We start from the raw sequence: 57,671 nt of genomic DNA on the forward strand, positions 1-57,671 counted from the left end.
CACCAGCGCATCCTCACCGTAGAAGTAAATGCTGTCGCCCAGCTTTGTGTAATTCTCCATGCCGCTGCCTGTACAGCACCAGAACTGATTCTTTGCGGGGTCGGGATCACCAAATACTTTATAATATCCTGTCGCCATAGGGGTAAAGTAAGTGGCAGATCCGTCCGCTGTGTTCACTGCACCCATGATGGCGTTTCTCATGGTATTTTCATAGTAGTCCGCGTATTTTTTCTCGCCCGTTATCTTAAACAGTTCTCTGGAGAGCTTCAGCATATTGTGGGCGCAGCAGCTCTCGCAGTTGCACTGGGTGCGGACGGCATCCAGACTGTTGTCTGCCTTAAAATGCTCCATGTCGCTGACGCCGCCGGTAATAAACGCGTGCTTTTCCACCACCAGGCTCCAAAAGCCCTCTGCGTATTCCAGATACTTTTCATCCTCTGGGGATACGTTGGTTTCGACCTGTTTTAAGGCTATATAGCGGTTTAAAGCCCCCACAAATTTGGGGATGGTGGCGTTTGCGTGCCGCTGGTTCAAGGTGTTCGGTTTTCCGCTGAGTATCTCCTGGTACAGCTTGGGATCGTCAAATCTGTGGGCTGCGTCTCTGTACCTGGTGTCGCCGGTCAGCTTGTACAACTCATACATGCAGTCATTCATTCCGCCGTACTCTGTCCAGGAAATCCTCTGCTGTGTTGCGTTGTCCCACTTGCTTACTCTGTTGTAGATCCAGGTTCCCAGGTTTTTGGCAACCTCCAACGCGTCGGGATCATCCGCGAACTTATACAGGTCCAGGAGTCCGGCCATGATCTTGTGCATGGTGTACCAGGGCACCCAGGTATTTCCCTGGTCCTTCCCCTCCACAATGTTGAACTGTTTTTCCACATTGTTGGGGTCCTGAATCTGTGCGCCGAAGATAAACCCTGTTCCGAGATTGTCCTGGCATTTCTTCAATTCATCCACAATGACCGCCAGCTTGGCTTTCAGCTCCTCATCCCCCGTTGCCTTGATCGCCTGCGCGCAGGCTGTCAGGTAGTGGCCTACACTGTGGCCGCCTATGTAGCTGTTTTCCCAACCGTTATAGGGAGGAATGCCTTTTGTGTCAAGACCGGCTGTCTCACGGAATCTGGATAAAAGCCTGTCGTTGTCAAATTTTTTCAGGAACGCGATGTCCGAATCCTGTGCCGCCTTATAATAGGCGTCCGTAACCGCTACCTTATCCAGGTCAAAATGGTTTAAATCCTCCAGGGTGCTCTCTGCACAGACCGTAAAGGAAAATACCTTTGACTTTTGGAGCAGACCATTGTAGGATACCGTGGCGGTCAGCTCTACCGGTACATCCGCCTCCCCGCTCCCGGGCCGCGTCACAACGCCCTGGTCGGAGAGAACCTGTTTGTTGGAAGAGCTCCAGGTTATGTCACATCCACTGGGCCCTGCCAAGGGAAGGTTCAGATTCTTTGTCAAATCGTGAAAGCCAAAGTAAATACTCTGCATATCCTGGTCAATATACGTTTCCGGGTTGATCTTGGATACATCTGTGATCTTAATGTAACAGACATTGATGGCCTTATTTGCATCCCCTTTTGCCCTGAAGCCCACGGTCAGGTCTCCGTCCTGCTCTAAAGTAACCTGTTCTGAGTACGCTGCCCCGGGGGAGAGCACCTGGCCTTTCCCGCTGTTAAAGTCCTTGCTGATTTCCTCTGCAGTCTTTGACTCCGTGTCCAACAGAAGTGACGGACTCTTGGAGCAGTTCCAGGGATCTGCCATATAAGTCTCCACCATGTACGTGCCGGCTTCCAGCTCAAATTTATAGTCCAGATATCTTGTCTCAATTCCGTTCTCATACTGATTCTTGGTATAACGGTTGGAGCCCGTCTTGCTGCTCACATCCTGCGCCTCAGTGTTGAACTCATAGGCCCAGGTGTTATCCGTATATACCCCTCCTTTATTGCTGCTTCCATTTTTCAGGGGATCGCTTACCGTATCCACGATTCCCCATCTGTAACCAGTCACGCTGTCCTCGCCGTACACCTGGTCGGTCACGCTGTTGCGGGTGCCCAGCTCATCCCCATCGCAGACCGTATTCACAACATAATCCCCGCAGTCCACAAAATAAGCGGTTGCCTCCTGGTCCCCCTGTTCCGCTGCCGCCGCTTCCGTGTGGAGCATTCCTGATGGAATCGTTGTGAATAAAAGTGCTGATGCGAGAATCACAGTTCCTGCCCTTTTCTTGTAAATTTTCAGTTTCTTCTCCATTTCTTTCCCTCCTTTTCAAATTTATCTTATCATTTCGCTCAAAACAATAAAATACACTATAATCTTTGAAATGTTAGTTTTCTTACTAAACTTAATTGGGACCTCAGAAATTTTACGAAAAAGGGTAGTTTTTTTATTCACTCACCATTTTGACCTGGTCAATTCCCAAAAATGACCTGGTCATTTTCGGAAATGACCAGGTCAAAATGGTGGAAATTATTAAAATTTTATAAACTCACAGGAGATGATAGTGTTCCATGGCGAAAGCGATCCCATCCTCCTCCACGGTCTTTGTCACAAACTCTGTATGCAGGTCCAGCACCGGATCATGCACTTCCATGGCAATGGCATGTGGCACATACCGGAACATGGACAAATCATTGCTGCTGTCCCCAAATACATAGGCGTCCTCGATGGACAGCCCAAAATGTCCCAGGATAAACTCTATGGCGCTGGCCTTGGAATACCCCTTTGGCGCCAGCTCGTAAAATCCGTTTTTCCGGTCCATGATATCCATATCCCGGCTCATGTTCTCAAACAGCCGCTCTCTGTCCGTCTGCCCATCCACATAAAATACCAGCTTATCGTAATCAAAGTTGTCATTCTCTATATAGGTCTCTATGCCGATTCCCATTCTTTTAAAGTAGCGCCTGGTGTTCTCCACCGGCTCAAATCTGGACATTCTGCTTGAGAAGTAGCAGTCCTCCTGTCCCTCCAAAATGGGCGAAGCGTTGCACTCCTGAATTACCCGTATGATCTCTCTGCCCCGCCTGTGAGGAATGGATCTGGCCAGCAGTATCTCATCCCCATAGGAGATGTACGTGCCACAGCCACAGGCAAACCCGCTAAAAGGCATCTCTTTCAACTCCGGAGGCAAACTACAGATGGTCCGTCCGGTATTGATAAATGTGAGATGTCCCTTCTCCTGCGCTGCCCTGAGCGCCTCCATGGCACTGGCAGGAACCTCTCCGGTGACATCGCTCAGCAGCGTACCGTCTATGTCGTAAAATAGTGCTTTTTTATCCATGTCTGTCCTTTCTCTGTTTCATTTTATACGTTTTCCAAACGTTTTTTAGAGATAGATCACTTCCTGCAAAAACAACCCCTGGGCTGCAGCCGGAGCGCCTGCCTCCTCCCTGCCCTCCAGCACCTGCACTGCGGAATCTATTTCCCTCTTGCCAAGCCCGGTTTCCAGAAGTGTGGACACCATCATCCTGGCCATATTGTGCAGAAATCCGCTGGCTGTCATGGTGAACTGTATCTCCTGGGGGTCCTGATAAATATCTATGGTTCGGACTTCTCTCTCTGTGGACTTGCTCTTTTTCACAGTGGAAAAATATTTAAAATCATGCTTCCCCAAGAGTCCCTCGGCAGCCGCTCTCATCCGTTCCACATCCGGAGTCTTAAAGCTGTAGTAAGTATATTTCCGCTCAAATACGCTGGGCACGTCTCCGATGGAAATCCGGTAAAGATAAGTAGTCCCCTTCGCGTTCAAGGCTGCGTGGAACCGTTCCGGCTTTTCCTCCGCATCCAAAACTGCGATATCCATGGGCAGATAGCGGTTCAGATAATTTTTTATCTCGTAGGGCTTCATGGCAGTATTGGTATTGAAATTCACCACCTGCCCGTAGGCGTGTACCCCAGCCTCAGTCCGGCACCCGCAGTTTAACTCCACCCTTTGTCCATCCATCTTGTATAGTATGTCCAAAATTTTATTCTCTATCGTGTTGACAGACTCTCCTTTGCCCAGACGCTGCCAACCGCTGTAGCGGGTTCCGTCGTACTCTAACGTAAGTTTTATATTGCGCATAATGTGCTCCCTCCTCAATCCTAAATTCTAGCACAGGACCCTCTGGTTTTCCATAGCTGTCAAATACCGTTTTTTAACAGGGCCTTATTTTTCGTTACTGTTCACACGTTCACAGTAACATGCATAAATCCATGCAAAATCGCCTTTGGCGATGGGATTTACGCACCCTTGAATCACTTTCTCACGGTCTGCGCAGTAAATGCTCAGACCTGAGTGAACAGTAACTATTTTTCTTCACAAAATGGTACAGAACCAGCCCGGCGATAATGCCTATGCTAATATATTGAGAGGTTGATAACCCGGCCAGCATCCCCCTCTCCCGGCCGTCATAGCGGAAATACTCCAATATAAACCGCATAACTGCATATAAACCCAGATACAACTCCATACTCTTTCTCCCTTTATACCCATTTATATAGAATAGTAAAATGCCTGCAATGATAAAGTCCAATAATGCCTCCAGCCCCTGTACCGGAAATAGTCTTTGATTGTTTGGAGCAAACATAGAGTTTTGGTAAATGACCGAACCCCAGTCTTCATAAGGACATCCATAGCAGCATCCCACCAGGCTGCATCCGATCCGCCCAAATCCATGGGCAATCGGCAGACAGGGTATGCAGATAGAAAGGTACCCTGTTACATCTATTTGAAGGCGTCTTTTACATAGAAACAATCCCAGGAGTCCTCCGATCAGACCACCATAAAATACAAACCCTCCCGCCATAAGAGTATTTATATACTCAAGTTCCCCTAATCTGGAAAAATCAATCTGTTTAAAAGAAACGGCCAAATACAGTACTTTTGCACCAATGACTCCACTCAACCCTCCAATGGCTGACAAGAGTATAAAATCGTCAAAGCTCTTTGCATACCGTTTGACTTGAAACCCTCCGACTAATGCAGCCGCTAAGATGCCTGTAGCTATACAGGCCCCATAGTATGCAATAAAAAATCTGCCCACGTAAAATCCCAATCCATCCATCACTCAGCTATCCTTCTATTTTCTTGATAATGCAGGCAGATATGCCCACAGAGTTTTCATGAATTAAAAAGGGGAATGCCTGCGCATTCCCACAAAGTTCCTTAATAATGCTTCTGCAATTATGCCAGACTTGCAAGTCCACCCACACATGCGATACATGCAACATACATAAACAGACATAAAATGGTACCGATAATGGAACAAACAAAGCCTGCTGTGGCCATTGACTGTTTTTCCGGCTCCTTCTTAGCAAGTACACCTAAAATAATACCAACGATACCAATAATACCTCCCAGCCACCCCAGAGCGCCTGCACTAAAAACTCCAATAACAATTGCAATAATACCTAAAACTAATGATGCTACTGCCATAACTCTTCTCCTTTCACATCCTAATGACATAATATGTAACGACTCAGCAGCTTTGTGCATTGACTGTACAGACTGCATGAAAATAGTTAAATGTCGAAAATCCGGTCATGAAAGACAGATTTAATTTCACACATATCTGAAAACTTACTGAATAATTACAATAATTTGGTAAATCGATAATAACATATTTTATTTATTCATGCAATTATTTTTTGCGTTTTTAGTCACATAATGTCGATTTGCTGTAACTGTTTACTCAGATCTGCCCATTTGCTAGAGCAGAGCGATAGCCCGGATTTCGAACCCTGACGAACGCGGAAGAGTGTCGTTGCCGTGTTGTGTCCCTACCGCCGCACAAAAGCCACCACCAGCATGATCTCCTCCCCCCTGGGCACGATCCGGTAGCGCTTCACATCCGCAGGCACAATGGCTGTCTCTGCATAGTGAAGCTCAAACGGAGCAAAACTGTCATCCGTACTCTCAATGAGCACATGGCTTCCATCTACCAGATTCATCACATGCACAGAGTCGTCCATCTCTACCGTGCAGGGCTGTGTCAAGCTGTACCGCAGCGTATCGATAAACTCCCTCTCATGGAGCCCTGTCCTCTCCACTTTACATCCCGATCTCTCCAGAACCGTCTTTTCCTGCCTCACCAGATTGTCATAAATCCACTCTGTGTCCCGATCCCACTGTATATTCCGCAAACCGTGTTCCAGATGGATGGGCCTTGGTATGCCGTCCAGCCCCACTCTTCCCCAATCCCAGAGTTTAAAGGTAAAGATATAGGGCGTGGCGCTGATCTCCAAAACCATGGTGTTTTTCCCGGAACAGTGGACCGTACCCGCAGGAATCAGGATATGGTCATGTCTCTGTACCGGAACCCGGTTCACATATTCCTCCGCCGGAAATGTACACAAGCCCTCCTGCGCCAGCTTGAGGTCCCTGGCCATAGCCTCCCGGTCCACATCCTTTTTCACCCCCAGATATACATAAGTCTCCTCCCCCTCATCCGCATCCAGAAGATAATAGCTCTCATCCTGGGTGTAGTGCATCCCAAAGTGATCCTGAATGTATTCCGTCAAAGGATGTACCTGCAGGGAAAGATTTCCCCCTCCCATAGTATCCAGAAGGTCAAAGCGGATGGGAAACTCCGCGCCGAATCTGGCGTGTACCCGCTCCCCCAGCAGCCTGCGGGGCCGGTAAAGCACCGCATCAATGGCCGGTATCTTCACGGTCACCTTCGCAAACTTCAGATTTATGCTGTTCTCTTCCGGCACACCATCAAAGCTCCATGCAAAGTTTTCCTTCCCGGCATCCAGCCCAAAGTTCTCCTGCATCCAGTGCCCGCCCCATACCCCGGGGGCAAAATACGGCTCCATGCGAAAGGGCTCCCGGGTTATTTGCTCCAGCCCTGCCCGGAAGGCTTTCCCGCTGATCATCCTGGGATTGCCCCTTTCCCCGCTGTCCAGCATGTAGTCAAACTCCTCATACCGGGCCTTCTTATAGCGGTCCGCTACGGGCCATTCCACAAAAAATCCTCTCTTATACTTGCTCAGAACAGGGGCATCTTGGTTATTACAGTGCCAGTTGGGCATGCCCGCCCGGTATCTCAGCTGGATCTCCCATCTGGTCATATTGCAGTAGACGTAGAGATCTCCCCTGGCGAGCAGCCCTGCCCCCACACCGACCGCCATGCATACGCCCTCCTTGACCTGCGCAAGCTCCCTCCCGGCTCTTTCAAGCTTCCCCCTGTCAAAAAAGCTCTCCATCGTCCTGCGGCACATCACGCCAAAAACCCTGTCTTCGGTCAGATACTCCTCCAGCTCCCTGTCCAGTTCCGTTTCACTTCTGACAAACTCCTCCATGTCAAAGACCCGGTCCGGCTGCAAAGATCCGGCTATCTTTAAGATTTCCTCCCTGTCCACTCCCGGATAAAAATCCAGGCAGACAATAACCCGTTTCTTATTTTTCAATATCCTTTGTATTTCCCCGGAAAGTTGGGCAGACACCTGATCCACCCCCTCCCACGCCTCATTCTCAAAACCGACAATTTCCTTCACCGGATGCAGCTCATAGTTGTGATATCTTCCAAATAAATCCATTCTTCTGTTCTCCTCCTGTGGTATAGCCCCATTATCCATTTCAGGGCAGCTCCCTTTTCCCGCGTCTTCTCATCTCCAACAGCAATCCCTGCATAGCGCGCAGGGAAGGCTCAGGTTCCGTACAGACCCGGATATTTCTCTTCACGCACTCCGTCCTAAATGCCCGGCCAAAGTAAGAGAAGCTCTTTGAGATCTGCCCTCCCATCACCACTGCCCGCGGCTTAAATTCATTTAAAAAGGGGGTGACGGCGTCCCTCAAAATCTCCCCAAATTCCCGGTACACCAAAAGGGCGCCGCTGTGATTTTCCCTGCACTGCGCATACAGTTCACTTCCGCTGGCCTCCGTCCCCAGTATTCTCCTGCTGAGTGATGCCAGCCCTCTGACGGACAGATAGTCGTCAATTATGGACTCTCTAAAAGGCGTATCGAATATCCAGCCATTTGCCGGAACGCCCCTCCCCTTATTCTTTAGAACCTCTCTATTCTCCACAAAAGCGGAGCCTGTCCCGGTCCCTATACACAGACAGAGGATCTTATCCACATTTCTGACTTCTCCAAACCAGCTCTCACCCAATGCAAATGCCTCCACATCGTGAAGAAAGCAGAAGTTTGCATTTCTTATCTCAGGTACTCTTTTCTTTAACTCCTCTTCAATGGACAGTCCAAAAATTCCCTCATACTTGTTCAGCCCCCGCATAAGGCTGACGCCCTTCTCATAATCAAAAGGACCCGGAAACGCCATTGCCACCCCCGCCGCCTCCTTACCCCTCACACCTGCCAGAAGCCCTTGTATAAATGCTGCAAAATCGTCAAATACAATCTGTCCTCTCTCCCTGGAATGAGCCCGGGCGCAGATGGGTTCTCCCAGTATCAGTCCGTTCCGGTCTGCCACACTGCCCTTTATCTGGGTACCACCCACATCCATCAATATGTATACCTTTTCCATATCCTCCCCCTCACAAGCTCTCCGGCAGAGTGCCAAAGGCCAGCAGCCCCTCATTCTCCGCCTCACAGGTACGGTACATCGCCTCCGGAGATTTATCCTCATCCACCAAAAGAGTGTATGCAAACTCATAAAATCCTCCCAGATCCGCTTTGAAATTCGTCTCCCAGAAATTATTCATGGGCCAGGAGTATACAGGGGACTGGTTCCTCGCCTGGTCTGCCCCGCCACATAGCGCTACAGGTCCTGCCTCCATCCTGCCGATCTTTACAAGCGGGGCATCCTTTGGGATAACCGCCACATTTCTCTTTTTGCTGCGAAACAGCACTGCGTTCTGTATCAGATAAAAGTCCTGGCAGGTTCCAGGGAGTTGATCATATCCCGGGCGAATGATACATCCGGTCTTATCCAGATAAACCGTTGTCCCCTCCCCGGCTGTAAACGGCAGGGATACGTAGAGATTTTCCGGCTCCAGGCGTGTTTCCTTCTGAATGCGCACCATCACTTCCAGCTTGGGCTGATGCCTGTAAACTTTTACCAGAATCGTATAGCCGTCCGGGCATCCCGGCACACAGGACCTGCGGGACAAAAAGCCTGCTGCCGCTTGGGTCTCCCCAGTTCCCTCCAGCTGGTAGTCCAGCTGCAGAGCCGTGTAGATATCTCCCTCTTCCAGCACTGCCCGGTTTCTCAGCACCCCTCTATATCTCCTGGCTGCCTTTGATTTCCGGTTTCTTCCCATGCGTCTTCGCGTCTCGCAGGGGTCCCCCTCCAGATCCGAGATCTCATAGATTCCCCCGAAGGCCCCTTCCGCGGCATCAGAGCGCATCAGCTCTGTTCTGTCCGGTTTATAGAGAATGGAGCAAATACCCGCCTCCGCTCTGGTCTTTATAAGAAAATAGTCGGTCTCAATCTCATCCTCATCATGCCGGTATCTCCTTTTGAGCAAAAGATCCTCCACCCCTTCCGCCCCCGCACAGGCATGGTTTGAAATCGTCGGGGGATTCTGTTTCATCCGCCGGATCTTTACCACGCGCTCCTCTTTGGCCTGCATCAGGATCTCAATCTCCACCTGAAAGGCTCTGGCGGTGCGCGTCACCTGGCAGGGTATGGATGACCCGGTTGCGCAGTCCAACACCCTGATGGGTATTTTTCCGTCGTAGCGGACCCCGTCCACATACTCCCAAAGCTCAATATACAGATATGCTTTTGTATACAGGCTCTGATCATGGGGATTGCAGACCGTATACACCTGCGGCCTGTCGTGCCGGATGGACACTTCCCCCTTTGCTTCCAGGATGCGGTCCAGATTCCGTGCTGCATAACTGTTGGCATTTACCGCATAGGAGCCCTTTTTTAGTTCCAGAGAACCCACCAGGCTCTCCCAGGGCTCCGAGACACTGGAGGAATATCCCCAGGTATGCTCTGCAAAGAGCATCTGCTCCCTGACAGACTGCCGCATCAACTCCTCATCCCCCAGCACATGATCCGGGTCCAGTTTGCGGCAGATATCATACTTGCGCACTGCCTCCCTGTAAAGCTTCACTTCCCGGGGAGTGGAACCCACCCCGTCTCCCCACCAGTCTGGCCAGTCTCCCCCATAGGTGGGGATATCCGCACAGTTCTCCTCCACCAAGCCAAAAAACTGTTCCAGGTTCACCATCTCAAAGGTGATCCGCCCCCCGTAATCCTGGTTTAACTCCCGAACCCTCCGGGCAATCTGCCTGCTTGGAGGCGCATTGTCCGTGGGCACTCCGGAAATGGTGATGGGTACGATCCCATAAGGGTATCCCTCCCCCTCCAGGTTGTCCAGGTACCGCTCAATTCGTTTTTTCAAAATAACCCTCTCTGCGCTTTCCGTATCCCGTCTATTTTTATTCAATACCAAATGCTGTTCCAAAAGAGGCGCGTACTCATCCCCCGTCATATACGAGGCTCCGCCGAGGGGGGCCAGAAACAGGTCATTTCCCAATTGATAGTGGTCTCCATTCCACACCAACAGCCTGTTTCCTCCAGGCGTCTCCCAGTAAAAGGGCATCATCTTCCGGTACAGGGGAAACATCCCATGGTGGGTGTGCAGCGCAGAATAGAAATACCTGACTCCATGTTCATACAGGGCATCCCCATACCCCCAGGCCATACCATTGATGTCCGCACACATGCCCGCTGTGATGGGATGGCCTATCCTGGCGCCATAGGCCTCCATTTCATTTAAAGCCTCATCCAGGGCGGGCCTGCTGACCAGCTCCGTCATATTCAGATAATTGCCGCTGAGTCCTATCTCCCCCGTGGCTAGGTAGTGCTCCAGCTTTTTACAGCTTTTCTCATCCGCCATCTCATAAAAATTTGCGATCTGCCAGTAGTTCTCACACTGCCAGACAAATCCCTGACACTCCTCTTTCCCGCTCCCATGCGCCTCATCCAGAATATCCATAGCCTGACGGATAAAGTCATAGTGATACCTCATAATCTTATCCTGTCTCTCCGTATAGCCGATATCCGTATGTGAGTGGTGAATCAAACACACACGCCATGTTCTCCCTGACTCCATATACATTCCTCCTTATTGTTCAACAAAGCGGGCAATCCCGCTTCAGCTCCCCACCCCCTCAATCTTTGAGGGGCTTGGCAACTTTGTGCGCCAATGTGCGGCTGCGCAGCAGCTTTCCTATGTAACGAAGAAACGGATGCGGCCAGTTGACCACATCCGCCTTTAAATAATATTGGGTGAATTCTCTTCCTGTCCGCTATCTTATCTTAACCTTCTTTACACCGCTAAACTTAGTGGCAAAATACCGCTTGCCCAAAGAATCCCTGGCGTAAGCCCTCACTCTCAGATAATATGTCTTTTTCCTTTTCAATCCCTTTAAGGCCTTCACCGTTCTCTTCCCTCTCTGCCCTGTCTTGTAGACACTCCTGGCCTTTTTGAAGCTCTTGTTTGCGGCATATTGGATTTGGTATCCGTCCGCTGTCCTCACATTTGTGATGGTTACGGAGCAGACTTTTGCCTTTTTGCTTTTGGCTGTAAATGATTTCACTCCTCCGGGTTTTTTCACCTTCTTCCACTGGGCGTACAGGCTGATGGTCTTTCCCTGAACATGGGTCAGGTTTTTCACCGCCTTCTTATCTCCATAGGCAGCCCCTTTTCCATTCTTTTGGGTATTCCAGCCATGAAACACATAACCCGGCCTGCGAAATGAATTGGCCTTTACTCTGATTTCCCGGTCATAGGTCAAGCTCTGGGGGCCCATGTTCCCCTTTCCTCCGTTCTTCTGAAAGGAGATGCGGTAGGTGTTGGCCTTAAACTGTGCAGTAATCACTAGATTCTGTGTCACATTTCCATATGCGCTGCTCCACCCCGCAAAGGTGTAACCGAATCTCTCCGGTACAGATGGTGCTTTGGCGGAAGCGTTCTTCTCCACCTTCTGTTCAGACAGCACGCTGCCGTCATAATTTTTAAAGGTCACCTGATAGGAAACCACCTTGTCCGGCTCTGTATCCGGTTCCTGGATCTCCTTAAGCTCCCTGTATCCTGCGCGCAGTTCCTCCACTGCCTCCTGAATTTTTGTCTGGTCCGCAGCGGTGAGCGTCTCATCCTCCAGCAGTTTCTCTGCAGCCGCCAGGGCGTTTTTAAGACGTGCGGAGGAGTCCGGCTGGTAGAGACTCAGATCAATGGCTTTCATTTTGTCGGTTTCCCGGCGAAGCTCTGTCTTATCCGCGGGCCTGACGGGGTCCGCTTCCTGGAAGCCAATTACCTTCACATTGTCATACATCGCATAGTTAGCCTCATTGCCGCCTGTGGAAAATCCAAGGTGCAGGCCTCCTCCGTTTTTCAGTCCGCTTACGCTTCCCTCCGCCATCCAGTCCTCTGGTTCCGTACCTCCCTCCGGCCACACTTTAAGCGCCATCCTGCTGCCGGAGGTGTAGACCTTCAAGTGATACCAGCTCCCAGGCCTTAATCCCGCCCTGTCATTCTCCAGCCTGGCGGTTTCCGCGGCACTGCCGTTTACATTCTGCTGAAGCAGGATTCCCCCGTATCCGGGGATAATGGGGTAGGCGTGCATATTGTCCGGGCTGAAAGACTGGTAGTAATTACTCACATAAAGTCCCTCGATGCCATTTAGCTCATCCTGATACCGGAAATCCAGTGTCATTATTGTGCCATCCCAGCTGTCCTGCTTTGTGAGCCGCACCGCAGCGTTTTGTTTTCCCTGGATCTTCAGCACATGGCCGGCCCGGTCCCCGTCTTTTGCGATCAGGAACTGGTCCGGGTGGGTGAGCTGATATCCCTTTTCCTGGGTGTCCGAAAGTTTTCCTAGCCCATACTCGTCAAAGCTGTCCTCAAACAGTAGCTTTCCTAGCACCACAGCTCCTCTGAGTTTTTTTTGCTGTTCCCTGTTTCCTGCACGGTCATAGGCATAGTAGGTGAGTGTAAACTCCCCCTCTTTAGAAACCACAATAGGGCTTTCGTACTCTCTGATCCCGCCACCGTTCAACTGCCAGCTGATCCCCGCAGGGCCTGTACCCTCATCCTCAGCCGTCAGACGGATTTCTGCCTGATTAATGTAAGCGCCATCTTTTGTATGTTCTCCGTTCACCTCCGCTTTCGTCACCGGGGGCTGTGTATCCTCGGTCAGATCCTCGGTCACTCCGTCCTCAAAGGTGGTGATTACAAAGCTCTTATCCGTCTGCGTACCGTCTGCAGTCTCCACATAGATACTCCCTGTGGACACGCCTCCTGGGACCAAAAGCACGATCTGCTGTGGCCCCCAGCTGATCAGATAAGGAGAATCTTTCCCTAATTTCACTGCCTGTCCCGGCCCTGTCAAGACCACCTCTCCGGGAGTCTTTCCAAAATGTCCCTTTAATACAATCTTATCCCCAGCCTGAACTTCCTTGGGGGCATCCACGGACTCTAGCCGGATCTCCTCAAAGGTTACCAGAAGGATGGCCTTTAAATCCCTTAAGTTGGTCACGTTCCCCGGAAGGTCCGTCAAAGTCCCGGTGAACCGGTAAGTCCCTTTTCCATTGCTGTTGTATTCCGGCACGCCGTTATCCCACCTTACCCCTGCCCGTAAGGTGCTCCCGTCCGTCAATGTTACCTCCACAGAGGATGGCAGATTCAGCTCCTCTATGTCGGTTCCCGTCTCCACATGCCGCTCTCCAAATGAGGCGACTTTATAGATATCCTTCACAGAGTGCCTACCGGATTCCGACAGGATAACCTCCGCCAGGTTGAGGGCTTTATATCCCTCCAACTGGATGCGCACATACCGCGCTGTGGTATTTAAAGCCACATTGAGGCTCCGGTCGGGGGTATCGGTCACGTGGACCTTTGTGATACTTTCGTTGTCCTTCAATTCCTTTAACGTCCCTGTCAATGCCTGGTCAGAGGCGAAGATCCAGAAATTGTTTAAGTTCTTCTTTGCCTCCCCCTCGCAGTTCCATATGGTGATGTCCTCCAGCTCTTTGTTGCCGCCTAAGTCCACCTGCCACCAGGGATTGCTCTCCGTCTTTGTGGCGGACACGCTCTGACGGCTGTCCGAGCCGTTCAGGATGCCGTCGGCTGCCCGCTCCCCGTAGCTTCGCCCCGACACGGAAGACTGACTTATGGTCTTTTTCCAGGCCAGATTTCCCGCTGTGTCATAATCCTTGTACCAGCTGGAGGGAACCTCCTGAAGGTCCGGCAGCTTCTCATAGGCATCCCCGATCTCCCGAAGTCGATCCAGCACGTTCCGGTCCATTCTGCCCTCCGGATTGGGCGCTGCATTCAGTATGAACGCACAGCCTTTTCGGTTCTGGGGATAGCACATCTGGTTCAGCACCCAGTCCACAGACTGCAGCTGCTGGGTGGGGTTGTTGGTGTTCCAGAACCACTGTCCCTGGAGATTGTGGCAGGCCATACCTGGTTTATCAAACCAGGAGGGAATGGTCTGCCCAGCCCCGTTTTCAAAGATGGTCAGGTCCGTGTGCGTGTCATTAACCTCGCAGCTTATATTGATAACAATACAGTTGGGCTGAAGGCTGTGCACCAGTTCTTCTACCTCCCTGTAGGGCAGCTCCGTGTAGAGAGGGCTTCCCAGGTCACTTCCCCAATCTGCATTCCACCCGTCCAGGATCAGGAACGGAATATCTCCGTAGTTTGTCATCAGCTCCCGGATCTGTCCTAAAATGACATCCCGGTTTTTGGTATAGATCTCTTTGCGTATCTGGTCATTGGTACCGCTGAAATTGGGTTTTTCCACTGCCTCCAGATGCAGGTCCATGATGGAAAAATACAGGCCCGCCTGGATTCCCCTGCTCCTAAATGAGGTAAGGTATTCCTCCACCACGTCCAGCCCGGGCTGGTTTCCCTTAGAAATATTGTGTTCATAAACCTGGCTGGGCCAGATGTCAAAGCCGTCGTGGTGCTTGCTGGTCATGCAGGAGAATTCCATCTGCGCGGATACCGCAGCATCCGCCCACTGGTCTGTGTCCAGGCTTGCGGGATCAAAGTCCTCCGGGTCCGCCATGGCCGGCCCCCAGTCCTCCAGCGCAAAGTCATATTTGGGATTTTGTCCGTTGTTAGTGTAGGTAGACATATTGTAGTGAAGGAACATGCCAAAACGCTGATTTACAAGTTCCCGGTACATCTCCATCCGTTCTCTGGGAAGGCCGCGCAGCTTTGCAATGGCCCGGGTGAGTGTCTTGAGTGCATTGTCCGCTTTCCCGGCATTGGACGTATCATTCACACCCAGAAGGGCTGCATCCCTGGCTGCCCCCAGAGCTTGGGCAATCTCATCCTTTGCCTCCTGCCAGCTTTCGGTTGTGTACTCCTCACGCTTAAGCTCCTGTGCCTCCCGTATTTTCTTTTCCAGCGAGGCAGAGACTCCGGAGGGGATTCCGGTATCCGCGGCTGCGGCATCCAAGTTATCCTTTGTCTGTCCAATCTCCTGCTCAGTGGCATTCTCATTCTCCAGCATTTCCTCGGCTGCAGTGACTGCTCCCTGAAGCTGTGTCCATTTCTCCGCCGCAAAATCAAAGTCCGACAGCTTCTGAGTGCGGGCGATTGCGTTTGCCAGATTTTCCTTTGCGATGTCCGCCTCCCCCATGTAGTGAGTAATCATAACCTCGCTCAGGCCATAGCATCCGCCCCCGTCAAAGGTTCCAAGCCTTGGGTCCGGGTTTGCCGCGATGCGCACATAGCGGGCGGCCACCCCCAGAACAACTGTATCGCTGACCGGTTCACGGACAGAGCCGGTGGCCATATGCAGTTCACGGTGATAACCCACATCCAGCTGATCGTCCAGGGGTGTCCAACTTTCCCCGTCTGAGGAATACTCGATATTGACAAAGTGAAAGCCTCTCTTTAAAAACTGGTCCGTGCCATCGTACTGGTTGTGGTTCCAAATGTACAGGTTCGCCAGCTCCTGCACTTTTCCGGTGTCAAATTCTACCCACACAGAACTGCCCGCATTGTCCTCAGTCTGCCACATTCCCTGGGCATAGTTCCCGTTGGAGTGGGTGGCATCCAGACTGTTCTTTTTGGAAAGACCGCTTCCGTTTACCAGATTGTCCGGTGTGATGTCCCATCCGCTGCGGGACTGGCTGGCCTCAGCAGCCAGGGACAGAACCCCCTTAGCAGAGTCAGGCCCCCCATTGCCCTCCCCTGCCGCAGATGTGTGGAATGTATTTCCCATTGTCCCCGTGAGGATAGCAGCTGCACTTAAGACCACCGCCAGAGTCCTCTTTATAGTATTTAGCTTCATTCCTTCTCCCTTCTGTTTCTCATATTTCTATCTGCATATAATGGCTATCATTTTACTTTTACTCTCTTTGCCTTGCTAAACGCTTTGGCGTAATAGCGTTTTCCTGCGGAATCCTTTGCATAGGCCCGTACTTTTATATAGTAGGTTTTCTTTCTCTTTAGCCCTTTCAGCAGCTTTGTGGTCTTCTTTCCCTCCGCTTTCGCCACATACACATTTTTTGCCTTCTTAAATGACTTGTTGGAAGAATAGCTGATCTGATAGCCGTCCGCTCTCTTTACATTTGTGATCGCAACCGTACAGACCTTCGCCCTTTTGCTGGCTGCGCTTACGGTCTTAACCTTCCCCGGGCGTGCCGCCTTTTTCCACTGTGCGTAGAGAGTGACGGTCTTTCCATTTACGTATGTAAGGTTTTTCACCGGCTTTTGGTCCGCATAGAGGGGCCCCTTTCCATTTTTCTGTGTACTCCATCCCTTAAAAATGTAACCGGAGCGTTTAAACTTGCCGGCTCTCAGGCTGCTGTTCTGGTCATAGGTCATGGACTGGGTGCCCATACTTCCCCGGCCGCCGTTCTTATGGAAGGAGATCCGGTAGGTATTGGCCCGGTACTGGGCGGTAATCACCATATTCTGAGTTACTTTTTCAAAAGGAGAGCTCCATCCTGTAAAGGTGTATCCCATTCTTGCGGGCGCTGCGGGAGCTTTTGCAGAAGTGTTTTTCTCCACCTTCTGCTGACTCAGCACACTGCCGTTGTAATCCTGAAAGATCACCTGAAAGGTTGTCTGAGGAGCAGGTTTTGGCTCCGTCTCCGGTTCTTCCTTCTCCAGTTCCAGGTAGCCGGCTTCCAGTTCCTCCACTGCCGCCTGTATCTGCTCTTGATCCAGAATCGTCAAATCATCCCTGTCCAAAAGCTCCTGTGCCGCCTCCATAGCTGCCGCAAGTCTCTGGGCGGACTCCTGGGTGTACTGGGTTAAATCCACTTTTTTCATTTCATCAAGCTTGGCCTGAAGCGCGCTGGTATCCGCCTCCTCTATAGGCTTGGCCTCAGTAAAATCAATGATCTTAATATTGTCGTACAATGCGTAGTTGTTCTCATTTCCTCCCGCTGAGAAGGAGAGATGCAGACCGCCGCCGCCCTGCAGGCCGTTCACTTCCCCTGCTGCCATCCACTCCTGGGGCTCCTCGCTACCCTCGGGCCATACTTTTACCGCCATCTCACTGCCGGAAGTGTACGCCTTAAGGTGATACCAGTGGCCTGCCTTCAGACTGATTCTCTTGTTCTCCAGCCTGGCCGCCTCTCTTGCATTCCCATTTACATTTTGCTGCAGCAGTATTCCTCCGTAGCCCGGTACGACAGGATACACATGCATGTTGTCAGGACTGAAGGACTGGTAATAATTGCTCACATAGAGGCCTTCAATTCCTCCCAAATCCTCCTGGTACCAAAAATCCAGTGTCATGACCGTTCCATCCCAGCTGTCCTGTTTGATCATGCGGACTGCGGTGTCTCTCTTGCCCTGTATCTTCAGCACCTTACCTGGTATGGAATTCCCTTTTACCACCTCGAACTGTTCCGGATGGGTCAGCTCATATCCCACCTCATTGGGGTCTGTAAATTTCCCCTCTTCATACTCGTCAAAATTCTCCTCAAAGAGAACATTTCCCTGGGCCACGGTTCCGGTTACTTTTTTCGCGGCTTCTCTGTTACCGGCCCGGTCATAGGCATAGCAGGTCAGGGTAAACGCCCCCTCCCTGGAGACTACCACAGGCTTTTCATACTCATTCACCGGCCCGTCGTTTAACTGCCAGTGGATGCCGGCAACGCCGCTCTCCCCGTCCTCGGCTTCCAGAGAAATGGTTGCCTGGTTAATGTATGCCCCCTGCGCTGTCTGGTCCCCAGTCGTCTGCGCCTGGGTCACCGGAGCTGTCTGATCCTCTGACAGATCTTCCGTTACACCCTCCTGAAAGGTAGTGATTGCCAGGTTGTCAAAGCTTGCAAAAGCAGTATCCGCTCCTGAGGAGTCTGCGTATTGGAGGAAGAAACCTCCTTTTTGCAGGCCGCCATAGGAGGCGCCGCCTGTCCACCCGGAGGGTTCCTCCTCTCCTCGCTTCCACATTTTCACCTGAAGGTTATCCCCGGTCATCTCCATTTTTATAGAGTACCAGGCGCCCACCTCATAAGTGAAATTGGTGTCCCCATGCTCTGAGTAGCCGCCGTTTAAGTACCTCTGATAAAAGATTCCGTTTCTGAAATGCGGCAGCAGATTTGCCAGACAGCGGTTGTCCTTGTTCTGATATCTGGGTGAGATGTAAATTCCCCCATAGTCCTTTGTGTCAGAATCAAACCGGTAGTCAAAGGAAATCTTTACATTCTCCCAGTCCGCCTCCTTGGTCAGATAGATATCATTTCCATCGGAGTTCATCCTCAGAATCTTTCCGCCGTCCTCCTGTGCAACACTTATCCGGTCATGCAGGAAGGTATATTTCTCCACTGCCTCCTGCTGCGCATTTAGTTTCCCTTCGGAGTAGGATTCAAAATCATCGGCAAAAAGCTCTTTTTCACTGCCGTATACCGTCAGTTTCTGATCTCTGTTGGTACGGGTCCCGTCCGCCGCTTCCACATAAAAGCTGCCGCTTGAGACGCCTCCCGGAACCAAAAAGGAAATCTTGTGCTTAGTCCAGCCAAGAAGACAGGGAGAATCCCCATTGACCGCCACTTCACCGCCAGGTCCTGTCAGGACAATTCGTCCCGGCTCTTCCCCGAAATACCCCTCAAGGGTTACCTTATCCCCTGTTTTTACAAAGTCAGGGGCTGTCACCTTGTCCAATTCCTTGGGGCGGATGTGCTCAAAGGCTTTCTCAATGCCGATCTGTTCTGCAAGCCCGTGGGGATAGGCTGTGCTCTCCGGCGCCGTATCCCAGTAGTTTTCCATAAATACAGGCTGATCCATCCGGTGTCCCCAGGTAAATTCCCGGATATTGTAAAAACAGGTGTAGGGAGTGTCATAGGTGATGTTACCCTCCACCTTTATGCCGCCGCTGCCCTCATCCAGATAGAGGCCTCCCGGCCAACTGGACATGTTGTGGATGCTGTTAAAGGAAATGCTGCTTCCGGGCATGTCGCCCAGGGTATAGATTCCGCCTCCATCATGCATCTTTGTCATACAGTAGCCCACGTCATTGTATTCAATGATATTGTTTCTGGAGACAGCCGCATCCCCCTGAGGAAATACCGGATACCACTCGGGTGTGATCTCCCCCGCCTCTGTGGAGTTGGCGCGCCCCGTCTGGTCCCAGAAGCCCCAGCCCCAGCCAACGGAGATGCCGGAGTAGGCCACATTTTTGATGGTATTGTGAGTGATAACGGTTCCGTCCGTGTAGCCCGCCAGAACTGCCACGCTTCCCTTGTACTCTGTACCGATCTCATTGAAATAACAGTTGGTAACCACATTGTCCTTTACCACATAGCGCTCATCGTGGGGATACTTTCCGGGGTCCTTAGCATGCCTTTGCATGGCCTCCCTGATCTCATCCAAGGTCGCATCCTCCGCCAGAGTCACCGGGTGGGCATCATTGATATTCACGCCGCCGATGAGGACACCGCCGCCGGAGATATCCTGGAAGACACACTGCTCCACCACATTGTTCACAGAGCCCTTCAGGATTCCCACTGCCCCGGAACCCAGGTTGCGAAAATCACATCCCAGGAAGGTGATGTTCTCGCTCATCTTTGTCTCAACGGCCGCCTGGGGGGTGAGGGAGTACCCGTGCATGTTTTCCGTCTCCTCCGGATCATGGGCAAAGTTGGCCTGCTGATCAGGCCACCCGTGAACGCTGGGGTACAGCCAGGTATTGTATTCAAAGGAGAGGCCTTCAAAGAAGAGGTTCTTTACCTTTTTGTCCGCCTCCCCGTACAGGGTGATGAACTGCTCTGTGCTGGGGATGATGACCTTGGCCTGGTCCATGTCCTGCCCCTCCTCGGGCAGGTAGTAAACCGCCTTTTCCTGCTCATCAAAATACCACTCTCCCGGCTCATCCAAAAGCTCATAAGCGTTTTCGATATAACTTGGGACGTCCGCGTGCACCTGGTTTCCCCCGGCTATCTGGTTCAGCCTGAAAGACTTCCAGTCCATCTCTATGTAAATCTCGCTGTCACTGACCTTCTCAATGGAAGCAATGGGTGATATCCGGTGCACCCAGAGAATGTCATACACAAACTCCACGTCCTGAAGATTGCGCCAGTCTGCCATCTCCACCGCGCTGCTCTTGTAGCCCCGGTACGCCCTGTGGGTTCCGCTGTAGGTAGTGTACTCCTGATATTCGCCGGCCCGCTCAATGCCTCCGGGAACCTGGCCCCTGGCCCGGACGGCCATCTCCCCGTCCACATAGAGCTGCCTGGTATTCTCCACATCCGGCACCTCTGCCTTCATAAGGCCAGGCCGCTGTCCATCCTGCGCGTCCTTCCAGCCTGTCACCTCTTTTCCTGAAGTAAAAACAGGCCTGCCGCCCTCTTTGGCTCTGTAGATTACCCGATAGCCATTGGTGCCGGAGTCTTCAGCCTCAAATGCTGCCGTACTTTCCATAAAGTATTCCCCGTCCTCAAAATACACCAGAATGTCTCCTGTCATATCCTGGTTCATGGTCCTGACTTTCTCTCTCGCCTGTTCCAGCGTCCGCAGCGGATCTGTTGCCAGACCGCTTCCTGTGTCACTCCCCAAGGGGGATACATAGATTTCTGCCATAACAGGTGCCTGCTGCTTTTTACTTGCATAACTTGTCATGCCCGCAGGGCAGGAACCTGCCACAAGAGCTGCCGCAAGCACTGCGGCAGCTATTCTCTTGCCCATATTCCTTTTTAAATCTTTTCTCATACCTTCTCATCCTCCATCTGTCAGAGGGAGGCCTCTTCCTCCCCCTGGGCTTTCTGACGTTACTATTCACACGTTCCCAGTAACTTTCTTCCCCTTCTCTCTCTGGCATTCTTCAGGGAATGGTCGTAAGCAGTGTCTGACAGCACCCGCTGATCTCAAAATGTCCTGTGGATGCAGTGATCAGCAGGCTGTCCCCCTTTGAAAAGGAGACTTCCTCGCCGTTTCGGACGGTTCCGCTGCCATCCAGCACAAGTACATGCACAAAGGAGCTGCCGTCCACCTCCCCGCTCATCTTTCCCAGGACTCTGCCGTCCAGCGTGAGCTTATCCACTGTAAAATATTTGCAGCTTCCAAGGTGGGGTTCAAAATCCTCTCTGCGCGCCTTTGGACTGCGGTCTGTAACCGCCAGCGCTTTTTCAATGTGCAGGTCTCTCTGTTTTCCGTCCGGCCCCGTCCTTCCATAGTCATAAACCCGGTAGGTCACATTGGAATTCTGCTGGATCTCCGCGATTACGATGCCCTTTCCGATTGCGTGGATGGTGCCGGCTTCGATGAAAAAGACATCTCCTTTCTGCACAGAAACCTTGTTCAGCACCTCCAGAATAGTCCCATCCTGGATGCGCTGCCTTAATTCCTCCCTGGATATCTCCCTGGAAAACCCGTAGTAGAGATAGGCATCCTGCGCACAGTCCACCACATACCACATCTCCGTCTTCCCATACTGACCTTCCTCGTTCAGAGCATATTCATCGCTGGGATGGACCTGTATGGACAAATCCTCCCTGGCGTCGATGAACTTGATCAGCACCGGAAAGTTATCAAAGGCCGCGCAGTGGCTTCCCAGAATCCGCTTTCCCTCCCACTCGATATATTCCTGAAGGGTTTTCCCCTGAAAAGGTCCCTCGGCAATCCGGGAGCTGCCATCCATGTGGCAGGACAGCTCCCAGGATTCGGCCAGAGTCTTTCCGTCGTACTGCTTGTGATAATCTCTGATTAACTTGTCCCCACCCCAGATGTATTCCTTAAAGGCCGGTTCTAATTTTAAGATTGCCATAGCTTGACTTCCTCTATTTCTTGATGATTACAGAACTGCTTTGTCCCTTCCCTCTCATCAGCTTCCGATATTTCTTTTGTCTGGAGGACGGAACCTTAATCACCGCTTTTTTGTATATCCCTCTGAATGCATTTTTACCCACAAGCTTCAGTGACTTAGATTTCACGGTAATCTTTTTTAGCTTCTTGTCGCCATAGAAAGCGTATGGATGAATCCTGGTCACATATTTCTCAATGGTCACTGTAGTCAGTCTTTTGTTGTTCCGGAATGCATTCCTGGCAATTTCTGTCACTTTGTACCTGTAGTTTCCAATCTTCACAGATCCAGGCACCCTTGCGGTTTTCAGGGTCTTTTTCACCGGCTTTATAAGGCTAACGGTTCCGGACTTAGTCGAAGCGTTTAGCACTTTATACTTATAGCTGCCCGCTGTGTAAGTCTTTCCCTTTTTGGCTTTGATCACAAAGGTTCTGGTTATGCTTCCCCGGTAGTTTCCCTTTCCGGTGATCACCACCTGGGCTGTTCCCGGTTTTACATTGCTGCGGTAGGTCAGGGTATAGTCCGTATTTTCCTTTAGCACCTTGTTTCCGTCTTTGATGGTCACCTTGGGTTTCAATGCCCCGCCTGTGTGGGTCTGGGCCGGAATGCCGCTGATTGATAAACTGGATATCTCCACTGTCTGTGGCTCCTCTTTGTCCCCCGGTGCGGGGTTGTCCGGAATGGGGTTATCCGGTTTCCTTTCCAATCCCCGGATGGCCTCATCCAGTGCCTTTGCCGCTGCGTCCACTTCCTCCTGAGCAGCCTTTTTCGAGAGACTCACTGCCGCTGCCAGGGCTGTCTTAAATGTGCTTACACTCTCGTCTGTAAATGCCTGAAGCTGCGCCTCCGTAATGTTACATGCCTCTTTGATCAATTCGTCCAGCTTCTCCCTGGATGCAGGACATCTTATGAGAGCTGTCCGGATATTCTGGGTCATCTCCCCGTTCACCTTGAGGGTTCCCGCGGCAGTCAAATATCCCTCTGCTTCGATGGAGTAGGAGTAGGTTCCCTCTTTGAGCAGATAGCTTTTATCCGCTTGAGCGTTTACTGTCTGGAACTGGGCATCTGTCACAGTTATCTTCGCATCCTGCGGCAGAACCTCAAAGGTTACCCTGGTCTCCTTAGCTTTTACCTCAAAGCCTCTCACCTGGATGTTATCAATGTATGCCTCATTTTCATTGGCCTTTCCGGAGAAGGACAGATGCAGGCCGCCGCCTCCGCTCAATCCCGAAACGTCTCTCTGAGCCATCCACTGGGCGGGCTCCTCCTCTCCCCTGTGCCAGATCTTAAAGGCCATGTGGTCGGATGAGGTCTGCATCTTTACCGTGTACCAGACACCGTTTTGAAGCGGATAATCCTCGTTGCTGATTCCCGTGATGTTGCTTGCGTTTCCGTTTACATTCTGCTGGAGCAGGACTCCGCCCCATCCTGGCAGCATGGGATAGGCATACATGCTGTCCGGTCCCAGACTCTGGAAGTAATTGCTGGGGTAAAGCCCTTCCAGTCCGCCCAACTGGTTCTGATACTTGTAGTCAAAGGTCATCACTGTGTTTTCCCAGTCCGCGTATTTCAAAAGCCTCACATCCTGGCCAATGCCCTTCAGCTTTAAAAGCTGGCCTGCATCGTCCCCGGCAATCTCCATGGCGTCCTTGTTGATGGCCGTGTATCCCTTTTTCTCCAAATCGGTAAAGCTTCCGGGCGCATAGTCTTCGAAATCGTCCTCAAAGATCAGCTCTCCGGGCTGCAGGTCCACAACAAAGTGGAATGTCTGCACTTCCCCAGCATTTCCCGCCCGGTCCGTTGCGCGGTAGGACAGGGTGTAGTCTCCGTTTCCGGTAAACAAGAGCGGTTCCGTGTAGGTGGTAAATTCCCCGTCTCCCAGACGGTACTCAATATCTGCCACACCTGTACCGTCATCCTGGGCAGCCAGCTCCACGCGGACATCGCTGTGGTACAAGTCCGGATTCTCCTGGCTGCGGTTTCCTGTCACCAGTGCTGTGGCCACAGGGGCCGTATAGTCTCCGGATACATCCGTGGTAGCTCCTGCCTCATAGCCCAGCACCCTCAGATTGTCAATGCTGGCCCTCTCTCCATCCTTAAGACTGGTGAGCTGGATCAGCAGTCCGCCTCTGTTCACCCCGGAAAAGGTGGTTGTGGAATTCCAAAGTGCAGGTTCCGGTTTGCCCTTTTCCCACACCTTTACCTTCATCTCCTGACCTACAATGGCAATCTTGGTACTGTACCAGGTGCCCACTTTGTAGGTGAATTTACCTCCGCCCCCGGGGCCGTTCAGGCTGCCGCCCACATACTGCTGGTATCCCAGGCCGTTGCTGTAGTTGGGTGTAAGCAGAACCAGGTATTTGTTGTCGTGGTCCTGGAATCTGGGTGAGAGAAAGAGTCCCCCGAAATCGTGTGGATTCACGTCATAGCGCAGGTCCATGGCAATCATCACATCCTGCCAGTCCGCTTTCTTCTCAATGCGCGCGTCCGATCCACCGGACTTATTGATGCGCAAAAACTGTGAGCCGTTGTCCTCATCCTTTTCCACATAGGCGCTGTCCACAATGGCTGTATAGCGGTTTGCCGCACTCTCCTGCGCGCTTAGCTGTCCCTCCTCATAGCTGTCAAAGTCATCTGCAAACAGCTCCTCCGTAAAGTCCCCCACATTGATTTTCTTTGTATTGCTCTTTGTGCCAGATGCGCTCTCTATCCACACCGGGCCTGTCACAATGCCACCCGGTATGCGGATGAGAATCTTTTTCGCGTTCCAATTTAAGATATGTTCTGATGTTCTGTCCAGATAAACGGTACCGTTCTCCCCGCAAAGCGCCACCCTGCCGGGTTCCTCCCCGAAGTTGCCCTCCAGGATTACCTTATCCCCTGAAGTGATAAACTCCGGCGCGGTCAGATTGTTCAGTTCAATGGGGATAATGCTCTGTCCGTTCACATCCTGGACCCCAGCCCTCGCTGCCAGCTCCGCGGGATAGCTGCTGCTTCCCGGTTTTACCCCATAGTGGTTACTGCCGCCGTCCACAAAATGATCTGCCTTGTACCCATAAGTGTGCTCGCGCACATTGTGGTTTAAATCCACCTGGACATTGTAAGTGATATTCTCATCCACAGTCATGCCGCCGCTGCCCTCATCCAGGTAAATGCCGCCGGGCCATCCCACGTTGTCGTGGATCAGGTTGGCCCTGATGCTGCTTCCGGGCATATCGCCCAGGGTGTAGATTCCGGCTCCGTCGTGAAGCTTCATCATGCACTGGGAAATGTCGTTATTTTCAATCACATTGTTCCTGGAGACAGCCGCATCGCCCAGAGGGAATCTGGGGTAAGCCGCCGGTGTCTCATTGTCCGGGGTACCGTCCGGTTTGTAACGTCCGCCCTGGTCCCAGAATCCCCAGCCCCAGCCCACGGAAATACCGGAGTAAGCCACATTCCGCACAGTGTTGTTGGTGATCACCGTACCGTCCGTGTAGCCCGCCACAATGCCGATACTTCCCTTGTACTCTGTGCCGATTCCGTTGAAATAATTATTGGTGATGGTGTTGTTCTTTACAATCAGGCGCTCATCGTGCTCGGTCTTATTGGCAATATGATTCTCTATGGTGTCTCCCGGCTTCAGAGGATGCGCATCCGTGATGCTCACGCCGCCCACCAGAACGCCCCCTGCTGAAATGTCCTTAAACACACAGTTTTGTACCCTGTTCTCTGTGGAACCCTCCAGCATGTTGATGCCGGCGGAGCCCAGATTGCGGAAGGTGCAGCCGTCAAAGGTGATGCCCTTTGTCATCTTTGTCACCACTGCTGCCCCCGGCGCCAGGGAGTAGGCGTGCATGTTGAACTCCTCTCTGGGGTCATGGGCAAAGTTGGCCTGCTGCTCCGGCCAGCCCTTTGTGCTGGGATACAGCCAGGTATTGTACTCCAGGGTAAAGCCCTCAAAGGCGATATTTTCTGCCTTCTCATCCAGACTTCCCTCAACGGTGATCAGGTTTTCCACACTGGGGATAATGGCCTGGACCTTGTCCATGTCCTGCCCCGCTTTTGGCATATAGTAGAGCCTTTTTTCCTGCCGGTCAAAATACCACTCTCCCGGTTCATCCAATAGCTCATAGGCATTCTCCGCGTAGTCCGGTTCCCTTGTGATCTGGACTCCTCCCGCGATCTGACCTGTCTTAAAGGAATCCCACTCCATCTCAATAAAGGTATGAGAGTCATCCTGTTTTGTGATGGATATTATGGGCGAGATTCTGTGCGCCCAGCTAATGTCCCAGACAAATTCAATGTCCGAGGGATTTCTCCAGTTTAAAATATCCGTATTGCTGCACAGAAATCCTGTGTAGGCATCGTGATTTCCATTGTATGTGGTGTAAGTTTTCTTCTCACCCGCACGGTTCATTCCCCCGGGAATCCTGCCCTTAGCCCTTGTGGCCATTTCACCGTCCACAAAGAACTGCCTGGTGTTGGGAATATCCACATCCGCAGCCAAAAGACCGGGACGTCCGCTGTCCCCGGCATCCTCCCAGCCAGTCACCTCCAGACCAGAGGTAAGAACTGGTCTGGCCTTCTCTCTGGCTTTGTATAGGATCTGATATCCATTGCTCCCCGAGTCCTCCTGGTCAAAGGCCACGGTGTCCTCAAGCAGGTATTCCCCGTCGTCAAAGTAAACCACAATGTCCCCTGTCATGTTATCATTTAACTTCCTTACCGCCTGCCTGGCCTCATCCATACTTGCATAGGGCCTGGCCTCTGAGCCATCCGGGTCTTTCACCTCAGACGAGGCTGACACATAGATTTCTGCCATTACCTTACTGCCGCTCTCCTCCTTGGGTGCGGCCAGAGCCACTCCGGGTACGGAGGTCACGGTCAGGGCTGCCGCCAGTAAACCGGCAATCAACTTTTTCCTCATAAGCTTCTTCTCCTTTTTCTCTCTATCTTCCTATAATCATAGGAAGTGCGTCACACAAGTTCTCATATCTGCTCAGGCACAATCCGCCCACGCTGGCTTTCTCAATATTGCCGCCCCCGATTCCGATCACCGGAAAACCCGAGAGGCGCAGGGAAAGCACGCCTGCGGAAGAATCCTCCATTCCAATCACCCTGTTTCGCTCCCCGGGCAGAATCCCCAGGCCCACTCTGGCAGTCTCCGCGTAAAGCCAGGGGTGGGGCTTCATGGCCAGTTCGCTGACGGTCCCCGCCTTCCCCCGGCCAAACGCAGTCCCCGCAGTGATGATGGCATCGTAAAAGTCGAAGGGGTCTCCCATGCCCATCACCTCAAAGGCGGAAACGATCTCAGGCATTGCCTTGCGGTAGAGTCCTGAGGTTACCAGACCGATTTGAATGCCCTTTGCCTTCACCTCTGTGAGGAAATCTTTTAAGCCCGGGGCTGGGACAAAGGCTCCCTTTTTCCCCCTTCCGTCCATGATTTTCTGCATCTCATCCTCAACGATTTCATAGTAGTACGACCTGGCTGTCTCCACGTTTTTATCCGGGCAGTACTTGTTGATGCAGTACTGCAGATGCTCGGACACAGAGTGCCCGGATACAAAGGGCTCATCCTCATCCTTCAGGCGAAAGCTCTCCTTTTCCATCAAACGCTGCACCGTCTTCTCAATAATCCACATCCAGAACTGCTCACTCTTCACACTGGTGCCGTCCAGGTCCATCAGAAGGGCTTTCGCAGGTCCCTCATATACCGGCTCGGTCATGGGATAGATTGCCGGATAGCCCATCAGGGACTTTACATAACAGAGGGTCTTATCCTCATACACAACAAACTCTGCTTTCCCGTCCGCGGTCACAAGGATCTCCTTCACCCCCTCCGCACCGGCCTTAAAGATCCCCCCTTCACTCTCCGGAAGCTGTCCAAACGCTTCCGCCTCTCTCAAAGTTCCCATTCCCGGGATATATCTCTCCATACTTCTATCTCCTTACTGCTTTCATCTATGTGAGTGTCTTCACAGTCACCTCACCTCTATGGTCACTATCTTGTCAGGTCCCAGCTCTGTGCAAATCTCTCCCTCTTCACAGGAAAGCGGCCCCAGCCGTTCCTCCTTCATATTGACCAAATATGCCTCTTTTATGGGAAGTGCAAACCGGATCTGTGCCTTTTTGGTTCCGGTTTCCACGTTGTAGAGCCTCATTATGACGCTGTCCCGCTCCTCACATTTCTTGATACAGGATACCAGAGCGCCCTTCACCTCAAAAAAGCTTTTTTCCATTGGAAGGTCTCCCTCCCCCCGTCCGTCCACGCTGAATTGTACCGGGAGCACCGGTACACTGTGGCTTCTGCTCTTCTCAGGCAGTCCGGCGGATTCCCAGTCCCCTCTGTGGGGCATCAGTGAATAGCGGTATTCCAGTTTCTCCTGAAGCTGCCCTCCCTCCTGGGATGGGTAGGAGGAACCGCTTCGAAACTCTGTGCAGATGATATTTCTCACTGCCCGGAACAAGGTACAGGAAAGGCGGCCGGGACAGGAGGCGTCATACTCCAGCAGGTCCGGGGAAATCACGCCAAAGCCCCGTACATTGTCACTGATGTCCACAAAGCCCTGCATGGGCAGCTTGTCCATCTCTGTGTAGTGCAGTCCTTCCTCCTCGTTTTGCGCCGTACTTTCACGGTAATCCACACAGAAGTGTCCCCCTGCCCAGGCACCCCGGGCATATATCCCTGCGTCAAAGCAAGCGGACAGTCTGTGATCCCTTGCCCGGTTCTCAACCTGGAGCCTTACCTCCAGCATCCTGGCATCCTTTTTCAGGGTATAGCGGACGCAAACCGGCAGCTCTGTCATCTGGCTGCTCCGCCTGCTCTCCCCCTGTATGCCGGCCTCCGGGCGTATCCCGTATGCGGGAACCCTGAAAAGATAGGATGCACAGATACTTGTCTGAAGCGGGGTATTCTCCTCCATCCAGATATCCGCCTGTACTCCCTGGCTGGTGTAGGTGCGGTCATGGTAAGGCGGATAGTGAATCCAGTAATCCCCCAGATCTCCTCCGCTCTCTAAGTAGTTCAGTTCCCCTGTGAAAAAGCCGGTCTCCTTATCCAGGAGGCACACCGTACCGTTTGGCCTTACCTCTGCCCTCAGGAAATCATTTTCCATCACACAGGCGCTCTTTCCCAGCTCTCTGCCGTCACTCATGCGGGTGGGTGGCCAAAACTTCTGCTTTCTGTCAAATCTCTTTTTGGGTGTCAGCCTTACCACCTTGTAGCCCCCGGCCGGAATCTCTCCTGTCTCCAAAAGGACTTCATGCCGGTCCGCATAGAAGGGTTCGGGTCTGGTATGGCGGTTGACTGTGGGCGTAACTGATTCTTTTCTGGAGATATGGGCACACTTAAGCTTCTCCCCACTCATGTCATACACGTCAAAATCCCATATATTCTGCTCACTGGGAGTATCCACCACCAGCTCCACAACCTCACTGCGTCTGTGGGGAAGGGGATTTGCCAGCAGCACAAGCAGGTCCCCCTTTTCGCATCCGGCGCTGGAAATATGCTGAACGATATGGCGGAGCACCTGCTCCCTCACACATCCGGCCAGCTCCGCGCACTGGTCCAGACGGTACATCACATCCCGCACTGTCTTCTCCTGCACCACTCCGTTGATGCTGTCGTGGGACTGGGAACCCAGCAGATAGTCCCTGGCCCTTCCCAGATAATTGCTGTTGTAAGGCAGACCCAGCATTGCGCCCGCCACGCTGAGTGGTTCTGCCAGATCCAAAAGAAGCATTTCCGCCTCTTTGTTTTTCCTCTTTACCGGATAGCGGGTCATCAGCGCATTGGCCGACACTGAGGGGGATGGGCCGTCCCGCAGCTCTCCCTTGATGACCTGCAGATCTTCTCCCTTCAGTTTATCCCTCATCAAAGCCGCATAGTTCTCCATGCTGGTGTGCTCCAGGGTGATGCCGTCCTCCCTCAGCGCTTCATTGAGCTTTTCCAGCAGCCGGGTCAGCCCGGTCTGTGCACAGGTGGAATCCGACCCGTCCATGAGCACCCGGTCCCCCTTCAGCCTGCTGTCCTCCATGGCGTCCCAGGAACGAAGGGCCAGTTCTCTGAGCTTTTCTTCGTGTATCTCCTCCTGATAGCTCACCATAAAGAAGTCCTGCTCGCTGCCGGTTTTGTCCGCCCGGTGATAAAGCCTGGTATTTCCATAGTCATAGCGGAACGCATCTGATTTGTATTTCCGGCCGCTCATGGCTTCCATGTAGGTATTCATATAAAAATTGGCCCTGGCATCTCCGCCCAGTCTGGTGGCCAGCACCTGGGTGCCGTCCTTGCCCTCCCAGACGAACTCGCTCTCTGGGGCCCTCCTCTCGCTGACCCTCTTTGCAACGATCACCAGGTCAATATCAAATCCCTTGTAAATCTGAGGGAACTGGCTGGGCTGTCCCCAGCCAAAGGACTCATAGCCCACGTTCAGCTTGTGTCCGTACTCCCTGCACACCGCATCCCCTTTAAGGAGATTGCGCACCAGACTCTCCCCGCTCACGGGATACAGGTCCGGAAGTGTATACCAGGGACCGATCAGCAGGCGCTTCTCCCGAATATGTTTTTTAAGCCGCCCACTGTTTTCCGGGCGCAGGGCCAGATAGTCCTCCAAAAATACGCTCTGTCCGTCAAAGAGGAAGCTTACATACTCCTCCTGCTCATCCAGAACATCCAGCAATTCATCCAGCATCTCGGCCAGATAAATCCGGCTCTCCCAGATAGGATACCTCCATTCCCGGTCCCAGTGGGTGTGCGTGATCACATAACCTTTTTTCTCCATCTCTGAAAACTCCTTTTTTCTTCTTTCAAGATTATCAGCCTTTCAGCGCTCCCATGGTCAGGCCAGCCACAAAGTTCTTCTGGGCGCACAGATATGCCACAATGACCGGAGCCGCCGCAAAAAATACATAGGCAAACACAACGCCCCAGTTGGCTGAGTAGGGTCCCACCGCGGTGTAGATTCCCACAGTGATGGTTTTCACCTGCCCCAAAAGCAGTGGAGTCTGGAAGTCGTTCCAAATGCCAAGTCCCACAAAGATGGCGATGGTGGCTGTACAGGGGCGCAGCAGCGGAAACATAATTTTCCAAAATATCTGAAACCTGCCCGCTCCGTCTATGGAAGCAGCTTCCTCCAGCTCCGCCGGGAGGGAAGCCACATAGTTGGTATACATAAATGTGGCAAAGGAAATATTTCCGGATGTGAATACCAGAATGAGTACCGGCACTCCCAGGGGAATCCCCAGGTTGCGCAGCAGAATGCACAGAGGCAGGTACACGATTACATAGGGAACCATGATACCAATCAGGAAATACACCCTCAGCATACCGGAAAACTTCGTCTTGACCCTTGCCAGATAGTAGGCTGCCAGGGAAGAGACCACCACAGTCAGCAGAGTGCCTGCCACCATGAGAATGACCGAGTTTGCGTACATCTCCACCAGGTTTGTATTCGGGCTTTTTAAGACACTGATAATATTTTCAAGGGTGGGAGGCAGCGGCAGAGACAGGGGCTGGTCCAGAATGATGTCCGATACCTTAAAGGTATTTGCAACTGCGATATATATGGGCAGGATCACAATCAGTGCCAGCAGGATCAAAAAGGCTGTCTGGAGGATGTTTACGGTTCTCGCTTTCGCTTTCATAGAATGCATTACATCTCCACCCCCTTCTTATTCATGGCTGAGACAATAAAGATCGAGATCGCACCGATCACCAGGAATAGCACCACAGAGATGGCAGAGGAATATCCCACCATGTTGTTGGAAAAGCCCTGGGATACGATGTTGTACACAATCGTCTCAGTGTCATACCCTGGTCCGCCGTCGGTCATGATCTTCACCACATCGTACATGCGCAGCTCATTGATGATACTCATCAGAAAGCTCACGGACATTCCCGGTATAATCAGCGGAAGGGTTACATTGCGAAACTTATTCCATCGGTTTCCCCCGTCCACGGTACATGCCTCATACAGCTCGTGTGGCACAGTCTGAAGGGCCGCCAGATACAGCATCATGTGATAGCCCAGGGTACGCCAGATCTCCACCAGAATGATACAGACAATGGCAGGCCCCTGTGTGCCCAGCCAGTTTCCCACCAGCTGGGACTGTCCCAGGGCAGTGAGCATCCCGTTCAGCACACCGTTGTAGGAGAGAATGCTCTTCCACACAAAGGAGATCGCTACTGTGCTCAGCACAAAGGGGACAAAGAAGATGGTGCGGAAGAGATTGCTCTTAGCCGAAGCGGTATTGACCAGCATGGCCAGAAACAGGCCCAGCACATTAACCAGAACCACCACGACAATGGAGATCACCGCCGTATTTTTCACTGCGTTCCCTAATCTGGCATCCTGGAACACATTGATATAATTTTCCAATCCTAAGAACTGCATGGCATTAAAGCCGTTCCATTTGTTCAGGCTGAAATAGAACGCCATAAAAATGGGAATCACCAGCAAAAGGGTGTAAACGGCAAATGCCGGAACCACAAATCCAAAGGACATTTTACTTTTTTTCATGTTATGTACCTCTTTTTGTTGATAGTTCAAAAACGCCTCGGCGTTCTTGCTGTGAAGCGCGCATCTTATCTGCTTCTCAGATAAAAGAGCCGCTGCAAATTCACATTTGATTCTGAACCTACAGCAGCCCTCTCTATTTCCATATACAGCGGTTCATTCAAGTCCGCCTCTTATGTACCTCTTGTTTGCAGACCGTGCCTACTGCGCTTCCATCAGCCGCTGATATTCTGCATCCCAGCTCTCCACTTCACTTTGCACATCTGCACCGTTGAAGATGTTCTGGAAGGATTTATCCATGAAGGACTGCATTCCGCTGGGGGCTGCATACTCGCCCGGAAGCTTGATGATTTCCTGAACACTGTCCCATCCTGAGATATTTTCCACAAATTTTGTGGTAACCGGTCCCTGCTCATAGGATACCGCCTTTTTCGTGGTGGAGTATAAACCATCTGACTGAAGGTATGCCTTGTACACTTCCTGGTTCTCGTCAAACACATATTTAATGAACTGGAAGGCTGCGTCCTTGTTCTCACAGCTCTCAGACACGCCCCAGTAGGAACAGTCTGCAACAGTGATCTTGCTGCCGTCCATGGTGGGAACCACGAACACGCCAAAGTCATCGTTCTGCTCTCCGTCCAGACCGGCAGCCTGCCAGGAGCCGTCCACGATCATAGCTGCGGTGCCCTTTTTAAACTCCTCAGACGCCTGGCTGTAGCTGAGTGACATGGCGCCTTCATAGTAGTAGCCTTTCTTCACCATATCCTGCCATTTGGTCAGTACATCCACGGTTGTCTCATTATTCCAGGCCACTTTTCCCTCTTTCAGGTCTTTATTGAACTCCGGGTATTTTGCCAGAAGAGCGGTGTCGCCCTCCGCGATCCAGAACGGCTCGCCGGTTGCCCAGATATCTCCTGTTCCGCCGCACATCAGAGGCACCTTGCCCGCATCCTTGATGGTCTGGCACACCTCCATAAATTCATCCCAGGTCTGGGGTTCTGTAAGGTTCAGCTCCTCAAAGATGGCTTTATTGTAGTAGCACTGCATTTTGTACTGTTTAAAGCTGGGAACTGTGATGCACTTTCCGTTGTATTCGCAGAGCGCGGACTCTTCGAAGAGGTCCTGGATCTCCTGTGGAACTTCTGTGAAGATGCCGTCCATGGTAGCCAGCTGCTCTGCCTCCAGGATCACATCCGGGAAATTGCCGCTGCTCAACATGGTTTTCCAGAACGCAGGGCGGTCATCTCCGGTTGCCAGCACCTTCTCCACTTTGATCCCGGGATTGTCGGCCTCAAAAGAGTCGATCATACTCTGCCAGATCTCCGCTGTGATATTGTCTGTCTCAAAAACCCCGAATGTGATGGTGGTTTCTCCCTCTGTATCAGTGGCGTCTGCTGCCTGTGTGTCTGCACCGGCTGGTGTGTCCTCTGAGCCTTGGGCCGCTGTTTCCTTTTGGGTCCCGCTGTCCCCTGCCCCGTCCACCGCCTTCTGTCCTGAGCTGTTTCCACAGCCTGCGAGCAGACCTGCAGTCATACAAGCTGTCAATAAGAGACCTATAAGCATTCTTCTTTTTTTCAAAACTTTGTCCTCCTTTTAACTCTTTCGCATTTTATTTTTCTCAACGCACCGGTTTGTTATTGATGAGATTATTATATTTTAAAAATTTCAGGATCTCAATTTAACAAATTATAGAAGTAGTTCAAAATTAATAGGTTGTCTTGCTTTTGCACTTTCTTTATTGTACAATTCATTCAAAATTTACACTTGTACAAGGAGGTATTTTGTAAGATGAGACTAAAAAAGTATTTCGAAAACATGAGCATCTTCTCCAAAATCTCTATCTCCACCATTACGCTGATTATCATCAGCTCCCTGATCTCCAGCTCTTTTCTGCTGGTTCATTTCAGTCAGACCATGAAGAGCAAGGACCGTCTTCTGGTCAGGGAAGCGGCGGAGCGCATCGAAAATTTCATGCAGGACAAATACAATATGTTGTATAATCAGAGAATCCTGCTCCACTCCACAGACCACATTGCAAACGTAATCTCCTCCACCAGGGATCAGCCCTCCAATATCTATCTGCAGAGAAACCTGGAGAAGATTACGGACTATCTCACTGCCCTGTGTTACTCAGACCACGCCATACTGGACACCATTCTATTTACAGCAGACGGATCAAACGCCTTTTCCTACTCCAACTCCAATGGGCGCAACATCTACCTCACCTATGATTACTGCAGTCTTCCTTATATAAAAACCTTCCAGGAGGCACCGGAGACCATCACCACAGTCTACGACACCTCTCCGCCATACCTGCCCTCCTCCAAAGGGAGCAGCAGTGTACTCACTTTCATCGGCAAGCTCTACGATATGAATTATCCAACCAAAAAGATTATTACCGGATATCTGATGATCAACTTTTCACCTGCGTCCATTGATGAAACCTACAATGAAATCGATGCCGCCTCCGACGGCGAATATCTGGTTGTCAACGGGGACTCTGAGATCATCTACTCCAATACCGCCTCCTATGTGGGCCGCAGCTACAAAAAAGGATTTCTCCCCGAGGAGGATATTATTCTCAACAAGTCCATCAGCCTCTCCGGCCTGAAGGTCATAAGCGCGGTATCGGACGAGGAGCTGATGAAAAATATACGCGGGGTACTGCAGAGGATCATCGTTGTGACCTGCGCCAGCATCCTGGCAGTGACCGTCATTGTGGCTGTGCTGCACAAATATTATAAGAAAAGATTCTTTCAGCTTGCCAGTGCCATGCATCTGATCAGCCAGGGGGACTTTGACACCAGGCTTCCCGTAAACTCGGACGATGAGATCGGTTACCTGAGCCAGACCTTCAACACCATGTGCGAAACCCTGGATACCTACATCAAAAAGACGTATCTGGCGGAGACACAGCAGCGAACCGCGGAGCTCTATGCGCTCCAGGCACAGATCAACCCCCATTTCCTCGCCAATACCCTGGAGAGTATCCGTATGCAGGCATTGCACGATGAAAACTATGAGGTGGCGGACATGCTGGCGAACCTTGGCAATCTTTTCCGCTGGATGATTCAATTCCATCAGGATATAGTATATCTGGAGGATGAGCTTGACTACATAGAGTATTATCTGGATCTGCAGAAATTCCGTTTTGGTGACAAGCTGTGCATCCTCATGGATGTGCCCCCTTCGGTTCTCTATCTGGGGATACCCAAATTTACCATTCAGCCTATTGTGGAAAATGCACTCACCCACGGTATTCCCCAAAGCGGGGAACCCCTGATCATCCGCATCAGCCTTCTGATACGGGAGAACACTCTGAGGCTGAGTGTCTCGGACAATGGGATCGGCATCTCTGATGACACACTGAAGAATCTGCAGCAGCATATTGCGGGGACCCGGACAGACTCCTCCTTCGGGGTAGCTCTTCGGAATGTTCACATGCGTATTCAGCTTTTATTCGGAAAGGAGTACGGACTTACCATAGACAGCAGACTGTATAACGGAACCACAGTTCTTGTTACACTTCCTGCAATTGACAAAAAGGAGATGGAAAAATATGTATAAGATGATCATTGTTGACGACGAACCCCTCATACGCTCCGGACTCAAACACATCATTGAATGGGAGGTATACGGTATCGAGATTGTGGCGGAGGCTGAGGATGGTATGAAGGCGTATCTGAACATCAAAGCCCAGGAACCCGATATCGCACTGATTGATATCAATATGCCAAATATGAACGGATTAGAGCTGATAGAGATGTGCACCCACTTAAAACACTGCCCCAAATTTATCATTCTGAGCGGCTACAATGATTTTGAGTACGTGCGCACCGCCATGCAGCACGGGGCAGTGAACTATCTGTTAAAGCCAGTGGACCAGGAGGAGCTGGCCAACACCATTGCCTCCACTGTCCGCATTTTGGATGACACCAATACCCAGAAGCAGCAGTTTCAGGAGAGTCTTTTGGCCCTGCGCAACGATATCCTGGTCCGCATACTCACAAACCGCATAGACGCCCGGGAGCTGAGGGAAAAATGTCGTTTTGTCAACCTCACTTTCCGCTGCAGCAATATGCGGGTGGGCCTGCTAAAACCCCTGTATCCGGACCGCGACCATAAATCAAAAGGTGCAGACTTCTCCACCGCCAGCCTATGTGAAAAACTCTGCCAGAAAACCTGTGAGTGCTACGCAGCCATCGACACTTCGGACAATCTCGTTCTCATCTTTAAAGATTACGCGTGCAGTCTGCGGGATGAAGACTACGAAAAGCTGCTAAAGGCCTGCGCGGAAAAGCTGAAGGAACATCTGTCCCTGCCCATTGTGCGTTCTCTGAGCCTGAACACCTCCAGCGTCCCCGAGCTGCCCGCCTCCTATATCACCTGTCTGCAGGACGCGGAGCGCAAAGAGATCATGCAAAGCCTGTTTCAAAAGGATACCATAAAACAGCTGGAGCGGGACACGCCCCACAGCTTTGACTATGCCAGCGTTGCCCACTGTCTCAAATCCCGCGACCGCCAGACACTGAAAGACCTCCTCTCAAGCTATTTCAAGGAAGCCCTCTACCCCGCCGCAGACGCCAGTCTGGAGAGCATCAAGTACCAGCTCATTGAGTTCATTATCTGCACCATGCAGGAGCTTAAGTCCTCCCCCTTGTCCAACACAGACATTGAGGTACAGAAAAAGGAGGCCTTTCGCATTATCGGTTCCGCCTTTTCCCTGAAAGAGCTTAAGGAGAAGCTCTTCCAGTTTTTCGCCGCGCTCATGGACCAGTTAGGCGAGACCTCCAGCCCCACCTACTCCTTCCTGGTGCAGAATGCCCTGAACCATGTCCGGAACAACTACCAGGACATCAACCTCTCCCTGAAAACCCTGGCTGCCCAGATGGAGGTCAACGCTGCCTACCTGGGACGTCAGTTCGCACTGGAGACCAATGAGTACTTTTCAGATTATTTGAATAAGATCCGCATATCCAGAGCCATTCAACTGCTGGAAAATACCACCTGGAAGACCGCCGCCATAGCAGAGGCAGTGGGATTTGCAAATATCAGTTACTTTTTTACAATCTTTAAAAAGATTACAGGGGGAAGACCCGGAGATTACCGGAAGAACACATGACACGAGAACATCTTAACATTTTTCTTATATACAAACGAGTCCCGCAGAATATGGCTGCGGGACTTTTCCTTTTGCGCAAAAAAACACCGCTCCCGCGGCCCTACATTCCGCAAAAACAGTGTTCAGTGCGCGATCAGGGGTTCGAACCCTGGACACCCTGATTAAGAGTTATCGTTAGTGGCAAAGGCCGCATAATTAGGGCATTTGACAAGGATTTTAAGACAACCTGATTTTTTATGTAAGCTGGTAAAAAATGGCAATATCACCTATTTTTTTTAGCCAGTCTTGGATTCTGATGATCTTTCCACCTGTATATCTTCTTTTGATTTTTTGCTTATGTCAAGAGTGGTTTTAACTATTTTTTGTACTTCTTTGCTTACGTTTCTATAGGCTTTTATTATTTCTTTTTCTTGTTCTGTTATGCAAAATTCTTCATTTTTGTTTTCAATTCCTAGTAAAAAATATGGAGATATTTCTAAATAATTTACAATTTCTGCAAATTTGTCGATTTTGGGAAGCGAACCATTTTTCCAATTATTTATAGTGTTTTTGGGTAAATTTAGGTCTTTGCATAGCTTATAGGCGGTGATATTTTTCTCGTCTAATATTTTCGATAGTCTTTCTATGTATTCCATTTTTCCCCTTTCTTTTGTTCAAAAATAGTTCTAAAAATAGTAATAAAGTACTTGACTATCCCTAAATATAGTGATATAATACTAAATATAGAGATAGTAATTATACAGTTAATAACAAATTATATCACAGAAAGGCAAGGGTGAAAAGGATGAATAAAGAGTATATTGACGAATTATTTGAGGAAATGGACTACAAAATGGCTTATGACAAGGTGCGTATGGAGATTCATTCTCTTTTATGTTCTGGCGAAATGAGCTATTTGAAATCTCGTGAACTAATTGGATATATTAACGAGAAATATGACGCAATTTGCTGGGGAAGGCAGGGGTGAAAGGTATGAAGAAAAAAGAATTAAGGGAGTGTTTTAATTGGGAATTTGACTTAATAGTTGGGCTTATTGAGAAGCGGGTTGCAATAAAAGATTATGAATCGGCAAAAGTTTTTTGTGATCAGCTTACAGGATTGCTCGATTTTTCGGTTAGAATTGGTATTTTGACGGAGCCGGAAAGAAATCGTTTGATAAGACATTACCGTAATTTAGTTTTGGGGGTGTTAGTTTGCAAATAAAAAATGAAGATCTTGAGAAATGCATGGAGCACTTAAGAAAAAATGATGAAGGCCATAGGCTGGAAACAGTGGAAAACCGCCTAATGTTTTCAGGTGGCTACCTGAATAAGTATACGGACATTGTGCGATTGCTGTATACAATCTTAGATCCAAAAATTGACATGTAACAAGGCATGACGTGGTTTAAGGGAGATAAAAAAGCCTGTCCCTTAAGAGGCTTTCCGCCCTTGCTTAAGATGTAAATAACAAAAAAATATATATAAGCCGTAACGGCAGAAAGTGAGGATTTTATGAAACTGGATGGAGAAATGATCTTAATAGGACTTGAGGAGCGTCAGGGGAAGAAGGACCCCACAAAGGTGTACAAGATGGCCCTGTTTGCACAGGGGACGGATACGCTTGATTGTACGTGCTCAGATGCGGCATTTACGGTTTTGCAAGCTCTCCCGCCCTACTCTCTTGTGCATGTGTGCCTGGACTATAATCACACTTATAAGTCAATCAAGCTGTCAGAGGCCCGGCAGGTAAAGCTTGCTAACAAGGCCACGGCTTAAGGTGTGCGGTTAGGCCCTCCAACACGGGAGCCGGAGGCCCCATGGGCCGTAGAAACCCGTGAACACGCCCGTGTCGGGCGTGTTGATTACCCGGGAAACTTTAAGCAAATGCCCGGTAGAGTCAGCTTGTCGGGTTGCCTGGGGCCTTCCGCCGCCTCAGATCGGGCATTTGGTTGATTATGCATTTAGGCTTATGGTAGTGCGCTTGACAACGTAAATGTGTCAACCCCCCGTAAGTGGGGGCGGTGCCTTAATGATCCTGGCCTGAGACAAGGAATTTTTAGAGTAACTTCCATCCCGTGAGCAGTCGGCTTTCGCCCGGGAGGAAAATCCGTACCAGGACTTTTTCCCCGGGCGAAAGCCGACTGCTCACGGGGCAAAGACTATCGGTTAAGCCATATTCTATGGCCTGAGACAAGGAAGTGCTTTTAACTAGTGATTTTCTACTCTTTTTCGCTAAAATCATATCCTATGGCTTGAGACAAGGAAGTGCTTTTTGAAATATAGCCGTAAAAAATCGGCGTAAATAAGAATGGAGGTAGTGCAGAATGGGGATTTTAAAACAGGAAAAAACCGGAGGTGAAACTTCTGATAATATTACTGAAAAGCAGTGGAATACTGTGCTGGAACTTTCCCAGGCTTCACCGGATCAACTTGCTCTTTATCGTACACAAGCGGTAATTAAGCTTGACGAGACTTTAAAACTGCAAATAAAAACGCTAAAGACAATCAAAAAGCTACTTATAGCGGCGGTGGTCTGTCTGGTAATTATTGCATTGTTTGTATAGGAGGGTAACATGGATGAAATGCTTGTACAGACTGAAACGTCTGATATACAAGGCGAAATCCTTGAGGTTTTGCGTGGAATATCGTCTAAGCTTGATACTGTCCAGGATGATTTACACACTCTGGCGGCTTCTCAAGTGAGTGAAGCCTCGGAGGAGGTTCTGCTAGGCGAACCGGAAACGCAGTTTTCGGCAGACGCAGAACCGGGGACTGAGGCTGAGACAGAAACGGAGCCGCTATACAGAGAGGCCCTGCAAGGGATTCAGGTGTCGCTGGACAATATTGGTGGTCGTCTTGATAGTATGGACTATCAACCGACCATGACGGAAATAAGGGATTTAAATAATGATATGATAGAGCTTTCACAGGCTTCTAATTCTATAAATTTTGGTATATTTGCTATTGTGTCCGTACTTGTGGGTGCATTAGCTGTGGGGCTGTTTTTCCAGATATGGAGGATTTAACATGAGTATTTATTCAGAGGAGATTATTCGTTACATAGCATCGGATTTGTTTCCGATATGTATGTTGGCTGGTTTTGTATTCTTTTTTGTTTTAGCCCTACTTGGATATGTTATTTTTAAGGCATTAAGCCTTTTAAATAAATAAAAAAAATACAAATTAAGGAGGTATGTACATGGAAGGTATTTCAACTGCTTTTACTACTGCATTAACAACTATTCAGGGCGACGCAATGTCACTGATCAGTGCGGCACTTCCGCCAGCGCTCATTATTGCAGGTACGTTCATTGCGGTCAAGCTGGGCATCCGATTCTTTAAGTCGGTTGCAAACTAAGGTGGGCCGGGGGCGGTACGGTATTTATAACCGTATCGCTCTTTTTATGCCCAAAAATGGGCAGAAAGGAGGGATTTTATTGAAAAAAAGGCTTGTCTGTCTGAGCATGGCATTTATGGTGCTTATCTGCTCTCTTTTGTCTCCACTAGCTTTGACGGTGCGTGCAGAGGATAGTTGGACAGACATATTGGTACAGGGATATGCTACGGCAAAATATGTGATCGCGTCTGTATTTGGTCTTGTCAGCGAAGATCAACATACGTACTTGGAAAACCAGCAGGAATATAAGGATTTTATGGATCAATTTGTGAAAGATCATGAAGCAGAATATAGAACTGGTAAAGATGTAACGATGTCTTCTGAGGATTTGCAAAAGCTGTATGCCATTGTTAAAGAATCTTTAAGCGCACAAGATGGATACTATATTTTGACTCCTAATTTGTCTTTTGATGATGCTATTAATAGATTTTGTATATGGGATTCTTCTTATGCGCAATATGAGGCACATTTTCGGGAGGTCTTATCTAAAAATTCTAGGGCGACTGAGATCTATATAGGTGTCAATCTACCTGAAATGTCTGCAGCTTTTTCGGGTCAGAATCCTTTTCTCTATCGTAATATTTCGGATGGCACTTATATGTTTGTTGGTTCTGATGGTTATTTACTATCATCTTCCGGGACTAGTGATAAGCCTCCAGGATCGTCTGATCGTGATGGATATTTAAAATATGTGTCGAACATTTATTCTTATCTTAGTGATTATAGAATAAATGACTCTCGCTGTTGGGCTACTTTTAATGATTTGGATTTTGCGTATGTGTATGGGCAAAAGCCTTTTAAGATTTTTTATGATTATGAATCTTTGTATCGATATGTAAATGGTGATCCTACATCGTCAAATTACGCTGGCAGTAAATTTTATAATTTTTCTGTGTCCGGTGGTATTAACATAAGTCCTAAAGTTTATGTGGATGCCTCTAAGACGGAAAATGTTGAAAAGAAATATTATGAGAAAATTAATAATCAAGTTGTTAATAACCCTGGGATATCCGAATCAGATCTGCAAGATATGATAGATAAGAGTATTGCGGAGATGGTAAAGGAGTTTGAGGATATGCAGAATCCTGAAACAGAGCCAGGGACGGAGCCGGGAACAGAGCCAGGGACAGAGCCAGGAACAGAACCGGGGACGGAGCCTGGTGGGGATGCTGGGCATTATGATAATATCCTCCAACAAATTTATGACAAGCTTGTAGAGATGCACGAGGCTATTAAAAAAATCAAGCCTGGTGGTGGCGGATCTACTGCTGGAGCCTTTTTGGGGTCTGCCTTGGGCAATTTGGTATCTGACTTGGTAGACGGCATTATGGGTGGTACGGATACCGTGGAGGATGCTGTTGCTGATATAACAGGCCGCTTTTCAAAGTTGGTGGATGTGAGTAAGACAAGATTTCCGTTCAGCTTGCCCTGGGATATGATCGTGATATTTAAATCGTTGGCAAGATCGCCAGAGACTCCTAAATTTGAGGTGCCTTTTGAAATTAAATCTATGGGATTTTCTCATACGATTGAGGTTGATTTTGCTCGCTTTGAAACTCTCTCAAAATTAAGTCGGACGTTTTTTAGCTTGATATTTGCGGTTGTTCTTGTGCGGCTTACTATAATGATGATTGATCGGGGGGATTTAGAGTGATTGACATTGTAATTAATATATTGACTGGCATTATATCTATACTGCCTATGTCACCTATAGCCGCATACGTGGACAAATTGTCTGAGATACCGTTTTTGGCTATGGTTAACTGGTTTATACCTTTTGACGTTTTCTTGGGCTTGCTTGAGTCCTGGGGTATATGTATGGGTCTGTATTACATTTACCGGAAAACAATAGGACAGATAAAACAATAGGGGGTGTTTTTATGTCTGTATATTTTTTTAGTGGCAAACCTGGGTCTGGTAAGAGTCTCCATGCCGCAAAGATGATTGATCAGTGGGTGCGTAAAGGCCGTAATGTGATTGCAAATTTCCCGGTCAATGACAATTTTTGGGCCAAAAAGAGGCGTCAAGATAAATTAGGCAAGGTAATTATGGTTACTAATGAGGAGTTGCTTAAATATGGCATACGTGGCCTTGTGGGGTATGCTTCACAATTTCATAAACGCCAACCAGATGGGCAGATGATTGAGAAACAGACGCTTGTTATTATCGATGAGTGTCAGACTATTTTTAATTCTCGGTCATGGAATACTAAGGGCCGTTCTGACTGGATCAGTATGTTTACTCAGCATCGTAAATTTGGCTTTGAGTTCCTCTTGATTTCGCAAGATAAAGTTTTCGTGGACAAACAGATCCGGGCGGTTTTTGAATGGGACTATGAGCATCGTAATTTAAAAAAGTTTAAGACCTTCGGCTGGCTTCTTTCTTTGGTCCTGGGAGGTAACTTTTTTATTGTGGTAGTAAAAAGTATGTCTGTGGGTAAAAAAGACCATACGGAGTGCTTGGGGGCCTCTAAACGGTATTACAAGCTGTACGATAGTTACCGACTATTTGATACAACGGTCTTGCGGGCTAACTATTGACCTGTGCCGGAGCTTGGGGCAGGGGCCCCAACTAGGCGCATGTCAATAGTTAGCCGCAGGGCGGACACGTGCCGGGCGGCCCTACTTGACTATAGCAACACTTAACACCCTTTTCCGTCCATCACGGACTAACCGGGCTTGATCGGTATGTTAGTGTCTTTCCTGCAGAGACACTCTAAGGGTGTGAAAATCGAATAAAAGGCAAGGTGTATCTATGTATAATGTCAAGGTTAAAGACTATGGAAATGGTCAGGTGCAGACTCGTATATACAGCCATCCTGTGTATACGGGTGATAAAAGCAAGCCGGAGCGACAAGAAATGTCGGAAATGCCTTTTGAACCGGGCGTAATGGTTCCGGTGGTCTTTGAATTTGAGGATGCAGAAAAACAACATGAAAGAAGCGTGAGCGTATCGATGAAAAGAGCGAAACAAAAAATATATGATTTGAGCAGGGCGAATGAATGGGAATATTTCGTGACCTTAACCTTTGATCCCAATAAAGTACATAGATATGATTATACAGATTGCGTAAAAAAATTGAGTAAATGGCTTAACCATATGCGCCCATTATGCGGGCCTGATTTTAAATACTTGGTGGTGCCTGAGTTGCACAAAGATGGGGCCTATCACTTTCACGGGCTTTTTGCTGGGTGTGATGGCATTGAAATTGTAGACAGTGGGCATGTAACCCGATCTGGTGACACAATCTACAATTTTGGTAAGTATAAGCTTGGATGGTCAACTGCAACAAAAGTTGCAGTCAATGAGGCCGTCACAAAGTATATAACAAAGTACTGCACAAAGGAGTTGGTGGAAAATACCAAAAATAAGCGGAGATATTGGGCTTCCAGAAATTTGGATGTTCCTGCGGAAACTACCATAATGATGGACTATCAAGACACGGTGCTGCTACACGAGGAGCTTGTGTCTGATGATATCCAGCATTTCAAGACAACAAATTACTGGATTGGCCCGGCACGCCGGGCGGTCTCATATTATGAGCATTTGGAGGGGGATACAGAATGATAATACCTTTTACACAAGCTTTTAATGACTTTTTATTAAGTAGGCATTTGGCTGGGTTATCAGGCAAAACAGTAAAATGCTATACAGAGTTTATTTTTCCGTTTGTCAAAATGTATGAGAATCGGTATTTGGAGGATTTGACGCGCCAGGACATAGATAAGTATCTTGAGACATTGTATAAGCGTGATCTCTCTCAGGCATCCAGGGCAACGTATATTAGGCATATCAAGATATTTTTGCGGTGGTGCGAGGAGGAGTATGCTGTTGATTTTATGGCTCGTAAAATCCGGGTTCCGAAATCGCCTAAAAAGGTCGTATATGTCTACGATAATGATGAGATATGCCAGATATTTCAGGCGGTGCGATCTGGTGAGGAGTGGTTGATTTTGCGCAATCGTGCGGTAATAGCTCTGATGCTGGATAGCGGCTTAAGACAAAATGAGGTGTGTCAGCTTGACAAGTCAGATGTCCATTACAATCAGGCTTACATACGGGTGCGGGGTAAAGGAGATAAAGAGCGGTATGTGCCATTGGGTAATAATAGCTTGCGATTTATCAAGCTGTATCTAGCAGAGGTGCCGCATGATTGTAATTACTTGTTTGTAGATTGTAATGGTCATCGGATCACCTGCAATGCGATCCGGCAGTTGATCTATAAGATAGGCCGCAACTTGCCTTTTGAGTTTAGCTCTCACAAGCTTAGACATAACTTTGCGACTAACTATTGCTTGGATCAATACCGCCAGCATGGGCAGGTAGATGCATACCGCCTTATGGTCTTAATGGGTCATGAGGACTTACAAACTACAATGCGTTATATACACATGGCAAACCAGCTTATAGCCATGCAGACGCAAATATCGCATTTGGATCAAATAGGGATATCGTGAGGTGATTATATGATACATGATCTATTCTTTGGATATGGTTATCTGGCATTGTGCTTATGTATATTTTATCCGTATTTTAAAGGTAGTAATAAGTCTTTTGCCTGTGTCGTATTTGTGTCGGTTGTTTATGTATTTGTAGCGTATATAGATCATTCGAGGAGATGGGCTAAAAAATCTAAGCAAACTTATGCAAGATGTCGTAATCGCAAGTGTTTGGATGGGTATACATGTTCAGAGTCCGCTTGTGACTTGATGGATAAAATAGAGGGGGTGTTATGATGCAAAAAGAATGTGTAAACTGTAAATATTGGGTGAAATATCGTAATTCTAATCAACATTATTGCAGTGTTGGTTATTGCAAAAAGAAAAGATAAATTTGATATAGCCGCATATTACCTATATACGGGTAACATGCGGCTATTTTTTTGCACAAAAAAACACCGCTCCCGCGGCCCTACATTCCGCAAAAACAGTGTTCAGTGCGCGATCAGGGGTTCGAACCCTGGACACCCTGATTAAGAGTCAGGTGCTCTGCCAGCTGAGCTAATCGCGCATTTGCTATTTATATATTTCGTAACGCAAGAGCTATTATATTATATTGTTTTACAAAATGCAAGTGTTTTTTATAAATTTTTTTATTTTTTTCAAAAATTGGTAATAGTTCAGAGGGGTCTGGTGGGTTACTGGCTGAGAGGGGAAGCTGTTTCCCGTAGGCGGGAGATGGTGCCACTCAGGCGATTTTCTAACAAGCTTTGGGAAATCTCTGGGTTCCAGAACACAGTCACCCGGGCGTTGGCAGCTCTCTAAGCAAACATTTTACGTGCGTTTTTAGCGGCGGGGAAATGACCGTTTACGGAAACTTGGACGCGAAGGCCAATGTCATCAACTTTAGATATTACGCACCTTGACAACTAAATAATGCACAAATAACGAGTGATATTTTTGTTGGTTTTATTTCTGCTTTAGGTATTGACATGGCAGCCAAGATGTGCAATGCATCTTATATAACCATCTATTAGGAGGTGTGCCTATGTTTGATACTTTAAATCAGACCTTTGGATTATTGGACCAGTTACTTGACGACCCTCAGTTCATTAAGGACAACCGGACTTCTGAAAAAGCTTTCTCCAGAAAACGCATTCTGGACTTTAAGACGGTTTTCTATTGTATCTGTTCTTCGCAAAAACGTTCGCTCCATACAGAACTGTCTTCCTTTCTTATGAAAGCTTCCCGCGACATACCTGTATTTTCACCACAGGCCTTTTCGAAAGCCCGTTATAAGATCCATCCAGGGGCTTTTTATGCAGCGTTTCGGCAGTCGGCAAAACGCTTCTGCATAGAAAAAGATCTGATCACCCTGCATGGATACCGCGTTTTTGCTGTTGACGGCACCTCCCTCCTTCTTCCGGATACTCCCCAAAACAGGGATACCTTTGGCTCCTGTGGAAATGCTCAAAAGACTTATGCCTCTGCTTCTGCCTCTATTTTCTATGATGTTTTAAATGATATCGTTATAGATGCAGTGATCGGACGGCGGTTTTCTTCTGAACGAAAGGACTGCTATGACATGATTGAAAAAACAGATGACGCTTCTTTCACCAGTTCCAAAAAATTAATTCTTTTGGACCGCGGATACCCATCCAGGGAAATGTACCTGTTCCTGAAAAACCATGGATATCAATATCTAGTCCGTTTACAGAGCGCCGTCCCCAAGGCAGTGCTGGATATGGAAGGAGACGATAACATCATTATAGACAGCAGGAACCACTCCATTGTAAAAAGAATCCTAAAAATCCATCTCCCCTCCGGGGAAACAGAGTATCTGGCCACCAACCTGTTCGATCCCAGATACACAGTGGAAGACTTCTATCATTTATATCATCTGCGCTGGAGTATTGAGACAAAATACCTAGACATCAAACATAAAACAGAGCTGGAAAAGTTTACCGGATACCGTCCGGATGGGATACGCCAGGATTTTTACGTCTGCCTGCTTTTATTAAACCTTTCTGCAATGCTAAAAAGAGAAGCAGAAAAAAGAAGGACAAAAAAGAAAGCGAGTAAGTGGGTATACCAGATATCCATAACTGCGGTGATAAACCTAATGCGTGAAAATATGGTAGTGCTGTTGTATGGTGCTGTCCCCAGGATACCTATACTGGAAAAGATGTCGGAAGTCCTAAAAAATAAGCGCTCAGCGATTCGTCCCGGACGACATTCTGAGCGCAAGAGACCAAGAACAGTGAAAAGATACATTCTTAATCATAAATAAAACCACACGCTAATATGAATTTTATTTAGGCCTTGTGTATTTTTCGCTTGGTCTCTTTAAGTTTACCTTAAATTATTAGATTTGTCATTCGAAATTTTTTGTACATTATTTAGTTGTCAAGGTACTCTTTAAATTTGGTTAACACTACAACGCCTAAAATAGAGCAAACAAGGAACAAGCATAAAACAAACCTCGTATGAAGGGTTACTTTAGCTGTTCAAAAGAAATTTTAAGTACACGAAAGAATCTCTCCGGAGTATCCCGGAAAGCAACCGCCGTGTTCTGCTATTGGTTTCTTATTTCCAAGCCTGGCGGCATTCGCCTCTTCTTTTTCTTTCGACAAAAGCATTCATAGGAATGCCTGTTCTTTTTCAGACGATAGACAACAATTCCGATCAATTCCTTGTATGTTTCACAAACACAACAGATTCCGTAAGCTATCAGCAGCCTGACCATTGGCCATGTCAGACTGCTCCCTCTTTTTTTATCTCTATCTGCAGCTCCGTAATAAAAAACTGTGCCAGCATTACTAGCAGCATATGCCTTCCCCATGCTCGGTAGGTCCTGCTCTCATAGTCCCCCATTCCCAGATGACTTTTGCATTCTTCGAAGCATTGTTCGATCGGCCAGCGCATCAGACATGCCTTGTCTAATTCTTCCCGGCTGATTCCCCCTGGTGCATTGGATAAGAAATATTTGATGGTCCCGTCTTCATGTTTCCTTATATAAAGCCAGACCTCTTCATCCGGAACTGTCAGCTTTGTCCTGCCTGAATTCCCGCTGTAATGAGTCTGGTACGATACACAGCGGATATTCTTCGTTTCTGCATAGATGGGTCCCTTAGACCCATCTCCCAGATACACTTCCTTCCACGGAATACTCTCATCGTTTGCAATCTCTTCCACATAGATTGGTGGAAATGAAGGATGTATCCGTCGTTTTCCTCCCTGTCCCGCCCGTTTTGACGGTATCATTTCCGGCATGGAGCGGAATATCTTCTCATTTTTCCGTACCGCTGCAAAGTAATATTTGTCAGCTGGAAGGCTTTTCAGAAAACTATGGTCACTTCCAAAAGACGCATCACAGCCGATCCATTTGATTTGGAAGATATCGGCGGAAAATATTTGCGCCAATCGTTCTTGTGCCATCTCATTTTTGGTCTGAAACTTAAGCTCCCCGGGCAGCTTTGCCCGTTTTCTATGCTCTTCATATTCCGAGCCAAACCATTTTTTGGGGATATAAAGCCTGGCATCCAGCAGTGCATGGCCCTGGGAATTGGAATATGCCAAAAATACACCAGCCTGACAATTCTCATTCTTTCCAAGTCTCCCGCAATACTGCCTGGCAACACCCGGTGAATAAGTCCCTTTCTTCACAAAATCACTCTCATCAATACAAAGCATGGACTCTGGAGCAGATAAGCGGTCTGCTACCAATGTTTGATATTTTTTGAGATACTCCTGTTCTGGAAAGGTGGAACGGGCCATAAAATTCTGTAGCCCACGGACGGCTTCCGGCCCTTTTAGGAACAACGCAATCGGCTCTACAGATTTCCTTTCAAGATTACTCAAAAGTCCTTTTATATACAATGCTAATTGAGCCTTATGAGTCCGATTCGTATTGACCGAGTCGAAATCGGATAGATACTGCTCAAGCCTAGCTGCTGTTTCAACCTCTGTCAACTGGTTTCCAAGCACTTCCTTTGCCCAATACGAATCTGTTTCATAATTACTTGTTAACATTTCATCACCCCTCTTTATTTTAACACTTTTACAAGGGCGTGGTATAGTCCTTTACTCTACTTTGGGCGTTGTAGTGTTAAGTTGATGACATTGGACGCGAAGGCTTTCCTGAGCGTCCTTAGTTGCAGTTAACGGTCAGTTCCTGCATTTTGGCTGAAATGGAAGTTCATACAAATTTAATTTCCCTTCCCTTGCATCCTCCCTGCAAAACATCTATAATAATCTTTAATAATAGAAAATTACAGCAAAGAGGTACTTATGGAAGCAAACACGCAGAAATCACCGGATCAGACCGGCTCGGCTCCGGACATAGCCAAACGGGAGGCAGACCCCGGTTCCAGGAAATTTAAAGCAAACAGCAGATACTTTACCATATCGATCTATGCGATCGGCGTCATTTTTGTGGGCGTCATTATCATTAAGCTGTTTTTGTCCTGGAGTGAAACCATACAAACTGCCAAGGAAATCATTAACATCCTGATGCCCTTTATCATAGGAATACTCATCGCCTTTATCTTAAACCCTGTGGTCAGAAAGATCAGTATGCTCCTGGGCAGATTCCTGAAGATGAAGGATAAGACTCCCAGAAAGGTGCTCTCCATAGCCATTGCTTATCTTTTGGTTATCGGTATGATTGCGGTGGTGCTTTTTGGAATTATTCCCCAGATCATCTCCAGTATCACAGATCTGGTCAACTACATTCCCACAGCCGTTAATCAGATTTACCACTTTGTTGACAATCTGGAGGAGCACTTCCCCACCCTGGATATGGAGGTTGTCCGCAACACCATCAACAATGCCATTCCGGATATGATCAATTATGTAAAGGACTTTGCCACCAACATCGTGCCTGCTCTGTATCAGGTTTCCATGTCTATTCTACAGTGGATGCTAAACCTGGCTATTGCGATTATTGTGTCCATCTACATGCTCTCTGACAAAAAGATACTGATCCATTCCATGAAGGCCATTGTATACGCCTTTGTCCCTGTAAAGCGAATCCCCTCTACTGTAGAGGTGCTAAAGGAGGCAAATCACCTGTTCAGCAGCTTCATCGTTGGAAAGGCTATTGACTCCACGATCATCGGGGTACTGTGTTTTCTCTTTATGAGTCTGCTGCAGCTGCCTTACACAGTGCTGATCAGCGTGATAGTGGGGGTTACCAACATGATTCCTTATTTCGGTCCCTTTATCGGAGCAGTACCCGGTGTTCTGATCATGCTTCTGGTCAGTCCCCTGAAGGCTTTGATCTTTGTCATTTTGATTTTAGTGCTCCAGCAGTTTGACGGCCTGATCTTAGGACCCAAGATTCTGGGGGACTCCACCGGGCTGAAGCCCCTATGGATCATCATTGCCATCACCATCGGCGGCAGCGTTGCCGGAGTGCTGGGCATGTTCCTGGGGGTACCCGTGGTGGCGTTCCTGCGCTACCTGCTGAACCGCCTGCTCACCTCCAGGCTAAAAAAGCGGAACATGGAGAACTTAAACAATATTACATTAGAGTGATTTCTCTGTACAACACAGGAAAGGACGTGAAGCTTTTGTCCCAGACTACAAAGCGGGCTCTGGAAGGCAAGAAGACGTATATGTCTACCACTCCGTCAGCCGGGAGCTGGTGGAACGCTATCTCTGCAATGTCACTTGTCAGCTCCTAATATGGCGGAGGAAAAAGCCGCAGGTATGTGCGTGCGGAGGATAAACAGTTCGTCGCTGATTTTTACAAGTTTGCATTTGTGTAACTGTTGCTGGACTGGATTCGGAAGGGTATGAAAGAGAAGCCCGGACACATTGCGGAGAATGTCTGAATTTTATACGATGCCACAGTCCTGTCGAAAGTTTCGGCAGGGCTGTTTTTTGATCATAGGAAAGTCCTCTGAACTTTCCTATGATGCAAAAAAACGCTCCGCTGGGATCGCACAGCGGCGGAAAGGAATTATGTCGCTAAAGCGACCCGCCGCAGGCGGAGAATCCCGCGAGCGGGATTCTTTTTTATCTATGAAAGACTGCCCTGGAAACCATTATGCTAGATTTACAGGCACAGTAAATATCAGGAAAACAGCGAGGAGGTTTCTATATGTATTATTCAGGTGGTAAGTTTGAAGCATTTGCACATCCCCAAAAAACCAGAGGGCGTTGACCACAAATCCGCATATCTGGCGGGCAATCGCCTTGCATCCCTTTCTTCCGCCTGCTTTTTGGTCCGGGACGGTCAGATGAAAGAGGAACATATCCATATTTTAGAGGGGCTAAAGATACCGGGAGGTTCCTGCGATGGAATCAAGGACCCCTCTAAGGGATTCATTATGCGGGTCAGCCGGGGGATGGACAATCATTTTGAATGTCTCTGAGACCTCCGCAGAGCTGCCGGAGAAAAAAGCGCTGAAAAAAATATCCGGAACTGTGATAGAGGAACTGTTGCAAAGATATCACCTGATTTAAAGGTAGAAAAATGGATTATCCTTACCCGATAATCGAATATTGCAAAGTATTTCTTCTTTTTTCTCACACTTCACCCCAGAAATATGCAATTGTGCACAGTTCGTACACGTGCCGTAAAAAGAAAGGAGAATGCTTATGAAAAAGAAGAAACAATGGGTATCCCTGTTCCTGGCTGCGGCCCTGGTGGCCAATGTCATCAACTTAACCAAATTTAAAGAGTACCTTGACAACTAAATAATGTACAAAAAATTTCGAATGACAAATCTAATAATTTAAGGTAAACTTAAAGAGACCAAGCGAAAAATACACAAGGCCTAAATAAAATTCATATTAGCGTGTGGTTTTATTTATGATTAAGAATGTATCTTTTCACTGTTCTTGGTCTCTTGCGCTCAGAATGTCGTCCGGGACGAATCGCTGAGCGCTTATTTTTTAGGACTTCCGACATCTTTTCCAGTATAGGTATCCTGGGGACAGCACCATACAACAGCACTACCATATTTTCACGCATTAGGTTTATCACCGCAGTTATGGATATCTGGTATACCCACTTACTCGCTTTCTTTTTTGTCCTTCTTTTTTCTGCTTCTCTTTTTAGCATTGCAGAAAGGTTTAATAAAAGCAGGCAGACGTAAAAATCCTGGCGTATCCCATCCGGACGGTATCCGGTAAACTTTTCCAGCTCTGTTTTATGTTTGATGTCTAGGTATTTTGTCTCAATACTCCAGCGCAGATGATATAAATGATAGAAGTCTTCCACTGTGTATCTGGGATCGAACAGGTTGGTGGCCAGATACTCTGTTTCCCCGGAGGGGAGATGGATTTTTAGGATTCTTTTTACAATGGAGTGGTTCCTGCTGTCTATAATGATGTTATCGTCTCCTTCCATATCCAGCACTGCCTTGGGGACGGCGCTCTGTAAACGGACTAGATATTGATATCCATGGTTTTTCAGGAACAGGTACATTTCCCTGGATGGGTATCCGCGGTCCAAAAGAATTAATTTTTTGGAACTGGTGAAAGAAGCGTCATCTGTTTTTTCAATCATGTCATAGCAGTCCTTTCGTTCAGAAGAAAACCGCCGTCCGATCACTGCATCTATAACGATATCATTTAAAACATCATAGAAAATAGAGGCAGAAGCAGAGGCATAAGTCTTTTGAGCATTTCCACAGGAGCCAAAGGTATCCCTGTTTTGGGGAGTATCCGGAAGAAGGAGGGAGGTGCCGTCAACAGCAAAAACGCGGTATCCATGCAGGGTGATCAGATCTTTTTCTATGCAGAAGCGTTTTGCCGACTGCCGAAACGCTGCATAAAAAGCCCCTGGATGGATCTTATAACGGGCTTTCGAAAAGGCCTGTGGTGAAAATACAGGTATGTCGCGGGAAGCTTTCATAAGAAAGGAAGACAGTTCTGTATGGAGCGAACGTTTTTGCGAAGAACAGATACAATAGAAAACCGTCTTAAAGTCCAGAATGCGTTTTCTGGAGAAAGCTTTTTCAGAAGTCCGGTTGTCCTTAATGAACTGAGGGTCGTCAAGTAACTGGTCCAATAATCCAAAGGTCTGATTTAAAGTATCAAACATAGGCACACCTCCTAATAGATGGTTATATAAGATGCATTGCACATCTTGGCTGCCATGTCAATACCTAAAGCAGAAATAAAACCAACAAAAATATCACTCGTTATTTGTGCATTATTTAGTTGTCAAGGTGCGTAATATCTAAAGTTGATGACATTGGCCCTGGTGGCCCAGTCTGCACTCCCTGTCTCTGCCGCACAGGCAGGGTATGGCGAGATGTCCATCACACAGGAGGAAGTCCAAAGCCGAGCGGCAGAGGCGGTCAGGACTTGGCTTTCCGAGGAGGAATACGGGACCCAAGGTGTGACCATCGCCGGAAACGAGGCAGAACCGTACAAAGTTTCAGCTGAGGATCTGAACTTATTCGAGGGGTTGGGCAGCGCTACTATGACAGCCACCTTTAAGACCTCGGCCAGCGGAATTCAGGCATTATTTGCAGTAAACGGAAGGTCTGAGCCCAGTTCAACAAATAACTATATCAGCCTTTATGTCAACGGGTCCACGCTGGGCTCTGAGATCCGAAATAATACCGATACTAATTTACACATTTTTAAAGATACCGGTATTGCACTGAATAACGGCAAGTGGCATACCGCTACACTCACCGTGTCCAAAGATCAGTACTACAGACTCTATATTGACGGCGTAAAACTGTTGGAACAAAGTGCCGCTTCCACCAGCTTTGTTGACAACCTGGGATGGGCACTGCACTCGGTCACCTTTGGACGCGCGGACCGGGGCGGCGGCAACAACTACCCGTTCCAGGGAAATTTAAAGAATATCAAGTTTTATAACTCCGCCCTCTCCGAGGCAGATATCCTTGCGGACCATGAAACTACCATAAAGGATAAGTACGATGAAGACACCCTCAAGACAGAAGAATACGGCCTCTTTGATATGGGGGACTACGATGCCTACAATTACCGGATTCCCGCTCTGGCGACCACTACAGAGGGAACTCTGATCGCCGCTGCTGACCGAAGGGCCACACACTGGAACGACTGGGGAAACATTGACACGGTTATCCGCCGCAGCACTGACAATGGAAAGACCTGGGATGATCCCATTACTGTGCTGGACTTAAAGACCCAGCCGTATTTCACAGGCACCCAGTCTGCCTTTGCCATAGATCCATGTGTGGTGGTGGAGGGGACAAAAAGCGCAAATTCCGGGCGTATCTGGATGTTGGTGGATCTCTTCCCGGAAAGCACGGGCTTTGGCTCTGCAAACGCAGGCAGCGGATACGTAGAGAAAGATGGTCAAAAATACCTGGCCCTTTATGACACCGCCAGAGCAGAGTATACTGTGCGTGAAAATGGCGTAGTCTATGACAGTCAAGGTACCCCGACCGACTACGCAGTCAAGCTGGATACAAAAATGCCCCATCACGAGTACGGGGATCTCTATGAAAACGATGAGTACAAAGGAAACATCTTTTTAAAGAGTACTGGTGAGGACAATGACACTGCTCCTCTCACGGTCCTTGTCACCAGCTATCTGTGTCTGACCTACAGCGATGATGACGGAACCACCTGGAGCCAGCCCCGGATTTTGAATGGTGAGGTGAAAGAAGAATGGATGAAATTTATCGGCACCGGTCCCGGCGTAGGCATTCAGCTTACAAAGGGCAGCCACGCAGGCCGTCTCATCTTCCCCATCTATTACACAAACGGGAACGGCAAACAGTCCTCCGCAAACATCTACAGTGACGACAATGGCCTCACCTGGCATCGCGGCAAATCCCCCAATGACGGCAGGATAAATGACAGCGGACAGGTCTCCGATTCCCAGGAGATGAACGGTCTCTCCGAGCTGACTGAGAGTCAGATTGTGGAGCTAAACAATGGCCATCTTGTACAGTTCATGAGAAATACCGGTGGCAGCTCAGGAAAGGTTGCTGTTTCTGTCAGTGCGGACGGCGGGGAAACCTGGGGCGATGTCACCTACACAGAGGCGCCGGAGGTCTACTGCCAGCTCTCTGTCATCCATTGCCCGGATCTGATCAATGGAAGTGAGTATGTCCTGATGTCCAACCCGGACGGTCCCAGCAGAAGCAACGGAGCTCTCCGCCTGGGCAAGGTCAACGCGGATGACACCATCACCTGGGAGAAGTCAAAGATGTTCCGCTCCGGCAATTACGCCTACTCCTGCCTGGCGGCCATGAGTGACGGAAACTACGGCTTGATGTACGAACACTCCAATGCCATCAAGTTCACCTCCTTTAACCTGAATTTTCTGGATGAGGATATTACCCTGAACAATCCTGTAATCACCAGCATAAGCTGTGAGGTTGAAAAACGCAATCCGGACAGGGCCTCCATCCAGCCGGGAGACACCATGAACATCACCGCAGTTTTGGATCAGCCCGTCTTTACCACCGGTTCCCCCTCACTGCGCATCAACTTAAACGGCAGCTACCGCCATGCCTCCTATGTTTCCGGAGGAAATGGAGACAGTACAATGCTCTTCTCCTACACCATTCCCAAGGGAGATCAGGGCAGCACTTCCTTCCTAGGTCCCAAGATCGTGTGCGATGAGAACAGTTCTGTCAAAAACAAACACGGTTACTCCGTAAGCTCCGGTGACCTGAATGTAGACCTGGGCTATATCGGTTATGATCCCACTTCCGAGCTGGGTGAGGTTCCGTTAGATAAAATTACAGCCACAGCCGGGTCGGAACACTCCGGTCAGGGCGCTATGAATGTACTGGATGGAAATGAAGAGACTCTTTGGCATACGGAGTGGAGCAGCGGCTATAACCGAAAGGATCACTGGCTGCTTTTAGATTTGGGTGATGTCTACACCGTAAAGGGCTTCCGCTATCAGCCCCGGCAGTCAGGCGGCATCAACGGTATTATCACCCAATACCGAATCGAAGTGAGTACGGACAATGTAACCTATACTCCCGCCGGGGAAGGCTCCTGGGCACAGGATAACGCCTGGAAGCTGGCATCCTTTACGCCAGTGAGAGCACGGTATGTCCGTCTCGTCTCCACAGCATCCGCAAGCGGGGAAGCTGCTAATGAGTACACCTCCGCTGCCGAGGTCCGTGTGCTTGCAACGGAGTTTGAGGAGGACAAAGAGTCCCCGGATGCACCGGACAACCTTGAGGTGTCCAAGATCACCTCAGGCAGCGCAAAGATCAGCTGGGAGGCCGCCATCGACAATGTGGGCGTAACCGGGTATTCCATCGCTTACGGTATCGCAGGTCAGGAAAAGCAGAGCATAAGCTTACCTTCTGAACTTTTAAGTACCGTACTGGCTGACCTGCAGCCAGAGAGCCACTATGAGATCGAGGTGACTGCATACGATGCGGCCGGGAATGTATCTCTTCCTGCCAAAGCTTCTTTCACCACCTTAAAAGCAGAGGAGCCCAAAGACACCGAAGTTCCCTCCGCCCCTAAAAACCTTCAGGCGTATGATATTACAACAGACAGCGCTGTTATCAGCTGGGACGCTTCCACAGACAATGTGGGCGTAACCGGATATACAGTAACTTATCGCATTGCTGGTCAGGCGAAGCAGACTATCAGCCTTGACGGGGCTGCTCTCAGTGCCACCCTTACAGCCCTCAAGCCGGAGACCACATATGAGGTGGAAGTTACCGCAGAGGATGCCGCCGGCAATGTATCCTCTGCCGCTTCCCTGACCTTTTCCACCAAAAAACCAGCGCCGGTAGATCCGAACCCAGGTGAAGACCCCAAACCCGGTGGAAATCCCAAGCCCGGTGAAGATCCCAAGCCCAATGTAGAGCTAAAGGCTGTGAAACTAAATGTCTCTAAAATTACACTGGGAGCTAAGGAAAAGCTTACCTTAAAAGCTACCGCCTCACCCTCTTCTGCTGAGCTTGGGAAACTAACCTTCAAGAGCAGTAACCAAAAAGTGGCAAAGGTAACTGCAAAGGGAGTGGTAACGGCAGGCAAAAAAGGGAAAGCAACGATCACCGTAACTGCAGCAAATGGTAAAAAAGCCACCTGCAAGGTTACTGTCAAGAATGCACCAAAAAAGATAACACTGAC

Annotated in this window: 35 protein-coding genes, 1 tRNA gene and 1 pseudogene (2 of these 37 running past the window's edge); 16 read left to right on the forward strand and 21 right to left on the reverse strand. The window is 49.1% G+C overall.

Annotated features, from left to right (window positions below):
• The 17 genes from AC0THY_RS01975 to AC0THY_RS02055 all read right to left on the reverse strand — a co-directional run.
• Positions 1 to 2,250: the 5' end (the start) of a beta-L-arabinofuranosidase domain-containing protein gene (locus tag AC0THY_RS01975; protein WP_489992796.1), read on the reverse strand. The gene continues 3,285 nt to the left of window position 1, outside the view; the window shows 2,250 of its 5,535 coding nt (coding positions 1–2,250); its start codon is at positions 2,248 to 2,250; the stop codon falls past the left edge of the window.
• 235 nt (positions 2,251 to 2,485) lie between these two features.
• On the reverse strand, positions 2,486 to 3,277 hold the full coding sequence (locus AC0THY_RS01980) for an HAD-IIB family hydrolase (protein WP_489992797.1): 792 nt from the start codon (positions 3,275 to 3,277) through the stop codon (positions 2,486 to 2,488).
• Positions 3,278 to 3,322: 45 nt separating this feature from the next.
• Complete coding sequence (gene truA, locus AC0THY_RS01985) at positions 3,323 to 4,060, reverse strand: tRNA pseudouridine(38-40) synthase TruA (protein ID WP_489992798.1); 738 nt, start codon at positions 4,058 to 4,060, stop codon at positions 3,323 to 3,325.
• Positions 4,061 to 4,241: 181 nt separating this feature from the next.
• Positions 4,242 to 5,042 (reverse strand): prolipoprotein diacylglyceryl transferase, encoded by an 801-nt coding sequence (locus tag AC0THY_RS01990; protein ID WP_489994133.1) that lies wholly within the window; start codon positions 5,040 to 5,042, stop codon positions 4,242 to 4,244.
• Positions 5,043 to 5,161: 119 nt separating this feature from the next.
• Positions 5,162 to 5,413, reverse strand: coding sequence for a hypothetical protein (locus tag AC0THY_RS01995; RefSeq protein WP_489992799.1), 252 nt, complete (start codon positions 5,411 to 5,413; stop codon positions 5,162 to 5,164).
• 344 nt (positions 5,414 to 5,757) lie between these two features.
• Complete coding sequence (locus AC0THY_RS02000) at positions 5,758 to 7,518, reverse strand: class I mannose-6-phosphate isomerase (RefSeq protein ID WP_489992800.1); 1,761 nt, start codon at positions 7,516 to 7,518, stop codon at positions 5,758 to 5,760.
• Positions 7,519 to 7,558: 40 nt separating this feature from the next.
• Positions 7,559 to 8,464 carry an ROK family protein gene (locus AC0THY_RS02005; RefSeq protein WP_489992801.1) on the reverse strand — a complete coding sequence of 302 codons (906 nt, stop codon included), beginning with the start codon at positions 8,462 to 8,464 and terminating at the stop codon, positions 7,559 to 7,561.
• Positions 8,465 to 8,474: 10 nt separating this feature from the next.
• On the reverse strand, positions 8,475 to 11,009 hold the full coding sequence (locus AC0THY_RS02010) for a glycoside hydrolase family 38 N-terminal domain-containing protein (protein ID WP_489992802.1): 2,535 nt from the start codon (positions 11,007 to 11,009) through the stop codon (positions 8,475 to 8,477).
• 196 nt (positions 11,010 to 11,205) lie between these two features.
• Positions 11,206 to 16,206, reverse strand: a complete 5,001-nt coding sequence (locus AC0THY_RS02015; protein WP_489992803.1) for an alpha-L-fucosidase — start codon at positions 16,204 to 16,206, stop codon at positions 11,206 to 11,208.
• A 47-nt stretch (positions 16,207 to 16,253) separates the two neighbouring features.
• Positions 16,254 to 21,074: an OmpL47-type beta-barrel domain-containing protein gene (locus AC0THY_RS02020; RefSeq protein WP_489992804.1), complete on the reverse strand. Its 4,821-nt coding sequence runs from the start codon at positions 21,072 to 21,074 to the stop codon at positions 16,254 to 16,256.
• A gap of 112 nt (positions 21,075 to 21,186) precedes the next feature.
• A complete protein-coding gene (locus AC0THY_RS02025; RefSeq protein WP_489992805.1) occupies positions 21,187 to 22,128 on the reverse strand; it encodes a type I phosphomannose isomerase catalytic subunit in 942 nt (313 codons plus the stop codon).
• A gap of 13 nt (positions 22,129 to 22,141) precedes the next feature.
• Complete coding sequence (locus AC0THY_RS02030; protein ID WP_489992806.1) at positions 22,142 to 27,073, reverse strand: OmpL47-type beta-barrel domain-containing protein; 4,932 nt, start codon at positions 27,071 to 27,073, stop codon at positions 22,142 to 22,144.
• A gap of 22 nt (positions 27,074 to 27,095) precedes the next feature.
• On the reverse strand, positions 27,096 to 28,082 hold the full coding sequence (locus tag AC0THY_RS02035; protein ID WP_489992807.1) for an HAD family hydrolase: 987 nt from the start codon (positions 28,080 to 28,082) through the stop codon (positions 27,096 to 27,098).
• A gap of 45 nt (positions 28,083 to 28,127) precedes the next feature.
• Positions 28,128 to 30,926 (reverse strand): glycoside hydrolase family 38 N-terminal domain-containing protein, encoded by a 2,799-nt coding sequence (locus tag AC0THY_RS02040; RefSeq protein ID WP_489992808.1) that lies wholly within the window; start codon positions 30,924 to 30,926, stop codon positions 28,128 to 28,130.
• 34 nt (positions 30,927 to 30,960) lie between these two features.
• The gene (locus AC0THY_RS02045; RefSeq protein WP_489992809.1) at positions 30,961 to 31,797 is read right to left on the reverse strand and encodes a carbohydrate ABC transporter permease; all 837 of its coding nucleotides are present in this window, start codon (positions 31,795 to 31,797) and stop codon (positions 30,961 to 30,963) included.
• Positions 31,797 to 32,663 carry a carbohydrate ABC transporter permease gene (locus AC0THY_RS02050; RefSeq protein ID WP_489992810.1) on the reverse strand — a complete coding sequence of 289 codons (867 nt, stop codon included), beginning with the start codon at positions 32,661 to 32,663 and terminating at the stop codon, positions 31,797 to 31,799. Before AC0THY_RS02050 ends, AC0THY_RS02045 begins: the two co-directional genes overlap by 1 nt.
• 198 nt (positions 32,664 to 32,861) lie before the next feature.
• Positions 32,862 to 34,238 (reverse strand): ABC transporter substrate-binding protein, encoded by a 1,377-nt coding sequence (locus AC0THY_RS02055; RefSeq protein WP_489992811.1) that lies wholly within the window; start codon positions 34,236 to 34,238, stop codon positions 32,862 to 32,864.
• Positions 34,239 to 34,448: 210 nt separating this feature from the next.
• Here AC0THY_RS02055 and AC0THY_RS02060 point away from each other — a divergent pair, with 210 nt between their 5' ends.
• Both AC0THY_RS02060 and AC0THY_RS02065 read left to right on the forward strand, forming a co-directional pair.
• Positions 34,449 to 36,227: a sensor histidine kinase gene (locus AC0THY_RS02060; protein WP_489992812.1), complete on the forward strand. Its 1,779-nt coding sequence runs from the start codon at positions 34,449 to 34,451 to the stop codon at positions 36,225 to 36,227.
• On the forward strand, positions 36,220 to 37,782 hold the full coding sequence (locus AC0THY_RS02065; RefSeq protein ID WP_489992813.1) for a response regulator transcription factor: 1,563 nt from the start codon (positions 36,220 to 36,222) through the stop codon (positions 37,780 to 37,782). Before AC0THY_RS02060 ends, AC0THY_RS02065 begins: the two co-directional genes overlap by 8 nt.
• 275 nt (positions 37,783 to 38,057) lie before the next feature.
• Here the strand turns inward: AC0THY_RS02065 and AC0THY_RS02070 are convergent, their stop codons facing one another.
• A complete protein-coding gene (locus AC0THY_RS02070) occupies positions 38,058 to 38,417 on the reverse strand; it encodes a helix-turn-helix domain-containing protein (protein WP_489992814.1) in 360 nt (119 codons plus the stop codon).
• Positions 38,418 to 38,566: 149 nt separating this feature from the next.
• Here AC0THY_RS02070 and AC0THY_RS02075 point away from each other — a divergent pair, with 149 nt between their 5' ends.
• The 10 genes from AC0THY_RS02075 to AC0THY_RS02120 all read left to right on the forward strand — a co-directional run bounded on the left by AC0THY_RS02075 (position 38,567) and on the right by AC0THY_RS02120 (position 45,617).
• Complete coding sequence (locus AC0THY_RS02075) at positions 38,567 to 38,749, forward strand: hypothetical protein (RefSeq protein WP_489992815.1); 183 nt, start codon at positions 38,567 to 38,569, stop codon at positions 38,747 to 38,749.
• A gap of 5 nt (positions 38,750 to 38,754) precedes the next feature.
• Positions 38,755 to 38,985, forward strand: a complete 231-nt coding sequence (locus AC0THY_RS02080) for a hypothetical protein (RefSeq protein ID WP_489992816.1) — start codon at positions 38,755 to 38,757, stop codon at positions 38,983 to 38,985.
• Between the two features lie 290 nt (positions 38,986 to 39,275).
• The gene (locus tag AC0THY_RS02085; RefSeq protein ID WP_489992817.1) at positions 39,276 to 39,539 is read left to right on the forward strand and encodes a hypothetical protein; all 264 of its coding nucleotides are present in this window, start codon (positions 39,276 to 39,278) and stop codon (positions 39,537 to 39,539) included.
• A 548-nt stretch (positions 39,540 to 40,087) separates the two neighbouring features.
• A complete protein-coding gene (locus tag AC0THY_RS02090; RefSeq protein ID WP_489992818.1) occupies positions 40,088 to 40,327 on the forward strand; it encodes a hypothetical protein in 240 nt (79 codons plus the stop codon).
• Positions 40,328 to 40,336: 9 nt separating this feature from the next.
• Positions 40,337 to 40,789, forward strand: coding sequence for a hypothetical protein (locus tag AC0THY_RS02095; protein ID WP_489992819.1), 453 nt, complete (start codon positions 40,337 to 40,339; stop codon positions 40,787 to 40,789).
• Between the two features lie 173 nt (positions 40,790 to 40,962).
• Positions 40,963 to 41,121 (forward strand): hypothetical protein, encoded by a 159-nt coding sequence (locus AC0THY_RS02100; protein WP_489992820.1) that lies wholly within the window; start codon positions 40,963 to 40,965, stop codon positions 41,119 to 41,121.
• Between the two features lie 79 nt (positions 41,122 to 41,200).
• Positions 41,201 to 42,814: a hypothetical protein gene (locus tag AC0THY_RS02105; RefSeq protein WP_489992821.1), complete on the forward strand. Its 1,614-nt coding sequence runs from the start codon at positions 41,201 to 41,203 to the stop codon at positions 42,812 to 42,814.
• A gap of 226 nt (positions 42,815 to 43,040) precedes the next feature.
• A complete protein-coding gene (locus tag AC0THY_RS02110) occupies positions 43,041 to 43,700 on the forward strand; it encodes a zonular occludens toxin domain-containing protein (protein ID WP_489992822.1) in 660 nt (219 codons plus the stop codon).
• Positions 43,701 to 43,914: 214 nt separating this feature from the next.
• The gene (locus AC0THY_RS02115; RefSeq protein ID WP_489992823.1) at positions 43,915 to 44,727 is read left to right on the forward strand and encodes a rolling circle replication-associated protein; all 813 of its coding nucleotides are present in this window, start codon (positions 43,915 to 43,917) and stop codon (positions 44,725 to 44,727) included.
• Positions 44,724 to 45,617, forward strand: coding sequence for a tyrosine-type recombinase/integrase (locus AC0THY_RS02120; protein ID WP_489992824.1), 894 nt, complete (start codon positions 44,724 to 44,726; stop codon positions 45,615 to 45,617). The genes AC0THY_RS02115 and AC0THY_RS02120 overlap by 4 nt, the downstream gene beginning before the upstream one ends.
• A 480-nt stretch (positions 45,618 to 46,097) precedes the next feature.
• Here AC0THY_RS02120 and AC0THY_RS02125 read toward each other — a convergent pair.
• Positions 46,098 to 46,170 (reverse strand) — tRNA-Lys (locus tag AC0THY_RS02125).
• Between the two features lie 477 nt (positions 46,171 to 46,647).
• Here AC0THY_RS02125 and AC0THY_RS02130 point away from each other — a divergent pair.
• A complete protein-coding gene (locus AC0THY_RS02130) occupies positions 46,648 to 47,889 on the forward strand; it encodes an IS4 family transposase (RefSeq protein ID WP_489992825.1) in 1,242 nt (413 codons plus the stop codon).
• A 464-nt stretch (positions 47,890 to 48,353) separates the two neighbouring features.
• Here the strand turns inward: AC0THY_RS02130 and AC0THY_RS02135 are convergent, their stop codons facing one another.
• Positions 48,354 to 49,631 carry an IS701 family transposase gene (locus tag AC0THY_RS02135; RefSeq protein ID WP_489992826.1) on the reverse strand — a complete coding sequence of 426 codons (1,278 nt, stop codon included), beginning with the start codon at positions 49,629 to 49,631 and terminating at the stop codon, positions 48,354 to 48,356.
• Positions 49,632 to 49,889: 258 nt separating this feature from the next.
• Between AC0THY_RS02135 and AC0THY_RS02140 the strand changes: the two genes are divergently transcribed.
• Together AC0THY_RS02140 and AC0THY_RS02145 are read left to right on the forward strand one after the other, a co-directional pair.
• A complete protein-coding gene (locus tag AC0THY_RS02140; protein ID WP_489992827.1) occupies positions 49,890 to 51,137 on the forward strand; it encodes an AI-2E family transporter in 1,248 nt (415 codons plus the stop codon).
• A 568-nt stretch (positions 51,138 to 51,705) separates the two neighbouring features.
• Positions 51,706 to 51,976: pseudogene (locus AC0THY_RS02145) on the forward strand (oleate hydratase); the annotation flags it as partial.
• Positions 51,977 to 52,413: 437 nt separating this feature from the next.
• Here AC0THY_RS02145 and AC0THY_RS02150 read toward each other — a convergent pair.
• Complete coding sequence (locus AC0THY_RS02150) at positions 52,414 to 53,655, reverse strand: IS4 family transposase (protein ID WP_489992825.1); 1,242 nt, start codon at positions 53,653 to 53,655, stop codon at positions 52,414 to 52,416.
• A gap of 147 nt (positions 53,656 to 53,802) precedes the next feature.
• Here AC0THY_RS02150 and AC0THY_RS02155 point away from each other — a divergent pair, with 147 nt between their 5' ends.
• Positions 53,803 to 57,671, forward strand: the 5' portion of a protein-coding gene (locus AC0THY_RS02155; RefSeq protein WP_489994134.1) for a fibronectin type III domain-containing protein. Its footprint extends 217 nt past the window's final position; the window shows 3,869 of its 4,086 coding nt (coding positions 1–3,869); it begins with the start codon at positions 53,803 to 53,805; its stop codon lies beyond the right edge, outside the window.

This window comes from Ruminococcus sp. 8Y-12, from assembly GCF_058119865.1.

Bases quoted from the DNA above. Each gene is read 5' to 3' on its own strand.
- AC0THY_RS02040 (WP_489992808.1), bottom strand. From the start codon at position 30,926: ATGGAGAAAAAAGGTTATGTGATCACGCACACCCACTGGGACCGGGAA.
- AC0THY_RS02095 (WP_489992819.1), top strand. From the start codon at position 40,337: ATGGATGAAATGCTTGTACAGACTGAAACGTCTGATATACAAGGCGAA.
- AC0THY_RS02015 (WP_489992803.1), bottom strand. From the start codon at position 16,206: ATGAAGCTAAATACTATAAAGAGGACTCTGGCGGTGGTCTTAAGTGCA.
- AC0THY_RS02080 (WP_489992816.1), top strand. From the start codon at position 38,755: ATGAAGAAAAAAGAATTAAGGGAGTGTTTTAATTGGGAATTTGACTTA.
- AC0THY_RS02135 (WP_489992826.1), bottom strand. From the start codon at position 49,631: ATGTTAACAAGTAATTATGAAACAGATTCGTATTGGGCAAAGGAAGTG.
- AC0THY_RS02045 (WP_489992809.1), bottom strand. From the start codon at position 31,797: ATGCATTCTATGAAAGCGAAAGCGAGAACCGTAAACATCCTCCAGACA.
- AC0THY_RS02150 (WP_489992825.1), bottom strand. From the start codon at position 53,655: ATGTTTGATACTTTAAATCAGACCTTTGGATTATTGGACCAGTTACTT.
- AC0THY_RS02120 (WP_489992824.1), top strand. From the start codon at position 44,724: ATGATAATACCTTTTACACAAGCTTTTAATGACTTTTTATTAAGTAGG.
- AC0THY_RS02130 (WP_489992825.1), top strand. From the start codon at position 46,648: ATGTTTGATACTTTAAATCAGACCTTTGGATTATTGGACCAGTTACTT.
- AC0THY_RS02025 (WP_489992805.1), bottom strand. From the start codon at position 22,128: ATGGCAATCTTAAAATTAGAACCGGCCTTTAAGGAATACATCTGGGGT.
- AC0THY_RS02115 (WP_489992823.1), top strand. From the start codon at position 43,915: ATGTATAATGTCAAGGTTAAAGACTATGGAAATGGTCAGGTGCAGACT.
- AC0THY_RS02005 (WP_489992801.1), bottom strand. From the start codon at position 8,464: ATGGAAAAGGTATACATATTGATGGATGTGGGTGGTACCCAGATAAAG.
- AC0THY_RS01990 (WP_489994133.1), bottom strand. From the start codon at position 5,042: ATGGATGGATTGGGATTTTACGTGGGCAGATTTTTTATTGCATACTAT.
- AC0THY_RS02100 (WP_489992820.1), top strand. From the start codon at position 40,963: ATGGAAGGTATTTCAACTGCTTTTACTACTGCATTAACAACTATTCAG.
- AC0THY_RS01980 (WP_489992797.1), bottom strand. From the start codon at position 3,277: ATGGATAAAAAAGCACTATTTTACGACATAGACGGTACGCTGCTGAGC.
- AC0THY_RS02035 (WP_489992807.1), bottom strand. From the start codon at position 28,082: ATGGAGAGATATATCCCGGGAATGGGAACTTTGAGAGAGGCGGAAGCG.
- AC0THY_RS02010 (WP_489992802.1), bottom strand. From the start codon at position 11,009: ATGGAGTCAGGGAGAACATGGCGTGTGTGTTTGATTCACCACTCACAT.
- AC0THY_RS02060 (WP_489992812.1), top strand. From the start codon at position 34,449: ATGAGACTAAAAAAGTATTTCGAAAACATGAGCATCTTCTCCAAAATC.
- AC0THY_RS02000 (WP_489992800.1), bottom strand. From the start codon at position 7,518: ATGGATTTATTTGGAAGATATCACAACTATGAGCTGCATCCGGTGAAG.
- AC0THY_RS02030 (WP_489992806.1), bottom strand. From the start codon at position 27,073: ATGAGGAAAAAGTTGATTGCCGGTTTACTGGCGGCAGCCCTGACCGTG.
- AC0THY_RS01995 (WP_489992799.1), bottom strand. From the start codon at position 5,413: ATGGCAGTAGCATCATTAGTTTTAGGTATTATTGCAATTGTTATTGGA.
- truA (WP_489992798.1), bottom strand. From the start codon at position 4,060: ATGCGCAATATAAAACTTACGTTAGAGTACGACGGAACCCGCTACAGC.
- AC0THY_RS02085 (WP_489992817.1), top strand. From the start codon at position 39,276: ATGAAACTGGATGGAGAAATGATCTTAATAGGACTTGAGGAGCGTCAG.
- AC0THY_RS02070 (WP_489992814.1), bottom strand. From the start codon at position 38,417: ATGGAATACATAGAAAGACTATCGAAAATATTAGACGAGAAAAATATC.
- AC0THY_RS02110 (WP_489992822.1), top strand. From the start codon at position 43,041: ATGTCTGTATATTTTTTTAGTGGCAAACCTGGGTCTGGTAAGAGTCTC.
- AC0THY_RS02065 (WP_489992813.1), top strand. From the start codon at position 36,220: ATGTATAAGATGATCATTGTTGACGACGAACCCCTCATACGCTCCGGA.
- AC0THY_RS02090 (WP_489992818.1), top strand. From the start codon at position 40,088: ATGGGGATTTTAAAACAGGAAAAAACCGGAGGTGAAACTTCTGATAAT.
- AC0THY_RS02050 (WP_489992810.1), bottom strand. From the start codon at position 32,663: ATGAAAAAAAGTAAAATGTCCTTTGGATTTGTGGTTCCGGCATTTGCC.
- AC0THY_RS02075 (WP_489992815.1), top strand. From the start codon at position 38,567: ATGAATAAAGAGTATATTGACGAATTATTTGAGGAAATGGACTACAAA.
- AC0THY_RS02020 (WP_489992804.1), bottom strand. From the start codon at position 21,074: ATGAGAAAAGATTTAAAAAGGAATATGGGCAAGAGAATAGCTGCCGCA.
- AC0THY_RS02140 (WP_489992827.1), top strand. From the start codon at position 49,890: ATGGAAGCAAACACGCAGAAATCACCGGATCAGACCGGCTCGGCTCCG.